We start from the raw sequence: 57,436 nt of genomic DNA, 5'->3' as shown, positions 1-57,436 counted from the left end.
CGCATGGTGGTGCCGGGCTTCTCGGAACCGGCCGCCCGGCGGAAACCGGACTGAACCCAGCGCACCGTCGCGAAGGAGCGCAGGTCCTTCAGCAGCATCCGGGTGGCGTGGGCAACGGTCAGCGGGTCGTCGGAGGCGATCTGCAGCAGCAGGTCCCCGTCGTTCCATTCCGGTTGGAGCCGGTCGATCGTGAACGCGGGCAGGGGCCGCAGCCAGCCGGGAGCCTCTCCCCCGGCGACGGCGACGAGGCCGGGCCCGAAGCCGAAGGTGACCGTCAGCCGTGCCGGCACGACGGCCAGTTCGGGTTCGGAGTCGGCCAGGGCCGCCTCGCCCTGGGTGAGCCGGGCGGCGTCGTCGGTCAGGATGCGCATCATCCGGCGGAGTGCGGCCCGATCGACCTCCGGGAGCAGGTTGAGGGCGACGAACGTGACCCGGGACTGCGGCTCGGTGTCGACCCCGGCCTGGTGCACGCCGAAGAAGGGCACGGCCGCGGTGCCGCTGAAGAGCGGCACCGTCTGCGGTGCGGAGGCGCCGATCCCGCCCTTGACGACGACGTCGACGCCGATGGCACCGGCGGCGCCGATCCCCGCGGCGGCACCACCCAGAAGGAGGTGCCGCCGGCTGAGCCGATGGCCGGTTTTGGCCGCCGACTCTTGCTGTTCGCTTACATCGTTCCGTGCGTTGGAACTCACTAGTTGTCGGTGTCCGTATCCATCTCGGGGTCGCCCTCGTACGTTTCGTTGGCGCCGGTGTAGTCCTTGACCGGTGCTGAAAACTCGAGGCTCGACCCGTCATCGAGGGTCAAGGTGAAGGTCGCCTCATCGCCGGCCGTGAGCGGGCCGGTGAGCCCCATCAGCATGATGTGGCTGCCGCCCGGGGCGAGCTCGATCGAGCCGTCGGCGGGCACCACGAAGCCGTCCGGATTCTCCTGCATGACCATGTCGCCGGCGTCGTTGGCGACGGTTTCGTGCAGTTCGATCATCGAGGCCGCGGTCGTCTCGGCCGAGACGACCGTGATGTCCTCGGTGCCGGAGTTCTCGAGCAGACCGAAGGCGCCGGTCATGCCGTCCTCGTTCGCCTTGACCCAGGCATCCGTCATGGTCAGGGTGTCGGCCGCGGTGGCGCTGCCGGTCGTCTCGGCGGGCGTCTCGGTCGCGCCGGCGCAGCCCGAGAGGGCGAGCATCAGTGCGGCGGCGGCAACGGAGAGGCGGGTGGGAGCGGTGTTGAGCTTCATGGGAGTTTCTCCTGTTGTGGTTCGTCGAGTGTTCGGGAAGCAGTGCGGTGCGGGTGCTGCAGGTGCCTCATGTGCTTCAGGTGCTTCACGGGTTGCGGCGGCGCCGGGCTCGCCAGACCATGAGCAGGGCCAAGACGGCGAGCCCGACCAGGGCGCCGATGAGACCCACCACGACCAGTGGGAGTCCCGTTGCGGCGTCGGCGTTGTCTTCCGAGTGTGCGGTGGCCGCGTCGGTATCACTCGACGGGTTCGGCGCCGGGGTCGCAGTCTCGGTTGCCGCCGGCTCGGGCTCCACGTCGCCCACGGTGAATGCGAAGGCGCCCGACACTGGATGCCCGTCGGCGGAGACGACCCGCCAGCGAACGTCGTAGGCGCCGTCGGGCAGGTCCGCCGCCACCGGCTGCGTGGCCTGCGACCCCTCGAGCCGCATGTCGCCTTCGGCCCAGTTCTTCTGATCATCGTCGACGACCATGACGATTGCGCCGAGCTCGAGGATCGCGTCCGTGAAGGTGATGGCGATCTCGGTAGGAGCAGGGTCGACCTGCTCACCGTCGGCCGGCTCGGTCAGCAGCACCGAGTCGTGCGCGTTCGCCGCCGGAGCTACCGGGCTGAGAACGGACAGGGCTATCACCAGCACGGTGAGCAAAACGGCAGCAGCCGGGCGACGGGGTGGGGCAGAAGTCATCGAAATCTCCAATTCGTGGAGGGTGGAGGTGAAGCGGGGGTTTCTCGGGAGAACCGCGCACAGCAGTGCCGGTCGTCTCGGGGTAGGCGCGCAGACGCCGAAGGCCTCACCGGGCGCGAGCGGAGCCATCCGGTCGGGGCGTCAGGGAGTCACAGGGGTCACGGCGCCGAGGTCACAGCCGCACAGGATCTGTGCCTCAGAGGGCCAGGGGGGTCAGGGGGGTCAGGGGCGGGCCGCGGCGAAGCACACTCGAGAGCAGCACTCCAAGATCGGCCGGAACGAAGACCCGGCCGAAGGCAGGGCGACCCGTCGCCGCCTGCGCGCCGATCGTGGCCGGGGCGAGGCGTTCGATCAGGACCGCGATGAGACGGTTCGTCGTCTCCTCGAGCAGAGCCCAGAAGGTCTTCTCCCCGCGGCGCAGCGCGGCAATGGTGACGACGGCGGCCAGGGCATGCGCGATCCACATCCAGCCGCCCGGCATGACGCCGGCCGAGTGCATCAGAGGGGAGGCCGACCCGTCGGCGAGGGTCACGGCTCCGTGATGGGACGCGCTCGTCATCGTCACGCCGGAGGCCCCGCCGAGACCGAACAGAACGTGCAGCAGCAGCTGGCTGACCCCGACGGAGACGGACAGTCGCGGTAGCGAGAGACTTTTGCCGGCCAGCAGCACGGACGCGATCCCCGCAAACGCGAGGGCCAGACCCACGCTCAACCAGCCGGGGGCATTGCCGCCCGCAGCCAGGTGGGAAAGGGCGGCGACGAAGACGGCGACGGATGCGGTCAGCCAGCCGCGACCGAAACGCGCCCACCTGCTCGTCATGGCTCTCCCTCGCCCCGGCTCGCCCAAGCCTGGGTCGAATCCCTGCTTGCAGCTTACCGCCCGGACCTGTGCCACGGGCCCGGGCGGGCGTGAGGCTCAGAGCGCGTTGACCGCGCCGAGCACCTTCGTCAGTGAGTCCTTGGCGTCGCCGAACAGCAGAGTCGTCTTCGGGTCGTAGAGCAGCTCGTTCTCGATGCCGGCGAAACCGGGACGCATCGACCTCTTGAGGAACACCACCTGCCGGGCCTCGCCGACGTCGAGGATGGGCATGCCGTAGATCGGTGAGCCGGGCGATGTCTTCGCGGCCGGGTTGACCACGTCGTTGGCGCCGACGACGAGGGCGACATCCGTGTTCTTGAATTCGGGGTTGACCTCGGCCATCTCCTTGAGCGCCTCGTAGGGCACGTTCGCCTCCGCGAGGAGTACGTTCATGTGCCCCGGCATGCGCCCGGCCACCGGGTGGATTGCGAAGACGACCTCGACGCCGCGCGCCTCGAGGGTGGTGGCGAGTTCGGCGATGGTGTGCTGGCCCTGCGCCACGGCGAGGCCGTAGCCGGGCACGATGACCACCCGCTGGGCGTAGTTGAGCAGCACGGCGACGTCTTCCGCGTTGGAGCTGCGCACGGGTCGGTCGCTCTGGGCGGTCGACCCGGCGGTGGAACCGCCCTTGAACGCTCCGAACAGGATCCCGTTCACGCCGCGACCCATGGCGGATGCCATCGCCCGGGTCAGGATCGTGCCGCTGGCACCCACGAGGGTGCCGGCCACCACGAGGAGCAGGTTGCCCAGCACGATGCCTGAGGCCGCGACGGCCAGGCCGGTGAAGGCGTTGAGCAGGGAGATCACGATCGGCACGTCGGCCCCGCCGACGGGGAGCACGAGCAGCGCCCCGACGAGTAGTCCCAGCACGAGCAGTGCGATGGCCCAGCCGGCCGCACCGGTGGCGACGACGAATCCGCCGGCGACGAGTGCGGCCAGGACCACGCCGCCCATCACGATTGCGAGGCCAGGGAAGATGAGCGGCCGGGAACTGATCAGACCCTGCAGCTTGCCGACGGTGACCGCGGAACCGGAGAACGAGACGGCCCCGATGAGCATCGTGAAGACCACGGCGACCTTGCTCCACGGGCTGTCGGTGCTGCCGAGTTCCAGCAGGGCGACCAGTGCCGCGGCGCCGCCGCCGACGCCGTTGAACAGCGCCACGAGCTGGGGCATCTGCGTCATCTCCACGCGCCGCGAGATGGGGGCGGCGATGGCCGAGCCCACCGCGATGGCGATGAGGATGGCCGGGATGTTCTCGATCCGGGCGGAGAGGAAGACGGTGATCACGGCCAGCAGTGCACCGGCGGCCCCGATCAGGTTGCCGCGTCGGGCGGTCTTCGGGGAGGAGAGCCCCCGCAGGGCGAGGATGAAGCAGACCGCGGCGATCAGGTAGAGCAGGCCGGTCCACTCGGGGCTGAGCAGGCTCATTTCGTCGCGTCCTTCGGGTCGGTCTTCGTCTCGGCGCCGGCCGGTTTGCGGGGGGCGAACATCTTGAGCATCCGGTCGGTCACGACGAAGCCGCCGACCAGGTTGGCGGTGGCCATCACCACCGCGAGCAGGGCGACCGCGAGCAGCCACGGCTCCAGGGTCTGTCCGGCAACGATGATGGCGCCGATCAGGATGATGCCGTGGATGGCGTTCGCGCCACTCATCAGCGGGGTGTGCAGCGTGCTCGAGACCTTCGAGACGACCTCGAAGCCGACGAAGACCGTCAGCACGACGACGGTCAGCAGGGTGATCGGATCCATCAGTGTTCTCCTGTCCCGGCGGCGGCCACAGCGGCGGCCGTCGGTTCGTGCCGGATCGTGCCGTCATGCGTCAGGCAGGCCCCGGCGACGACCTCGTCGGTGAAGTCGGGCGTCACCCGGCCATCGACGGTCATCAGGGCGAGCAAGTTGGCCACGTTCTTGGCGAAAAGCCGGGAGGCATCCGCCGGCATCGTGGAGGGAGCATCCTTCATACCGACCAGCGTCACGGAGCCGTCACCGGCCCGGGTGGGCACCAGGGTGTCCGCACCGGCGACAACACCCTCGACGTTCCCCCCGGTTTCGGCGGCCAGGTCGATCACGACCGAGCCCGGGCGCATCGCGGCCACCATGTCGTGCGTGACGAGCAGCGGGGCCGCCCGGCCGGGGATGGCCGCCGTGGTGATCATCACGTCGGCGGCGGCCACGTACGGCGCGAGAAGTTCGCGCTGGCGCACGGCACGGTCTTCGCTGAGTTCGCGGGCGTAGCCGCCCGTGCCCTCCACGGCATCCAGGTCGAGGTTCACGAAGGTACCGCCCATGGAGGTCACCTCATCGGCCGAGGCCGGTCGCACGTCGTAGCCCGACACCCGGGCGCCGAGGCGCTTGGCCGTGGCGATAGCCTGCAGTCCGGCCACGCCTGCGCCCAGCACGAGCACGCGGGCCGGCGGAATCGTTCCGGCAGCGGTCATGTAGAGCGGGAAGAAACGGGGGAAACGGATGGCCGCCTCGAGCACCACCCGGTAGCCGGAGACGAGCGACTGGGAAGTGAGCGCGTCCATCGACTGCGCGCGGGAGATGCGCGGCACCAGCTCGAGGGCGAAGGCCGTGGCGCCTGCCGCGGCCAGGGCGGCCACAGTGGCCAGCTCGGAGGCCGGCGAGGCCAGGCCGACCGTGATCGTGCCGGGGCGGAGAGTGGCCGCGAACTCCCGGTCGAGGGGGCGGACGTGACAGTAGACGTCGAGGTCGCCCGGAGTGAGGTGCGGCACGACGGTGCCACCGGCATCCGTGTAGGCGGCGTCACTGTGACCGGACGCGTCGCCCGCACCGGTTTCGATCAGAACCTCGAGTCCGAGGGCCATGAGCTGGGTCACTGTCTCGGGAGTCGCCGCAACCCGGCGCTCACCCTGCAGACGTTCTCGTCCGATGCCGACTCTCACGCGCATGTCTCCTTCGTGGCGACCGGCCACGAGCGAGAACGGACCGTTCCGAACGCTTGCGCGGCACTTTCATCCCCGCTCGTAGCGTAGTGCGGTTCGGGTGCCGCCCGGTGTATATGACCGGGCGGCGGCGGCGCGGCTAGGCTCCCGGCACCATGTCCGCAAAGCGGGAATAGTGGCCGTGGAACGCGACCGTGACGGTGCGGGTGGGGCCGTTCCGGTGCTTGGCGACGATCAGGTCGGCCTCGCCGGCACGCGGATTGTCTTTCTCGTACGCGCTCTCGCGGTGCAGGAGGATGACCATGTCGGCGTCCTGCTCGAGCGAACCAGACTCGCGCAGGTCGGAGATGGCCGGCATCTTGTCGGCGCGCTGCTCGGGACCACGGTTGAGCTGGGAGAGGGCGATGACGGGAACCTGGAGTTCCTTGGCCATCAGCTTGAGCGCGCGGGAGAACTCACTGACCTCCTGCTGGCGCGATTCGACCTTCTTGCCCGACGTCATCAGCTGCAGGTAGTCGATGATGACCATCTTGAGGCCAACCCGCTGCTTCAGCCGGCGGCATTTGGCCCGGATCTCCACCAGGGTCATGTTGGGGCTGTCGTCGATGTAGAGCGGGGCATCGTTGATGCGGCCGCGGGTGGCGGCGATGGTGGTCCAGTCGCGCGCGTCGACCGCGCCCTTGCGCATGCTCTGCAGGGGCACGGATGCCTCGGCCGCGAGCAGACGCATCGCAATTTCGCTGCGCCCCATTTCCAGGGAGAAGAAGATGCTGGGCATGTCGTGCTTGATGGAGGCTGCCCGGGCGAAGTCGAGGGCGAGCGTGGACTTACCCAGCGCGGGACGCGCCGCCACGATGATCAGCTGTCCGGGGTGGAAGCCGTTGGTGAGCTCGTCCATGTCGGCGAAGCCGGTGGGAACACCGGTCATCTGGCCGTCTTTGAGCTTGGCGGCCTCGATCTCCTCGATCGCGGCCGTGACCGCGTCGGTGAGTGGAACATAGTCCTCGGTTTCGCTGCCGCCGGTGACGGCGTAGACCTCGGCCTGGGCGGTGTTCACCAGGTCGAGCACCTCGCCCTCACCGGAGTAGCCCATCTGGGCGATGCGGGTGCCGACCTCGACGAGGCGACGGAGGAGGGCCCGCTCGGCAACGATCGAGGAGTAGAAGCCGGCGTTCGCGGCGGTCGGCACGAGGCTCGTGAGGGTGTGCAGGTAGTCGGCACCGCCGGCCCGGGACAGTTCGCCGAGCTTGGTGAGCTCGTCGGTGACGGCGATGACGTCCGTCGGCTCGCCCTGGGCATAGAGCGACAGGATTGCATCGAAGATGATCTCGTGCTTGGGAATGTAGAAGTCCGCGGCGCGCACGGTCTCGACGACATCGGCGACGGCATCCTTGCTCAGCATCATTCCGCCGAGGGCGCTCTGCTCGGCGAGAAGGTCGTGCGGGAGCGTTCGCTCGGTGTGCCGGGCTTCCAGTCCTCCGCGCGAGTCGACCCCGCGCTTGTCGGCCAGACCCAAGTGAGAGATCGACACTTGTGCCTCCTTTAGTCGTGGTGCAGTTCTATCAGGGCCCTCCGACATCGCTGCCGGACCCTGTGCACACCTCGATTGCGGCCGCCTGCCCACCATACGGACCCGGCTCGGCGGACAACAAACCACCCTGTGGATAAGCCTGTGGAGAATCTGGGCGAAACGCCGCGTGTCTTGTGCACAAGCTGTGGAATCAACTGTGGAAAACTTAAGTTTTCTTTCGGAGAATATACGTTTGATCAGCTATTAAATCTATTCACAGCTGTGTGAAGAAAACCTGTCTAAAGTACGTGTTGAATCTTGTCGAGGTGTGGGAAAACCTGTGTACAGTCCCTCATGTTCGAGGCCGAAAATCACCCCCGGTTGGGTGTGCGGCATTGCTTAAACAGGTGTAGCGGTGGGTTCCTTTCGGAACCCACCGCTACCCGAGCGTGAAGCTGAGATGCTTACTTGGCAGCTACCACCAGCAGTGTGATGGTGGCGCTCAGTTCGTCACGAAGACGAACCGTTGCCTGGTGCTCACCGGTCATCTTGATCGGGCTGAGCTCGATCTTGCGCTTGTCAAGGGCGCCGAGACCGGCTGCGGCAACTGCATCCGCAACATCCGTGGTCTTGACGGAGCCGAAGAGACGTCCGCCTTCGCCGGCCTTGACGACCAGCTTGACCTTGGCGTTCTCGAGTGCAGCCTTGAGGGCCTGCGCGTCTTCGAGGGTGGCGTGCTCGCGGGCTACGCGAGCGGCCTTGATCTGCTGAATCTGCTTCTCGCCACCGCGAGTCCAGGAAACAGCGAATCCCTGCGGGTAGAGGTAGTTACGGGCGTACCCGTTCTTGACCTCGACGATGTCACCGGGTGCACCGAGGCCGGAGACCTCGTGCGTCAGAATGATTTTTGACATGAGGTGTCCTACCTGCCTGAACCGGCGTAGGGCAGCAGCGCCATTTCGCGAGCGTTCTTAACGGCGCGGGCGATGAGACGCTGCTCCTGAACGGAAACACCGGTGATGCGACGGGCGCGGATCTTTCCACGCTCGGAGATGAACTTGCGGAGGGTGGGGACATCCTTGTAATCGATGACACCAACCCGGATCGACTTCGCGGGAGCGGCGTTCTTGCCACCCTTTGCACCGCGGAGCGGCTTGCGGCGGTCGCCGCTCGACTTTCCAGCCATGATTTCCTTACTTTCTAAAAGAAGTGTTTTTCAGCCGACAGCCTGAAAGGCTCGGCTTAGAAGGGTGTCTCGTCGCTGAAGTTTCCCGGAGTGTTCCAGACATCTCCGCCGGTGTTCGCGGCGGGGGCGCTGGCAGCCCAGGGCTCGTCGTTTCCGGCAACGGCAGGTGCGCCGCCGCCACGAGGAGAAGACGATGACTGCGCTCGAGTGAGCTGAGCGGTGGCGTATTTCAGCGAAGGACCGATTTCGTCGATCTCGAGCTCCATGCTCGTTCGCTTCTCGCCTTCCTTCGTCTCATACGAACGCTGCTTGAGACGCCCGGAAGCGATGACACGGGTACCCTTGGTCAGCGAACCAGCCACGTGCTCGGCGAATTCACGCCAAACGCTCGCGCGCAGGAAGAGCGACTCGCCATCTTTCCACTCACTGGTCGCGCGATCGAAATTGCGCGGAGTGGATGCGATGGTGAAGTTGGCAACCGCCAGCCCGTTCTGCGTGTAACGCAGCTCCGGATCGCTGGTGAGGTTGCCCACCACGGTAATTACGGTCTCGCCGGCCACGGGCTACTTGTCGCTTGCCTTGTCGGCGGACTCGACCGGGGCGGCGACAGCTTCTGCCGTGGCAGGAGCGTCGGCAGCCGGGGCTTCGACCTTGGCCGGAGCAGCCTTGACCGCGGCGGCAGCAGCTGCCGATGCGGGCTTCACGGACGCGGCGACCTTGGCGGTCGGGGCGGCAGCGGCGGCTTCAGCCTTCGCAGCGATTACCTTCGGGTTGGCTGCCTTGCGGGCGGCCTTCTCGGCGGCAAGCTTGCTTGCGACGGCAACCTGGGCGATGCCCTCTTCTGCGCGAAGAACCTTGGTGCGCATGACGGCTTCCGACAGCTTCAGCTGGCGGTCGAGCTCGGCCGTGGCAGAAGCGTTCGCGGTGAAGTCGACAATGGCGTAGATGCCTTCGGACTTCTTGTTGATCTCGTAGGCGAGACGGCGGCGACCCCAAACGTCAACCTTGTCAATGGTTCCACCATCGTTGCGAACAACGTTGAGGAACTTGTCAAGGCTGGGAGCTACGGTGCGCTCATCGATCTCGGGATCGAGGATAACCATCAACTCGTACTGATGCATGACTAACCCACCTCCTTCGGACTAAACGGCTGCAGAATCTCTGCAACAGGAGGGTTGTGCATGTGTCGAAAGCGGAGGCCGGGAATCCGGCGCACAGACAACCTGCCAAGACTACCGGAAGTGGCAGCCCTCCGCCACCACCCCCGCCCACGTACCCGTTTGGCACACTCTCTGCCGCGGCCGCCGCCGCCGCGAGAGTCGCCGAATGTGCCGATCATCGCCGCTCTACCGGCGATTCTGGGCACGACCGGCGACATTCGCTTCTCCGACAAGACGTTTCCCTGGTTCGGGACGCAACCCGGCGGCCAGAAGGAGCCTGTGCAGGCTCTCCCGGTGCAGCGCTACCGCCCAGATCCATCGCGCCATTCCGTGCCCGGTCCCGCGGAGCCGGTCCTCGCGGAGCTTTTCCGACCAAACGACTTCTTCAATGGTCCGCCCGCCCATGAAGGCATCCCTCGTGTATTTGACTTTGCCGTCGAATTCGCCGAGGAGGCGGAGCGTGCGGGTCTCCTGTTTCTGTACCCACCGGAAGTCCGTGATGTCTTCCTGCCTATCGTCGTGCACGAAGGAGACTTGCAGTTCAGGGGGCGGGAATCCGCACAGGTGAATCTGTCCCCGGCTGAGGGACTCGCCCACCGAACCCGAACGATTGTCGCAGAAGACAATGGCGATCCGAGCGGTTCGTGCCCCACGCGTGGGTCCGTCGGAGTCGAGTCGATCGAGCAGGCCGTCGCGGTCGATCCCGAACGCAGCCCGGCCATTCGGCAGGATGAACTGAGGTTTCGTTCCCAGATCGAGCGCGGCGACTGCTGACAGGAATCCCACCGTTCGCGCAATATCGATCAGGGTGCGCAGGAGACTCGTGACAAACATCCCATCGATCTCCACGACATCCTCGTCGGGCAGTCGGTCGTGGTGCCAGGTCACCCCGTTCTTCGAGTGCACGCCGGATTTACCGGCCGCCATGAGGTGGACCTCGTCAGGCCATCGTCCGATGATGGGCAGGCCCCACAGAACAGCAGCCGATTGGTGGGAATAAACGGGCTGAGACTTCCTGGTGGCCCCCACAGCGCGCATACGCAGGAAGTACCGATCCCGATCACTGATCGTGTCCCAGCCGGTCGCGTCGACGGTAACGCCACGCCGCAGGCGAACCGCTTGACCGGAGTCGACCAACCGCTGGACAGGGCGCCCATCGTTGCCGAGAAGCCGAGCGTCACGACCGAGGTGCAGTGGCCGCCAGTCATGCGAGGAGTCGGGATTCATGGCCCCATGCTGGTGGGGCGGCCCCCTTGCTCCGATCGCAATGGGGGCTCCTGTGGCCCAGATCGGCGGCGGACGACCTGTGGAGGGATAGTCCAACATCCGCTCGCGCAGTTCCACTGCTTCTCGAATGTCGCCGGTTCAACCGAGAGTCGCCACCCGCGTGGCTACTCTCGGCACAAACAGCGAGCGTCGTCGGAACAGCAGCGCCGAGGAGCCCGCAGAACACACCTACTGAGCGCGCTCGGCCCACCAGGCGGTCAAGCGGCGGGTGGCCTCGTCTTCGCCGAGCGGCCCGTCATCCAGCCTTTGCTCGAGCAGGTAGCGGTAGGCCTCGCCGACCTCGCGGCCCGGACCCACGCCGAGGACGGCCATGATCTGCTCACCGTCGAGATCGGGGCGCACCGCCGCCATCTCCTCCTGCTCGTTCAGCTCCTTGATGCGCTGTTCCAGGTCGTCGTAGGCGAAGCCGAGCCGGTCCGCCTTGCGGCGGTTGCGGGTGGTGACGTCCGCGCGGGTCAGGATGTGCAAGCGCTCCAGCTGGTCGCCGGCGTCCCGCACGTAGCGCCGCACCGCCGAGTCAGTCCAGGCACCCTCGGTGTAGCCGAAGAAGCGCAGGTGAAGCTCGATCAGGCGTGCCACGGCGGCGGTAGTCTCGTTGTCGAACCGCAGCGCCCGCAGCCGCTTCTTCGCCAGCTTCGCACCGACCAGGTCGTGGTGGTAGAAGCTGACCACGCCGCCCGGCTCGAGCTTGCGCGTCGCGGGCTTGCCGATGTCGTGCAGCAGCGCCGCCAGGCGCACGATCAGGTCGGGGCCGTCGAAGCCGCCGCGGGACCTCTCGTAGCCGATGGCCTGGTCCAGCACCGTCAGAGTGTGCTGATAGACATCCTTGTGGTGGTGGTGCTCGTCAACCTCGAGCCGTAGGGCGGGGATCTCCGGCAGCACCCGGGTGCAGAGACCGGAGTCCACCAGCAGCTCGATCCCGACATGCGGGTTGTCCGCGCGCAGCAGCTTCGTGAGCTCATCGCCGATGCGTTCGGCCGAGATGTTAAGGATGCGATCGGCCATCGCTTCCATCGCTTCCGCGGTGTCGACATGGAGGGAGAATCCGAGCTGGGCGGTGAACCGGGCCGCCCGCATCATGCGGAGAGGATCGTCGCCGAAGGAGATCTCCGGGGAGATCGGCGTGCGCAGAACGCCGGCCAGGAGGTCGTCGATGCCGTTCGCAGGGTCAACCAAAGTCAGCCCCGGCAGCCGCAGAGCCAACGCGTTCACCGTGAAATCACGGCGCAGCAGATCGTCCTCCAGGCGGTGGCCGAAGACGACTTCGGGTTTGCGCGTCTGACCGTCGTAGCTGTCAGAGCGGTAAGTCGTGATCTCCACCTTCTCGCCGGCGACCTGGGCCCCGATCGTGCCGAAAGCACGGCCGATGTCCCAGTGGGCATCCGAGATCGGCTTCACGATCTGCAGGATCTGGTCCGGCGTGGCATCGGTGGTGAAATCGAGGTCGTTGATCGGCCGGTCGAGGAAGGCGTCGCGGACCGGTCCGCCGACGAGGGCCAGTTCATACCCGGCCTTCAGGAACGCGGTCGCCAGGCGGGAAACGGTCGGGGTGGCAGCCAGGTCGCCCAGCCGCTTGAGGGCTGTCGCAACGCTCTGCATGCCTCCATGTTAGTTGCTGGACCTGCGTCGGCTGCCCCGGTGCGGCGTGATCCCGGCGTCGAAGCCGTAGAATCCCCTACATGGTGGCCGAGTCTGTTCTTAAGCATCGGCCCGCGCTCCCCGGAGCGATCCGCGGCGTCTGGTCACGCACGAGGAGGCCGCTCGGCGTCCTCCTGATCGGACTTCTGGCCGGGGCTGTGCCGGTCGCCGCCGCCGGTCTGCCCGCATCCGCATCCGTCACGGCGCCCGCTTTCACGGCCGCGCAGCCCCCCGCCGCCGTGTCCGCCAATGCGGTCACCCTGCACGTGGCCCCCACAACTCTGGAGCCCCTGAAGGCCGGCCAGGACCTGACCGTCACCGTCACCGTCCAGAACGCGACCCCGGACACCATCTCTCCCGGGACTATCGACCTTTTCCTCGCGGAGCGGGCCCTGATCAGCCGCAACGCCCTCAACAACTGGCTCGATCCCGAGAAGAACAGAAAATCCGGCGACCTCATGCTGAGCCAGCCCATGACCGCGTCCATCCAGCCGGACAGCACCGAGATCTTCACCATTGCGGTTCCGGCCGACGCCGTGGGCCTCACCAGCGGCAACGCCTGGGGAGCCCGCGGCATCGCGGCCACCCTGAGTACGGGCGACAGGGTTCGCGCCGAGGGCCGGGGCACCTTCGTCTGGTACTCCGATGAAGAGGTCACCCCCGTCAACGTGTCGCTGATCATGCCGATCACGGTCCCGGCTCAATCGGCCGGCCTGATCACGTCGAAGGCCCTCGAGACCTTCACGGCTCCGACCGGTGTTCTCAGCCGCCAGCTCGACGGCGTGGTCGGTCGAGCGGTCACCATCGCCATCGACCCGTTGATCATCGCCTCCATCCGAATCCTCGGCTCGGCGGCACCGCCCAGCGCGATCGCGTGGCTGAACCGGCTGGACCAGGCTCCGAACGATATATTCCCGCTCAGCTATGCAGATGCCGACCTCGCCCTGCAATCTCAGGCCGGAGCCGAGCTGCTGCTCACTCCGACCACGTTCGACCAGGCGATCGACCCGGCCCTGTTCACCCTGACGGACCAGGCGGGGTCACCGACCGCCGACCCCGGTACCCAGTCAGGGTCTGGAACGACCGTGCCCTCGGCGGACCCGGCCACACCACCGACCGACGGCACACCACCGTCCATGGAAGAGTTGCTCGCCTGGGAATATAGCGCCACAGACATCGGCTGGCCGACCGAGGGCGCCGTCGCGAATACCGACCTCGATCTCTTCACGGCCAGTGGCCTCACCACGACGATCCTCGGCGGTTCGAACGTATCCGGTGCTGCCGGTGACTTCACCCCCAACGCCCCCCTTGCTCTCGGTACCGGCAACGGGCTGGGCCTGGTCGTCGATGACCCTCTCGCTACCGCGCTGCGTACCGCCGCGTCCGCATCAACGGATGACGCGTGGCGAGAAGCCATGTCGCGGGTCAGCTCGCAGCTGGCGGTCGTCTCGGCCGAGCGTCCCGGAACCGCCCGCACCCTCCTGGCCACTTTCGCCCGCGGCTGGCCGCCCAGCGCGGACCGACTCACCGAGACCATCGACGCTCTGGCCGGGCTCCTGTGGTTCGCGCCGTCCACGCTGACGGAGCTGCGGGCATCCGTCCCCGCCGAAGACGTGGACTTCGACAGTCAGGCCGAACCGGCCGATCGCGTGGCCCTGGCCGGCCAACTCCTCAAGCGCGAGACCGCGGTCACCGCCTTCTCCTCAACGCTGTCCGACTCGGCCGTCGTCACAGGCACGCAGCGACTGGACCTGATGGCCCTCCTGTCCAACTCCTGGGCGAGCCAGAAGGCCGGCTGGATGGATGCCGTTGGCACCAGCCTGGCGGAATCCTCGACACTGCTGGGCTCCATCACGGTCGCAACCAAAGGTCCCATCAACGTGGTCGGCAGCCAGGTCGACATCCCGGTGACCCTGGACAACGCCCTGAACCAGGCGGTGACGGTGATGGTGCGGGTCGTCCCCTCCAACGGACGACTCCTGGTCGGCGACGCGGTGGAGTCCACCATCGAGGCCCAGTCCGCCCGCACCGTGACCATTCCGGTGACGGCCGCAGTGGGAAACGGAGCCGTTACCCTGCGCGTGACCCTGCTCACCCCGGCTGGAACGGTCATCTCGGAGCCGGCCCTCATTCCGATCAACGTGCGCGCGGACTGGGAGGGCCTCGGCTCCCTCCTCTTTGCCGCGTTCGTGGTTCTGTTCTTCGGCTTCGGCGTATGGCGCAACATCCTGCGCCGCCGGCGCGAACGCAGCGAACCGGTGATCGAGGACACGCCTGAAACAGACCCGGGAAGCGTCACGGAACCCGCCACCGGAGCCACCGAAGAACCCGAAGAACCCGAACCCATGCCCGCAGACGCGGCGCCCACCCCGCTGAGCCCCGCCAGTGCCTCAGACGCCCCGACGGAGCCCCGTGCCTAAGACCGACAGCATCGGCCGGGCGAGCGCGTTCCTGGCCTCCGGAACCATCGTTTCGCGCATCCTCGGCTTCGTGAAGCTGATCGTGCTCGCCGGAGTGATCGGCCAGGTCGGTCAGAGCACCAACGCTTTCGCCGTGGCGAATCAACTACCGAACACGATCTACGTCATCGTGGCCGGTGGTGTTCTGACGGCCGTCCTGGTGCCGCAGATCGTGCGCGCCAGCCTGCATGCCGACGGCGGCACGGCCTACATCAACAAGCTCCTCACGCTGTCCCTGGTCATCCTCGCCGCGACGACCATCGCAGCCACCGCACTCGCTCCCGTGCTGACCCTGCTCTACGGGTCCAACATGAAGCCGGAATCGCTGGCCCTCGCCACGGCGTTCGCGTTCTGGTGCCTGCCGCAGATTTTCTTCTACGGCCTCTACACAGTGCTGGGTGAGGTTCTCAACGCCCGCAAGTCCTTCGGACCGTTCACCTGGGTCCCCGTGCTCAACAACGTCGTTGCCATCGCGGGCCTGCTCATATTCTCCGCGCTCTACGGCGCCGACCCGAACGGCGCCCGGCTGGCCACCGAGTTCACGCCCGCGATGATAGCCGTGCTGGCCGGGAGCGCAACGCTGGGAGTCGTGCTGCAGGCGGTCGTGCTGTTCTATTTCTGGCACCGCATCGGCCTGCGCTTCCGCCCCGACTTCCGCTTCCGCGGCGTCGGTCTCGGTGTGGCGGGACGGATGGCGAGCTGGACCTTCGGGATGCTGCTGCTGACCACGCTGGCGGGCATAGTGGAGACGCGGGTGGTCACCCTCGCCGGCGACTCCGATGCCTCGGTTGCCGCGCTCAACACGGCCTGGCTCATCTTCATGCTTCCGCATTCGGTGATCACCGTGTCGGTCGCCACCGCCTACTTCACCCGGATGAGCGAGCACGCCTCAGTGGGGAAGCTGGCTCTGGTCAGAACGGATGCCTCCTCCGCCATCCGCGGCACCACCCTCATCATCGTGCTCGCGTCCGCCGTCATCGCCGTCTGCGCCTACCCGTTCGCCCGGGTCTTCGTCGCCCCGTACGACCAGGTGCAGAGCATCGGCAACGTCATCATCGCCTACGTGCTCGGCCTCGTTGCGTTCTGCGTCCTGTTCGTCGTGCAGCGCACCTTCTACGCACTCGGCGACACCCGCACGCCGTTTTTCTTCACCCTGTTCCAGGTGACGCTGGTCATCACCGGCGTGCTGGCCTGCGCACTCCTGCCGAGCGCCTGGATCGCCGCGGGCGTCGCACTCACGGTGACCGTGTCCGGCATCGCGCAGGCCCTGCTGGCCGCGTGGCTGCTGCGCGGGCGGCTGGGCGGCATCGACGGCCGGCGCATCCTGCGCAGCCTGGTCACGTACTCCGTCGCGGCCGTGCCGGCGATCACGGCCGGCGTTCTCCTCCTGCTCGCGCTCGGCGGCATCCAGGAGGCCGGATTCGCGCTGTCAGGGAAGCTCCCGGCCATCCTCTCCATGGTGATCATCGGCCTGGTCATGTCAGCTGTGTACGTCGGACTGCTGGTCCTCATGCGTACCAACGAGCTCCGCGGCTTCATCGACCCGCTGGTCGACCGCATCCGTCGCCGCTGATCAGTCCGTCGCTGATCAGTCCGTCGCTGATCGGTCCCCAGCCGGCACGGAATAGCATCCGATTAGGATGTGTTGTATTCGGCAGCGAGGCAATCGGGCTCGCTTCCCCCACAATCTGAAGGAGTTTACGCGTGCGTCAGATCATCATCATCGGCTCCGGACCGGCCGGTTTCACGGCCGCGATCTATGCCGCCCGGGCGAACCTGAAGCCGCTTCTGATCGCCAGTTCGGTCGAGGCCGGCGGCGAGCTGATGAACACGACCGAGGTGGAGAACTACCCGGGCTTCCCCGACGGTGTTCAGGGCCCCGAGCTGATGGCCAAGATGCAGGAGCAGGCCGAGCGGTTCGGCACCGAGGTCGTCTACGACGACGTCACCGAGCTCGAGTTGTCCGGCGACACCAAGACGATCACCCTGGGCAGCGGCGAGAAGCACGAAGCCCTCGCCGTGATCTTCGCCACCGGCTCCGCCTACCGCAAGCTCGGCCTGGACGACGAAGAGCGCCTGTCCGGCCGCGGCGTGTCCTGGTGCGCCACCTGCGACGGGTTCTTCTTCAAGGAGAAGACCATCGCCGTCATCGGCGGCGGCGACTCCGCCATGGAGGAGGCCACCTTCCTCACCCGCTTCGCCAGCAAGGTCTACGTCGTGCACCGGAAAGACACCCTGCGGGCCTCCAAAATCATGCAGGAGCGTGCGTTCGCCAACCCCAAGATCGAATTCGTCTGGAATTCCCAGGTGGTCGGCATCACGGGCACGGATGCCGTCGACGGCCTGGTCCTGCGCAACACCGTCTCAGGCGTCGAGACTTCGCTCCCCCTCGGCGGAATCTTCGTGGCCATCGGCAACGACCCGCGCACCCATCTCGTGCACGACAAACTCGACTTGACCCCCGAGGGCACCATCGCCGTCGCCGGCCGCAGCTCCAAAACCAGCCAGACCGGGGTTTTCGCCGCCGGTGACGTCATCGACCCTACCTACCGCCAGGCCGTGACCGCCGCAGCATCCGGAACCGTCGCTGCCCTCGACGCGGAACACTACCTGGCCTCGCTTCCCGAGGAACTGCTGGCCAGTGCCAGCGAACCCGCACTCGCGTAACCCGTAACCCGTAACCCGTAACCCGCACTCGCACTCGCGTAACCCGTAACCGAACCCACCACACCCCTCACTCAAGGAGTAACCACATGTCTGCACGCGCCGTCACTGACGTCACCTTCGACCAGGAAGTCATCAACAACGAGAAGACCGTGCTGGTGGACTTCTGGGCGGAATGGTGCGGCCCGTGTCGCGCCGTCAGCCCGATCCTCGACCAGATCGCCACCGAGAACGCCGACAAGCTCGACATCGTCAAGCTGAACGTCGACGACTTCCCGGCGCTGGCCGCCAAGTACCAGATCACCTCCATCCCGGCGATGAAGGTGTTCCAGAAGGGCGAGGTCGTCAAGACCGTCATCGGCGCCAAGCCCAAGGTTGCCCTCGAGAAGGATCTGGCCGCCTACCTGGCCTAAGCATCCCTGTCTCCGCGGAGGCCCTGACCCGCCCGGCTCACGCCGGGCGGGTTTTTCGGGATTCGGGACGGGTAGCACCGACCCCATACGATTGAACCCTGACCAGATCGGAAGTGACGTGACAGCGCAGCGCTCCCCCCAGACCGGCAACAACCTCGACCCGTGGTACCACCACTACGCCGAGCGGGCCGCAGGGTTGCGCGCCTCCGAGGTCAGGGCCCTCTTTGCCGTCGCCTCCCGCCCTGAAGTCGTCTCCTTGGCCGGCGGTATGCCCTTCGTGGCCGCCCTGCCGCCCGACCTGGTCATCAATGCCATGGACCGGGTGATGCGCCAGCAAGGCCCTGTGGCCCTCCAATACGGCTCCGGTCAGGGCGTTCCCGTTCTGCGGGAGCAGATCCTTGAGGTCATGGCGCTCGAAGGCATCCGTGCGCACGCCGATGATGTCGTCGTGACGACCGGGTCGCAGCATGCTCTCGAACTTGTCAGCAAGCTCTTCCTCGACCCCGGCGACGTGGTGCTCTCGGAGGGCCCCAGCTACGTCACCGCCATGGTCATCTTCAAGTCCTACCAGGCCGAGGTGGACCATGTGCCCATGGACGAGCACGGCCTGATCCCCGAGGCGCTCCGCCAGCACATCCAGCGTCTGCAGAACGCCGGCAAGACGATCAAGATCCTTTACACGATCCCGAACTTCCACAATCCGGCCGGGGTAACCCTCAGCTGGGCCCGTCGCCTCGAGATACTCGAGATCGCCCGGGCGAACGACATCCTGGTGCTGGAGGACAACCCCTACGGGTTGCTCTACTTCGACCAGCCGGCACCGGATGCGATGCGCTCGGTCGAGGACGACGGCGTCGTCTACCTGGGCACGTTTTCCAAGACCCTCGCTCCGGGCTTCCGGGTGGGTTGGGCCCTGGCACCGCACGCCATCCGGGAGAAGCTGGTGCTCGCCAATGAGGCCGCGGTGCTCTCCCCCAGCTCATTCAGTCAGCTGGTCATTTCCGAGTACCTGGCGACGGCCGATTGGAAGGGACAGATCAACACCTTCCGCGGGGTCTATCACGAGCGAAAGAACGCACTCCTGGGCGCCCTCGATGACTACCTGCCCGATCTCACCTGGACAAATCCCAACGGTGGCTTCTACGTCTGGGTCACTCTGCCGGAGGGTCTGGACTCGAAGGCCATGCTGCCGCGCGCGGTCAAGGAACTCGTGGCCTACACGCCGGGCACCGCCTTCTTCGCCGATGGGGACGGGCACCGCAATATGCGCCTCTCGTTCTGCTACCCCACTCCAGAGCACATCCGGGTCGGGGTCCGTCGTCTCGCGACCGTCCTCCGCGACGAGCTCGACCTGCTCGAGACCTTCGCCGGCACCGGTTCCCTGAACCCGCTGCGTGAAGACGGCCGCTTCAACTCCCCACCTCCCGACATTTCGTAGTTCGTCCCGCGCCATCCACACCAGCCAGAGCAAGGAAAATCCCTGATCATGAGCAATTTTTTGCCACTTGACATCGTTGTTCTTGCGGGTGGGATCTCGCACGAACGCGACATCTCACTGCGTTCCGGTCGCCGAGTGGCCGATGCCCTGACGAGCCTGGGCCACACCGTCACCGTGCTGGACCCGCAGTCCGGCCTGCTGTCCGATCTGACCGACCGAAAGCCCGACGTCATCTGGCCGGTCGTGCACGGGGCCACCGGTGAGGACGGCGCACTGCTGGACCTACTGGAGACCACCGGTATTCCTCACGTCGGCTCGCGCGGTGGCCCTGCCCGCCTCGCCTGGTCGAAGCCGATCGCCAAGGAGCTCGTGCGCCGGGCCGGGTACGCCACCCCCGACTCGATCGCCCTCTCCACCGAAACGTTCCGGGATCTCGGTGCCGCCAGTGTGCTCAAGCACCTTCTCAATGCCCTGCCCACGCCCCTCGTAGTGAAGCCGGCCGAGGGCGGCTCGGCGCAGGGCGTCAGCATCATCGACTCCCCCACCGGGCTGCCCCGCGCCATGGTCGACGCCTACACCTACGCCTCCGTCGCCCTGGTGGAGGAGAAGGTGGCAGGCACCGAACTTGCGGTCACCGTCATCGATATCGGAGACGGCCCCGTGGCCCTGCCCGCCGTGGAGATCGTGCCCATCGACGGTGTCTACAGCTTCGAGGCGCGGTACAACGCCGGTGACACGCTCTTCTACACGCCGGCCCGGATCCACGCCAAGATCGCAGACCTTGTCGCGGCGACCGCGGTCGCCATCCACGAGTTGCTCGGCCTGCGTCATCTCTCGCGGATAGATCTGATCGTGGACCCGGACGGTGTGCCGTGGTTTTTGGAAGCGAATGTGCTCCCCGGCCTGACCGAGACCTCACTGGTGCCCCAGTGCATCGAGGCTTCCGGCCAGTCACTCGGCGCCGTCTACGACGCCCTCGCCCGTGCGGCCATCGCCGACTCCTGATCCCTTTTCCGAGGCCATGTTTCACGTGAAACACGATCTAGCCTCGCACTGGTCGAGCGCGTCGAGCTCCCCCACCTAACACTTTGCGCTCGCCCCTACCGCCAGTCCGCCCGCCCGCCCGCTGGCCGAGCCACCGGTCGTCGATCCTGGCGAGACCCCACGCCCGCTCGAGCCGCCGGTGCACCGTCCCGCCAGTGCTCGGCCCCGCCGGTGCTCGGCCCCGCCGGTGCTCGGCCCCGCCGGTGCTCGGGCCACCGGTAGTCGAGCCTGTCGAGACTCCCACCCACACACACGCACCTCGGGCCACCGGTGGTCGAGCCTATCGAGACCCCCAAGCCCACAATTGCCGAGTACGTCCACTGCGTCGCATATCGCAGAACCTGTGGCGAAACCCACCACACTCCCATCCCACCTCCTTCCCACACGCCCCCAAGCCACAGACCTTCCCACAAATCCACACAACCTCAACGCCATGCCAGCATCAACGACATGCCCTATATGTACATCCTCGAATGCGCAGACAACTCCTACTACGTCGGCAGCACCTGGAACATCGAACGCCGCCTATCTCAACACAACGCCGGGGGCGCAGAGTACACGCGCACACGTCACCCAGTGCGCCTCCTCTACGTGGAGGAGTACCCGATGATCGAAGATGCGTTTGCGCGAGAGAATCAGGTTCAAGGATAGGGCCGCCGGAAGCGTCGGTCTCTCATGGAGGGGCGCACCGCGAAACTTCCTCAATTGAGCCGCACGGCGCGACCGAGGGATCCCAACACACAGAACATCACACAGGCCTGATCAATCGGTCTACTCATGAGATACGCACTTACCGCGCGCAAGCCGCCTGGACCATCGTGGGCACCCTCTCGAGCATTCGGACGACGACCCATGTCGCCTCCCCCACCGCCGACCGGCCGCGTTCAGGTGATGTATATCGACCCATCGTTTCACGTGAAACATTGTCAGCACTAGCCACGCGCATACCGCCTCACACCCACCACGCTCCGTTACGACGCATGAAATGCGGATGCCGATGCTGAATGGTCCCTCTCTCCCCCACCGATCTGGCCATTCCTATAGCCTGTTCCAATTCACCATTCTCGTAGCGATCGCAGCGGATCGATCTTTGCTGGCGAACCTGGGCCTCACTATCGGGCCGACATTCCGACAGTAAAGCGGAGATGTGTGTCCATTGACCGGGCGGGACGGAACTCTGCTCCAGAACGAATGTACCCGAGCGGCACGAATACATCCAGCGGGACCACACCACGCTCACCAGGCGATGGATTGCCGCTCATGAGCGACACGTCTCGCCTTTGTTTCACGTGAAACGACCACTCAGTGCAGTTCACCCAGAGTATCCCGCTACATTGCCCAGCACGAAGGACTGAACTGCACGGCAGTTTCGGTCTGTGAGCCTGGCCTGCCGACAAATCACCATCACGAGCACGAGCAGCCACCCGCGTCACAGCCGGGCGGCGGCGTAGCCAACAGGGCGCGCCCCTATAGACGGCTTTCGAGAATGGAGGCCAGTCAACCATTACGTCACAGTAGCTAGGTGAGGTTTTGGAGAGTGTCACGCTCAGCGCTAATGCGCCCGCACTGTGTCGAGTCGCGCATGCCTAGGGCAAAAGCTCGATGATGTTTCATGTGAAACGCATACTTGCAGCCCGTACGGTCCCGACAAGTTCGATCACAGGCAGGCGTGACGTACAGCTCGTCCAGACAAGTTCGATCACCGGGCGGCGTGACGTACAGCTCGTCCAGATAAAATTGACCACCGCAGGAGTAACGCTCAGCCGGCCTCGAGAAGCCCGACTAGCGCAGGAGGATTCAGAGCGGGTCACGACGGGCTCGTGAACTGAAATGGTGGCGGGCGACCGTGACATGTCGCCGATACATGTGCGTTTCCGCAGTTGAGAGCCGCATATTCGCACGAGCTGCGACCCATGCAGGTGGGTCGTCGAGCCCCGGGCGGACCTGGTTCGGATCGGCCTTCGACGCCCGCACTGAACTCTGAACACGGCCGGACCTGCGCCAGCGACATCACCCCGAAATCACTCGATGCTTGGACCCCCGGAATCTACTTCCGGCTCGGGGGCGCGGGAAAGCATCGCGTCCTCTGAATAAAGAGTATCGAGAGGAACGACCACCGCAGTTGATCTCACAGATCTCAGCCCGAACGGACTGCAGGCCCATGAGATCGAGTCCCAACAGACTCGAACAGCACGGGCGGGATGCAACTATATGAACCGGGGCCGGCAGGAGCGCGCTGGGCGAGCCTGTCGATACCCCGAAACCCCGAGACCTCAGCATCGTGCGCATCACGGAAACTGACCTGGTTGCAAGAGGTGTCCGGTGGGTGGCAAATGATCGCCACTTCGGACTAATCGTCTCGGCCCGAGGTCTGCACTCGGAATTCGATGTGTGGCGACGGTTGAGGGTGACCCCACCCAGATTGCGGAGAATTTCGCTTCAAAAAGGGCCGAATTTAGGAATTCCGGCCAGCCGCACTGAGGCTTAGGATGCGTCCTGACGACGTCTAATTAGCTGCTTTTCGTCGTATTCCGACAGGTGGAATCGATGATGACGTCAATCCCCTCCTGGCTTCAAAATGAAAGTGGCAATGCGGCGACGCGTAAGACTACTTGCGAGATAGTAAGTAGCGGGTCTCGACAGGCCCGACCACCGAGACAAGGGATGCGACTGGGCTCAGGACACTAGTGTCTCGACAAGGTCGCCCGGCCGAACCGTGAATTTCGACTGCCTCGACCACCGGGGTTTGACCATTCGGGGAGAAGATCCGGTCGAACATCGCGACCCCGCCCAACAATGTTTCACGTGAAACACGGGTCTGGAGGCGGTGCCAGGGTGTTCAGGCTCGACCACCGGGCTGCCGGGTGGCAGTGCTGTGCACGGTTGAGTTAGCTGGCTCCGAAGCCGGGCTCGCCGATCACACCGAGGATCCGATTCAAGTCACTAATCGTGGCAAAATCAACCTTGATCTGGCCTTTTCTTGCCCCGAGATGGATCTTCACGCGGGTATCGAGACGATCGCCGAGGCGCTCGGCAATCTCGTCGAGGTGTCCCTGTCGACGTCCACCGGTCGGCCTGACCGGCGCGACACGCGGCTGGGTCGAGGCCGCGGCCTCCGCCGCGCGAACGGAGAGATCCTCGTCAACGATCTTGTCGGCCAGCTTGAGCATGCCCGCCTGATCGCCAACGGAAAGAATCGCCCGGGCATGCCCGGCTGACAGTACGCCCGCGGCGACGCGCAGCTGCACGGCATCGGGGAGCTTCAACAGACGGATGGTGTTCGTGATCTGCGGCCGCGACCGTCCGATCTTCAGCGCCAGTTCCTCCTGGGTGATGCCGAAGTCAGCCAGCAGCTGCTGATAGGCCGACGCCTCTTCCAGCGGGTTGAGCTGGGCGCGGTGCAGGTTCTCCAGGAGCGCATCACGCAACATGTCGACATCCGCTGTTTCACGGATGATCGCCGGAATAGTGTCGAGGCCGGCGACCTTGGTAGCGCGGAGCCGACGCTCCCCCATCACCAGTTCGTACTTACCTGGCTGCTCCACGATTGATCGCACCACGATGGGCTGCAGGACACCGACTTCCTGGATGCTGTGCACCAGCTCGGCTAGGTCGGACTCGTCGAAGTTGTTCCGCGGTTGAACGTGGTTCGGCACGATGTCGCTGGGATTGAGGTGAGCCAGGCGCGCACCGGGAACCGGGAGCAGTCCACCGGTCTCGTTCGGGCGCACCGAATCGGCGTAGGGGAAGAACACGTCGACTGGACGTGCCTGTGTCGGGTCGTCCTGAATGGGGATGAGTGCACCGATCCCTCGGCCGAGGCCAGTCCGCTTAGCAGCCATTAGAGCTCAACTCCTGTCTTGGGGGCGCCTCGGCGGGCGATCTCTGCTGCCGCTTCGAGGTATGAGAGCGAACCGGCCGAGTTGAGATCGTAACTGATGACGCTCTGACCGTAGCTCGGAGCCTCGGAAACGCGCACAGAGCGGGGAATGAGGGTGTTCAGCACCTGTTTGGGAAAGTGCTCACGCACGTCCTGGGCCACGTGATTGGCCAGATTGGTGCGGCTGTCATACATCGTGAGCAGGATCGTGGAGACCGCGAGATCCGGATTCAGGTGCTTCTCGATCAACTCAATGTTCTTCAGTAGCTGGCTGAGCCCCTCAAGAGCGTAGTACTCGCATTGAATCGGAATCAGAACCTCGCGGGCGGCGACGAACGCATTGATCGTAAGGAGCCCCAGAGACGGCGGGCAGTCGATGAAGACATAATCATACGGGTCATCCATCGACTTGAGGTGCTGTTCCAGGGCGCGATTGAGACGCTGCTCACGGGCAACCAGGGAGACCAATTCGATTTCCGCACCCGCAAGGTGAATGGTGGCCGGCACACAGAACAACGAGCCGAACTCCGGGCTGGCCTGGACAACACCCGCCATCTCCAGGTCGTTGACTATCACGTCGTACACGCTGAGGGTCTCGGCGCGGTGCTCGACGCCCAGCGCCGTGGAGGCGTTCCCCTGAGGGTCCAGGTCGATCACCAGAACGCGCGCGCCCTGCCGTGCCAACGCTGCCGCCAGGTTGACCGCAGTCGTGGTCTTGCCGACGCCGCCCTTTTGGTTGGATATGGTGATGACGCGTGTCTTCTCCGGCTTCGGCAGCTTGTCGGAGGCGATACGCTGTCGACGCCGCGTCAGGTCGGAGATCTCACGGGCAAGCGGAGTCGTGTCATCAAACACCGCAGTCGATTTGCTTGATTGCTGGTCTTCGCCAGGTTGTTTCACGTGAAACCTTCGCGTTCGACGATGGATGAGCCATCCCGCAGGGACTCCGGTTGTGCCTCAGCACCGACCGAAAGCAGACACCGGAGACTAATCCACTGTAGCCCTTATGACCCGCGTCACATCGTTCAGCACACCCTCGCCGAGGGTGATCACCTGGACATTGTTGAGCCGAAACTTACGGATGGCCTTCGCTGCGGCCTCGACCTCCGCCGGGGCCCCGGCACCCTTCATCAAAACCAGCTCTCCACCCGGCTTCAGAAGCGGCGCCGTCAGCGGGATCAGCGTGCGGAATGCACTCACCGCACGGGCGGTGACCTGGTCGAGGCGGTTGGGCAGCCGCACATCTTCCGCGCGCGCCCTGAGCACCGTGGCGTTGGTGAGTCCGAGTGCAGCCACTTGACCGGTGAGCCAGGCGACCCTGCGTTCCATGGGCTCGATGAGCACGAAGGTGACGTCCGGCCGGGTGATCGCCAGCACCAGGCCGGGAAGTCCTGCACCCGAGCCGACGTCGCCGACGAGCCCCGGCCGAAGCAGCGGCGCCACGATCGCACAATTGAGGATATGTCGACTCCATAGGCGCGGAAGCTCAAGGGGCCCGATCAGTCCCAGCTCCTCACCCTGAGCGGCCAGGTTCCCCACGAACGCGCGCGCGACGTCGATCCTGTCCCCAAAAAGCTCCGCGGCAACGGCAGGCTCCGCCTCAAGCGTTTCAGTCACGGTAATCCGAGGTTCTAAGCGGCGGAGATGACCGTGTGACGGTCTCGGCCCTCGCCCTGGGATTCGGAAACGAAGCCCGCTTCGGACACCAGGTCGTGCACGAGTTTGCGCTCGTAGGAGGACATGGCCGGCAGAGCCGCCTCGGCGGCACCGCCCTGAATGCGTTCCACGGCACGCGCCACCAATGAGGCCAGCTCTGCCTGTCGGGCGTCGCGCGAGCCCCCGATGTCCAAGATCAACCGGGAGAAGGAACCGGTCTTGCTCTGCACGGCAAGACGCGTCAGCTCCTGAAGAGCGTTGACCGTGTCCGGCTTGGAGAGCAGGCGCAGGTTCGCGATATCGGAAGAGTTGACGGACAGGTAGGCCCGTCCGTTGCGCGCGTCAATGTCGATGTCCCCGTCAAGGTCGCAGATGTCGAGGAATTCCTCGATGTAATCCGCGGCGATGTCGCCCTCCTGCTCGAGCTGGTCGAGCGTGGGGGAATCGTCCGCCGGACCAGGTGCGGCGATCACGTCAGTGTTCTCAGTCACGTTGGGTCTCTTCTATTTTTTGGGGCCGGATTGCTTCTTGGCACGGTTCTTTGCGACCGGCTGTTGACGTTGAGGCTTCTTGGGCTCGTCAACCACAATCACGTCACCATCCGTGGCGATGAGCTTACCCTTGCGGGCCAGACGCTCTTCGCGGGCCTTGGCGGCCTCACTGCCGGGCGTAGGCATGTTCCTGATGACCAGGAACTGCTGGATCATCGTCCAGATATTCGAGGTGAGCCAGTAGAACATGACGCCGAGGGGGAAGGCCACCCCGGAGAAGGCGAAAACGAGAGGCAACAGGTAGAGCATGATGCGCTGCTGCTTGAACATGGGGCTGGCCTTGGTCTCCGGCGACATGTTCTTGGAGACGATCTGCAGCTGCGTGATGAATTGTGAGGCGGTCATCAGAATCACCATGACGGCCGCAATCCACATTACGACGGCATTGAAGTCCTGACCAGCAACCATTTTCGTCCACTGGGAGGCAAACGAATCGTGCAGCGGCGCGTCCCCGAAGAGGGTGGCGTTGCCGAAGCTCTTTGCAAGAGAGTCGTTGAGCGGGCCGACCCCCGCCTGGCTGCGCTGTGCGTCGTTGAGTACCGAGAACAGGGCGAAGAAGATCGGCATCTGCAGTAGCAGGGGCAGGCAGGAGCTCAGCGGATTCGTGCCCGTGCGCTTGTAGAGGTCCATGGTCTCGCGGGACATGGCCTCACGCGAGAACTGGTCCTTCTTGCCCTTGTACTTGTCCTGGATCTTCTTGAGCTGAGGGGCAACCTCCAGCATCTTGCGTTGGCTCTTGATCTGCCGCACGAAGATGGGGATCAGTGCGGCCCGCACGACGATCACGAGACCGACGATGGACAGCACCCATGTCAGGCCGGCGTCGTAGTCCATCCCCAAGACGGAGAAGAGTGAGTGGAATGCGACGAGCAGTGCCTCGACGACCCATTTCAACGGCCAGAGAATCGTACCTAGGAGGTCCATCTTTGCGTCAGCCCTTTCCGTGGCTCGCTGCGATAACAAAACCAAACGGCGTCAGGGCGTATCGACGCTTCCGTTTGAGGGGAACGTCATCAATCCCGCCTTCGGCCCACGGATGGCATCGGCCCAGCCGGAGCGCGGCCCGGACCGATCCAACGACAAGGCCGTATTCCTGCACGGCGCCGAGTGCATACGCCGAACAGGAAGGATAATACCGGCAGACATCACCGTAGAGCGGGGAAATCACGGCCCTGTAGGCACGCAGTACGAGTACCCCCGCATTGCGCGGGAGGAGTAGCAGCACCGTCAAGAATGTGATCATCATTCATCGATCCAATCGGACCGTTGCCTGGGCCTTTCCAGCACCGGAGGAACGTGAGGTGCGCTGAAATCTCTCCAGCGCCTCGGACAACTCTGCGTGCAGAGTCGACCACGGTGCATCCGTCGCCGACGGCAGGGCGCGGATGACAACATCCGTACCCGGCCGCGTGACAGGGAGCAATGCGAAACTCACCGCCTTCAAACGACGTCGGACCCGATTGCGCCTCACAGCATCGCCCACATTTTTCGCCACGATGAACCCGAACCGCGCCGAATCCCCATCGGGGTTCCGCCGCAGGTAGGTCACCAAGTGCGGGCCGACGACTCGCGCACCCCGGCGCACGACAAACTTGTAGTCGTCACCGGTGGTGATGCGATTGGTCCCCGCGAGCACGAGAGTGCTTAGGCGGAGAGTTCGATGCGACCCTTGCGACGGCGAGCACCGAGAATCGCGCGGCCGGCACGGGTCTTCATGCGAAGGCGGAAGCCGTGCACTTTGGCGCGACGGCGATTGTTCGGCTGAAACGTTCTCTTGCTCATTGTTTTGTCTCCACGTGTTAAATCTCCGTAGGCCAAACTGAGCGGCCGGGAAAGAGTGAGGTAGCCCTCGGGCTGGGGTCAACTGATTAAAACTACGGCTTTGGCAGGTGTGGGTCAAACTCGACCTCCCAAAATCGTTGGTTGTACACACAATTTGACCCAGCTCGGGCATCGACACGCGCACGAAATGCAAACGAATTTGTCCGTACTGGCGGTGATTGACTACCGTGAGGACAAGTTATCCACAGGTTTTCAACAAACCCTGTGAATTGGGGCTTATTTGCCCACAGGCGGTGGATAACCTTGTGGATGCTTTGGCTGGATCACGCGTTCAGAGACGAGCCCAGTCCTCGATCTCCGTCGTTGTAGAAGGCAACAATGAGAGAAAAGCGGAGAAAACCATGGCCACCGAAGAACAGCCCATTACGGAGACCTGGCGGTCGGTACTGACCAGCCTGGAATCCGACGACAGCATCACACCAATGCTGTACGGCTTTCTCAACCTGGTCGAGCCCAAGGGAATCGCTGCCGGAACGTTCTACCTCGAGGTGCCCAACGAGTTCACGGCGAGCATGCTCAACCAGCGCATGCGAGTGCCGCTGCTCACCGCAATGGGCCACCTGGACGAGGCCTCCGCGGTATCCACCTTCTATGTGGTCGTCAATCCCGAGCTGGAGAAGGAATCCATCCGGCCGGTGCACGAGTCGAGTTCTCCCCCCGATGTGGAAACCCCGGCCGCCCCGCAGTCGGTTTTCGAGAGCAGTTCGCCCGAACGGCCCCATGACACCCGATTGAACTCGAAGTACAGCTTTGACAACTTCGTGATCGGCCAGTCCAATCGTTTCGCGCACGCCGCCGCGGTCGCTGTGGCCGAGGCGCCGGCAAAGGCCTACAATCCTCTCTTCGTGTACGGATCATCCGGCCTCGGCAAAACCCACCTCCTGCATGCCATCGGTCATTACGCGATGAGCCTGTACCCCGGCATCCGGGTTCGCTATGTCAGTTCCGAGGAATTCACCAACGACTTCATCAACTCGATCGCGAACAACCGCGGTTCCGCGTTCCAGTCCCGCTACCGCAACATCGACATCCTGATGATCGACGACATCCAGTTCCTGCAGGGCAAGGCGGAGACGCAGGAAGCCTTCTTCCACACCTTCAACACCCTGCATGATCACAACAAACAGGTGGTCATCACCAGTGACCTGCCGCCCAAGCACCTCACCGGTTTTGAGGACCGCATGCGGTCACGGTTCGAGTGGGGCCTCATCACGGATGTCCAGGCACCCGACCTGGAGACGCGCATCGCCATCCTGCGCAAGAAAGCGCAGAGCGAAAAGCTCCAGGTTCCGCACGACATCCTGGAATTCATGGCTTCGAAGGTCTCCTCGAACATCCGCGAACTCGAAGGAACCCTGATCCGGGTGACCGCCTTCGCCAGCCTCAACCGAACGCCCGTTGACATGGACCTGGTGCAAACGGTGTTGAAGGACCTGATCACCCTCGACGAGGACAATGTGATCGCGCCGGTGGACATCATCACCAACACCGCCGACTACTTCAAGCTCTCCGTGGACGACCTCTACGGGTCGTCCCGATCGCAGGCCATCGCCACGGCACGCCAGATCGCCATGTACCTGTGCCGCGAGCTGACCAATCTCTCCCTGCCCAAGATCGGCCAATTGTTCGGCAACCGGGATCACACCACGGTGATGTACGCGAACAAGAAGATCAGCGAGCTGATGAAGGAACGCCGGTCGATCTACAACCAGGTAACCGAGCTCACGAACCGCATCAAGCAGAATCACCGCTACAAATAGCGGTTTTTCTTCAGTTTTCACACCTGTGGATAACCCTGTGGAAATTGTTTACACAACTGGGCACAACCTGTAGAAACTCGGCTCGAGGTTGTGCAAACTCTCTCGGACCCGACGCGGGCACGTCACCGAAGGGCGATTAACGCTCACAGGCTGCCAACAAGTTACAAGTTTGTAGTTCCCAATTGTTGAGCGGGATCCGCAAAGTTATCCACAGTTTCCACACCGGTTAAGAAGATTAACAATTAACTTCTATCTCTCTCCATCCGACAACCTTTAGTGCCGGGCGGTTGCAAAAAGTTGCTCCGTGAAACACGACTACCATTGAGGCCGTATCCAGGTCTCTAACCGAACAGGAGTGACTTCGTGAGATTTCAGGCCAACCGGGACGTCTTCAGTGAAGCCGTCTCTTTCGCTGTCAAGCTCCTCCCCCAGCGCACAACGCTGCCCATTTTGAGTGGTGTGCTGATCGAGGCGACGGCCACCGGGCTGATCCTCTCGTCGTTCGACTACGAGGTCTCGGCACAAACCGAGATAGCCGCCGACGTCGAAGAAATCGGCAAAGTGCTCGTCTCCGGACGACTCCTGGCCGACATCGCCAGCCGAATGCCAAACGCACCGGTGCGCTTCTCGACCAATGAATCCCGGATCACGGTCAGCTGCGGCAGCGCAAGCTTCACCCTGCTGTCCATGCCGGTTGAGGAATACCCGAGCATTCCGCAGGTCAGCGCACAGTCCGGTCTCGTCCCGGCCGAGGAATTCTCTGCTGCCGTCGCCCAGGTAGCCGTAGCCGCCTCCCGTGACGACGTCACGCCCGTGATCACCGGTGTTCAGCTCCAGATCACCGAGAACAGCCTCAGCCTCGTGGCCACGGACCGCTACCGCGTCGCCGTTCGCGACATCGATTGGGACAAGGGCAGCACGACGTCCACCGCCACCATCACCGCCCTGGTACCTGCCCGCACCCTGCAGGAAGTCGGCAAGACGTTCGGCCACAGTGGCACGATTTCCATCGCGATCACCAACACCGACGACCGTGAGCTCATCGCGTTCACCGCCGATAAGAAAACCGTTACTTCTTTGTTGATCAAGGGCAACTACCCCCCCGTTCGACGCCTGTTCCCTGAGAACGTGGATAACTACGCCGTCATGAACACCGCGGACCTGATCGAGGCGACCCGCCGAGTACAGCTGGTCCTCGAGCGCGAGGCGGCCCTGCGGTTCACCTTCACCGCCGACGGACTTACTCTCGAAGCCGTCGGCTCGGAGCAGGCGCAGGCCTCCGAGACCATCGACGCGATCCTGTCCGGCACGGACACTGTCGTTTCGTTGAAACCCCAGTTTTTGCTCGACGGGCTCGGTGCGGTGCATTCGGAATTCGTACGGATCTCGTTCACGAAGACCGAGAATCCCAATAAGCCGGGTCCGGTCCTGATCACCAGCCAGACGTCACGGGATCAGCCGGGTGCCGACAGCTACAAGTACCTGCTCCAGCCCAACCTGCTGTTGCGCTAGAGAAGTCTCGGAAGGACAGCAATGCACATCGGCATCATCGGCCTCGGCAAAATGGGCGCGAACATGCGCGACCGCCTTCGCGGCAACGGCGTCGAGGTCACCGGGTACGACCGGAATCCCGAAGTTTCCGATGTTGCCGGCACCGCCGAACTGCTCGCCGCCCTGCCGACCCCGCGGCTCGTCTGGGTGATGGTGCCGGCCGGTGCCGTTACGGCTGCTGTGATCGCCGAACTGGCCACCGTGCTATCCGCCGGTGACCTGGTGATCGACGGCGGAAACTCCCGATTCACCGACGATTTCGCCCACTCCGCGCTCCTGGCGGCGACGGGTGTGCACTACATCGACGCCGGGGTATCCGGCGGTGTGTGGGGGCTGACCAATGGATTCGGGCTGATGGTCGGAGGTTCCGCCGAGCAAGTCGAACGCGCCATGCCCGTCTTCGACGCCCTGCGCCCCGAGGGCCCGCGCGAAGAGAGCTTCGTGCATGCCGGAGCGGTCGGCGCTGGGCACTACGCGAAAATGGTTCACAACGGCATCGAATATGCGCTCATGCAGTCATACGCCGAGGGCTATGAACTGCTCGAGAAACGCAGCGATCTGATCACTGACGTTCCCGGGGTGTTCACGGCCTGGCAGCGCGGCACCGTGGTGCGGTCCTGGCTGCTCGAACTGCTCGTGAACGCTCTGGAAGACGACCCCAAACTACAGAACATTGAGGGTTTCGTCGAGGACTCCGGTGAGGGTCGTTGGACCATTGAAGAGGCCATCAACAACGCCGTTCCCGTCCCGACCATCAGCGCAGCCATCTTCGCGCGGTTCGTCTCGCGGCAGGATGACTCCCCCGCGATGAAGGCCGTCGCAGCCCTGCGCAATCAGTTCGGCGGCCACGCCGTCAAAACGGTCGACTGACCCGGGTGCGGGTCCAACACCTCTCGCTGACCGACTTCCGCAACTATGCGCAGGTCGAGGTGTCGTTCGCGCCGGGACCGAATCTGATCGTGGGCCGCAACGGCCAGGGCAAGACCAATCTCGTCGAGGCGTTGGGATTTCTCAGCACCCTCGGCTCGCACCGGGTCTCCACCACGTCGGCCATGATCCGGGCTGGGCAGGACGCCGGCATCATCCGAGCCACACTCGAGTACAATGGGCGCGAAATCCTGACCGAGGTGCAGATCAACCGTTCGGGCCTGAACCGGGCCCAGGTCAATCGATCGGTGATCAAGACCCGGGAACTCACCCGCTTCTTCTCCAGCGTGCTGTTCGCCCCGGAAGACCTCGCCCTGATTCGAGGCGACCCGTCCGGGCGTCGTCGCTTCCTCGATCAGCTGCTCGTGCTGCGGACCCCTCGGCTTGCCGGAGTCCTGGCCGACTATGACCGGGTGCTACGCCAGCGGAACACCCTCCTGAAGTCGGCGCGGGCGTCCGGTCTGCGCACCACCCAGCTCGGAACCTTGGAAATCTGGGACGACCGGCTCGTGGCTCTCGGCTCCGAACTCATCGATGAGCGGGCCGACCTCGTGCGCCTGCTCGGTGAACCACTGGGCACCGCGTACCGGGCGGTCGCGGGAGAAGACCATGGGCCGATGCTGGTGCCGTCGCTCAGCATCCTGGGTGCCGACGAGGACGCGGCCCTTGAGGCCGTGACGTCGACACGCACGGTTTCTCCAGGGCCGGTTTCGACGGGCTCGGTTTTGACAGGCTCAACCACCGCGGACTCGTTCCGAGCTGCGCTGGCCGGTCTGCGCCGCAAGGAACTCGACCGAGGAATGACCCTCGTCGGGCCGCACCGGGACGACCTGGTGTTTGTGCTCAATTCCCTGCCGGCCAAGGGCTACGCCAGCCACGGCGAATCCTGGTCGTTCGCCCTTGCCCTGAAACTGGCCTCGGCTGAGCTATTGCGCCGGGATTCGACGACGGGCGACCCGGTCCTGATCCTCGACGACGTCTTTGCCGAACTGGATCTGAGTCGCCGGCGCCGCCTGGCGGCTGCCATCACCGGCTTCGAACAGGTCCTGATCACCGCGGCCGTGCTCGAAGACGTGCCGGAGGAGCTCACCGCGCGCACCATCCGCATCCACGCCGGGGCGGTCGTCGATGGCTGAGCCGAGTGAGGCCTCCCGGGTCTACCTGCGTTTCAAGGACGTATTCGGTGATCCGAACGCCAAGCGCAGTCGTTCCCGCCGTCGTACCGGCGTTGACATCGGCTCGAGCGTTCCGTTCGGTGCGGGGCGGGATCCGCGAGGGCTGAGCGACACGATCGACTCGCTCACATTACAGTTGGGCTGGAACTCGCCGCTGGCTCAATCCGAACTGCTGGCCTCCTGGACCCTGCTGGCCGGCGAGGAGACGTCGAAACACTCCACCCCGGCCGGAATCGACGACGGTGTTCTGACGGTGCAGTGCGAGTCGACGGCCTGGGCGACGCAGCTGCGCATGATGCGGGTGGAGATCATGACCCACATCGCGGTGAAGTTTCCGGACGCCGGGATCGAGTCGATCCGTTTTCAGGGACCTAACGCCCCCTCCTGGAAAAAGGGCCCCAGATCAATCCCAGGGCGCGGTCCACGCGATACCTACGGGTAACTGGCCAAAACAGGTCAACCCGGTGCATTAAACGCCGCAGATGCCCGATTTGGCCCGCACGGCTTGGCTCGTTTGGTAGGCTAAAGGGTCGCCCGCGCGACGGTCAGGAGCCCCATTACAGATGTCAGTTGACCCACAGATCGAGCCGGAGCACGGATACGGCGCAGACGATATCCAGGTTCTCGAGGGACTTGAAGCCGTTCGTAAACGACCCGGAATGTACATCGGGTCAACCGGACCGCGCGGCCTCCACCACCTCGTCTACGAAATCGTGGACAACTCCGTCGACGAGGCCCTCGCCGGTCATTGCGACACCATCGACATCAGGATACTGGCGGATGGCGCCGTTCGCGTCGCCGACAACGGCCGCGGAATCCCGGTCGATATTCACAAGGCGGAGGGCCGCTCGACCGTTGAGGTCGTGCTCACCGTGTTGCACGCCGGCGGCAAGTTCGGCGGTGGCGGTTACTCGGTGTCCGGCGGGCTGCACGGCGTGGGCAGCTCGGTCGTCAACGCCTTGTCGAGCCGCCTCGAGGTCGAGGTGCGTCGTCAGGGCCACGTCTGGCGTCAGAGCTTCCACGACGGCGTGCCCAACGCTCCCCTGACCATGGACGAGGTTTCGGATGAAACCGGCACCACCATCACGTTCTGGCCGAGCTCCGAGACCTTCGAGACCACGGTCTTCGACTTTGAGACCCTGCGGGCCCGTTTCCAGCAGATGGGCTTCCTGAACAAGGGACTCAGCCTTACGCTCACCGACGAGCGTCCGGAGAATCTCGACGACGAGGGGAAGCCGGTCACCAAGAACTTCCTGTACGAGAACGGCCTCGTCGACTATGTCGAATACCTCAACAAGGCGAAGAAGGCCGACCTGGTCAACGACGACATCATTTCCTTCGAGTGGGAGGACCACGAACGCAAGATGGCGCTCGAGGTGGCCATGCAGTGGACCACCGCGTACACCGAGAGCGTGCACACCTACGCGAACACGATCAACACCCACGAGGGTGGGACCCATGAAGAGGGTTTCCGCGCCGCGCTCACCACGCTCGTCAACAAGTACGCCCGGGAGAAGGGCATCCTGAAAGATAAAGACGACAACCTCACCGGTGACGACGTGCGCGAGGGTCTGACCGCCGTGGTCTCGATCAAACTCGCCGAACCTCAGTTCGAGGGCCAGACGAAGACCAAGCTGGGCAACACGGAGGCGAAATCTTTCGTGCAGAAGGTCGCCAACGATCAGCTCTCTGATTGGTTCAACCGCAACCCCAATCCGGCGCGGGAGATCATCCGCAAGGCGCTGCAGGCATCCAACGCCCGGATGGCCGCCCGCAAGGCTCGCGAGACGGCTCGGCGAAAGGGACTTCTCGAGGGTGGCGGCATGCCCGGCAAGCTCAAGGACTGCCAGAGCAAGGACCCGTCCCTTTCTGAAATCTTCATTGTGGAGGGCGACTCGGCCGGCGGTTCCGCGGTGCAGGGCCGCAACCCCGAGTTCCAGGCCATCTTGCCGCTACGCGGCAAGATCCTGAACGTGGAGAAAGCCCGGCTCGACCGGGCGCTCGGCAACGCCGAGGTGCAGGCCATGATCACGGCGTTCGGCGCCGGCATGGGTGAGGAGTTCAACCCCGACAAGGTGCGGTACCACAAGATCGTTTTGATGGCCGACGCCGATGTCGACGGGCAGCACATCACGACCCTGCTGCTCACATTGCTGTTCCGGTATATGCGTCCTTTGATCGATTTGGGGTACGTGTACCTGGCTCAGCCGCCGCTGTACCGCCTCAAGTGGGCGAACTCCGCACACGAGTATGTCTATTCCGACCGGGAGCGGGACGCGCTGCTGGAAGACGGTGCCGCGGCCGGCAAGCGCATCCCCAAGGACAACGGGATCCAGCGCTACAAGGGTCTGGGCGAGATGGACTACAAGGAACTGTGGGAAACCACGATGGCTCCCGAATCCCGCACCCTGCTGCAGGTCACCCTCGACGACGCTGCCGCCGCCGATGAAATCTTCTCCACCCTGATGGGCGAGGACGTCGAGTCCCGCCGCAACTTCATCCAGAAGAACGCGAAGGACGTGCGTTTCCTTGACATCTGACGACACCAACACCGGCGACACCAACACCGGCGGCTCCAACCCGGGCGGCTCCAGGGGCGGCGCAGACGGGACCGAGATGGACGCCGCATCCCAGGCCGCGGACACCGCGGCCAAGGCCGCTCATCTCGTGCAGCACGGCAAGATCGACCAGGTCGACCTGCAGCTGGAAATGCAGCGCTCCTACCTCGACTACGCCATGAGCGTCATCGTCGGTCGCGCTCTGCCCGATGTGCGTGACGGCATGAAGCCCGTGCACCGCCGCGTCATCTACGCCATGTTCGACGGCGGCTACCGACCCGACAAGGCCTTCTCCAAGTGCGCCCGAGTGGTCGGCGACGTGATGGGACAATTCCACCCGCACGGCGATTCCTCGATCTACGACGCGCTCGTGCGCCTGGTTCAGCCCTGGAGCCTGCGGTACCCGCTGGCCCTCGGCCAGGGCAACTTCGGCTCCCCCGGCAACGACGGCGCCGCGGCCCCGCGGTACACCGAGACGAAGATGGCCCCGCTCGCGCTCGAGATGGTGCGCGACATCGACGAGGACACCGTCGACTTCCAGGACAACTACGACGGCCGCACGCTCGAGCCCACCGTGCTGCCCTCCCGTTTTCCGAACCTGCTGGTCAACGGCTCGGTCGGAATCGCCGTGGGTATGGCCACCAACATCCCGCCGCACAACCTGCGGGAGGTGGCCGCCGGAGCTCTCTGGTACCTGCAGAACCCCGACGCCACACGTGACGAGCTGCTCGAAGCCCTGATCCAGCGCATCAAGGGCCCCGACTTCCCCACCGGCGCTCAGATTCTCGGCATCAAGGGCATTCAGGATGCCTATCGCACCGGCCGCGGCTCGATCACCATGCGTGCCGTGGTGAGTATCGAGGAACTCCAGGGCCGCACCTGCCTGGTGATCACCGAGCTCCCCTACCAGGTCAACCCCGACAATCTCGCGATCAAGATCGCCGATCTGGTCAAGGACGCCAAGGTCGGCGGCATCGCCGACATCCGTGACGAGACCAGCGGCCGCACGGGCCAGCGCCTCGTCATCGTTCTCAAGCGCGACGCGGTGGCGAAGGTTGTTCTGAACAACCTCTACAAGCACACCCAGCTGCAGGAGAACTTCGGCGCGAACATGCTGGCCATCGTCGACGGGGTGCCGCGCACCCTGTCCCTCGACGGCTTCATCTCCGCGTGGGTGGCCCACCAGGTCGAGGTCGTCGTCCGGCGCACCCAGTTCCGCCTGAAGAAGGCCGAAGCGGATGCGCACATCTTGCGCGGCTACCTCAAGGCGCTCGACGCCCTCGACGAGGTGATCGCCCTCATCCGTCGCTCCCCCACCGTCGACGACGCCCGCACCGGTCTGATGGATCTGCTCGAGGTGGACAAGCTCCAGGCCGACGCGATCCTGACCATGCAGCTGCGCCGCCTGGCCGCCCTGGAACGTCAGAAGATCATCGACCAGGCTGCCGAGCTGGAACTGCTGATCGTCGAGTTCCAGTCGATCCTGGCCAGCCCGGAGCGTCAGCGCACCATCATCAGCGATGAGCTCACCGAGATCACCGATAAGTTCGGCGACGACCGACGTACCGAGATCATGTTCGGCTTCGATGGCGACATGTCGATCGAAGACCTCATCCCCGAAGAGGAGATGGTGGTCACGGTCACCCGCGGCGGTTACATCAAGCGCACGCGCAGCGACAACTACCGTAACCAGCACCGCGGCGGCAAGGGCGTCAAGGGCGCCCAGTTGCGGGCGGACGACGTGGTCGAGCACTTCTTCGTCACGACCACGCATCACTGGCTGCTGTTCTTCACGAACACCGGACGGGTCTACCGGGCCAAGGCCTATGAGGCGCAGGAATCCGGCCGCGACGCGAAGGGCCAGCACGTCGCTAACCTGCTCGCGCTGCAGCCGGGCGAGGAAATCGCCCAGATCCTGGACATCCGTGACTACGGCGTGGCCCAGTACCTGACGCTCGCGACCCGCGACGGTCTGATAAAGAAGACCGCGCTCAGCGAATACGATACGAACCGCACGGGCGGCATCATCGCGATCAAGCTGCGCGAGGGCGACGAACTCGTTTCCGCCCTGCTGGTCGAAAACGACTCCGACCTGCTGCTGGTCTCCAAAAAGGGGATGTCGATCCGGTTCACGGCGTCGGATGAGGCGTTGCGCCCGATGGGACGCAGCACCTCCGGGGTCATCGGCATGCATTTCCGCGGCGAGGACAGCCTGCTGGACGCATCCGTGGTCTCTGACGATGGTTATGTGTTCGTCGTGACCGAGGGCGGCTACGCCAAGCGCACCGCCGCCGACCAGTATCGCCTGCAGAACCGCGGCGGCCTGGGCATCAAGGTGGCCAAGCTCAACGACGACCGAGGCGACCTAGTGGGTTCGCTGATCGTCGATGAGGAAGACGAAGTGCTCGTGGTCCTTGCCAGCGGCAAGGTGGTACGCTCTGACGTCTCCGAAGTCCCGGCCAAGGGACGAGACACAATGGGCGTTGTCTTCGCTAAGTTTGCGGATGAAGACAGAATCATCGCCATTGCGAAAAACACCGAGCGCAATCTGGTGGCCGAGATTCTCGCGGCCGAACCCGAAAGCGCCTTGGGAGAGGAAGAACCTGTAAATGAGTAGTGTCGCTGAAAAGCTCGCCAAGAAATCCAGCCGCAAGCCGGCCGCGACCAAGCAGGTGCGGCTCAAGCTCGTCTACGTGGATTTCTGGTCGGCCGTCAAACTGTCCTTCCTGATCGCGCTGTGTCTGGCCATCGTCACGATCGTCGCCACGTTCCTGATCTTCACGATCCTGAACGGAACGGGCATCTTCGGCAAGGTCGACGACCTGTACACCGATATCGCCGGTGCCTCCTCCGACCTGGCCAGCATCCTGTCGATCGGCAACGTGATGGGCTTCGCCTTCGTGGTGGCCATCTTGAACACGGTCGTCATCACCGCACTGGGGGCCGTTTACGCGGTCCTCTACAACCTGAGCGTGAAGATCACCGGGGGTCTGCTCGTCGGCTTCACCAACAACTAGTCGTCGGATTCTCTCGACCGGGTCGCTTCACGGCTCGATTGGGAGAATCCCGCCGCATCGGGTAGTCTCTAACCTGCCCATTAGGGGGATATAGCTCAGTTGGTTAGAGCGCTTCGCTGATAACGAAGAGGTCCCAGGTTCAAATCCCGGTATCCCCACGCAAGAACAATTTCAACACTGCAGTACACGCTCCGCTGATCATGCGGGGCCATAGCTCAATTGGTAGAGCGCCTGCTTTGCAAGCAGGAGGTCCGGGGTTCGATTCCCCGTGGCTCCACAAGTGAAGAACGCCCGGCCCCGCTTTTTGGGGCCGGGCGTTCTTCATTTATTAGAACGCCGCGAATCGAACGCGCAGTGAGCGACGAAGGAGCGAGCGGAGGGGCTCTCCGTGGCTCGGAGGCGCGGAGCGCCTCCACAAGCCGTTCCTGGCAACCCAGCCACAAGTTCTAGCCCCCGGCCCCCAGGGCCCCCTGAGCGGGCACAGGGGCTCTCATCGGCCACAGCCCCCTCCAGCGTCCCCAAACCTCGGCCCAGCACGAAAAAGAGGAGGGCTCGCATCCACTGGATGCGAGCCCTCCCCTTTTCTGGCTGAGGTCTAGTCTTCGACCGACGACGCCACGGCGGGCTCGTCTTCAGCTACCCATAACTCGTCGTCGGCGCGGAAAGTCTGCCAGACCGCGTATGCCACGCCCGCGACGGCTGCCAGGGCGACACCGAGCGCGATGTACGTCCCGGCGCCGGGGCCCTTCTTCTCCATCACGACGGGCTTCTGGAACCGGATCCGGTTCAGTGCCGCGCGCACGCGGGCATCGCGGGCGATGTCGCCGACGCTCATCACGGAGCCGATGGCCGTGCCTATGCCGCTGCCGATCCCGGGCAGCACCCGGTCGACGACCTGGTGGCGCACACCTTCGGCGAGTTCCTGAGTGGCCTGCACCCCGGGGCGCACGAGGTGCTCGTAGCTTTCACGCACGCGCGGTGCTACTTCTTCGCGGGTGAGGATGCCGGCCTGACGGCTGGCCTCCCGTGCAATGGCGTTCGCACGCTCAAGCACTTCCTGCTGGTTGTTCCATAATTCGTCTGCGCTCTTACGCAGCCGTGTAAGTTCCTTGCGGCGCTTGCGTGACAGGCTCATCTGGACCCTCCATCGATGTCATGTGGCGAACACTGTCCATCTTGCCACGCAATCGTCTGGGAGGGCTCTGGGTAGAGCCGGTGTCGATCGGAATCGACCAATCCGGCTGTGCAAGAATTGTGACCATGTCTAAGCACACCGCTGTCGCAACGCTCAATACCACCCTGGGACCGATCAAGGTCAACCTCTTCGGCAATCACGCGCCGAAGACCGTCAAGAACTTCGTCGGTCTCGCAACCGGCGAGATCGAGTGGAAGCACCCGGCCACCGGTCAGACCTCCACCGCTCCCCTCTATGACGGCACGGTCTTCCACCGCATCATCAAGGACTTCATGATCCAGGCCGGCGACCCGCTCGGCCAGGGCACCGGGGGACCGGGCTACCAGTTCGACGATGAAATCAACCCCGACCTCGACTTCACGCAGCCGTACGTGCTGGCCATGGCGAATGCCGGCATCCAGGGCGGACACGGAACCAACGGTTCGCAGTTCTTCATCACCGTCGTGCCGACCACGTGGTTGCAGGGCAAGCACACCATCTTCGGCGCCGTCGAAGACGAGGACTCCCGTGCGATCGTCGCGAAGCTCGCGACCGTGCCCACGGACGGCCGCGACCGTCCGCTGACCGAAGTTGTCATCGAGAGCGTCACCGTCGAGCAGGTCTAGGCTCCGTTTCTGATGACAGACCTGCCCGGAACTGCCGCTAACTTCTGCTACCGGCATCCGGGCAGGCAGAGCTTCATCCTCTGCCAGCGCTGCGGCCGCACGATCTGCCCGGACTGCCAGACGCAGGGTGCCGTCGGCGTGATCTGCCCCGAGTGCATGAACGAGCAGCGGAAGAATGCCCCGCGCACCAAGCCGGCCGTCCTGACCCGGCTGAAGAACAGCTCCCATCCGGTGACCACGGCGATCGTCGCCGTCACGTTGGCGGTCTACCTGCTGCAGTTCGTTCTGGGGGACGGTTTCACCAGCGTGCTTTGGTACGCGGGCGTCTACTCCTATCCCGGGAGCTTCGAGCCCTGGCGCATGCTGACGAGCGTGCTCGTGCACGGCTCCATCTTCCACGTGCTGCTGAACATGTACACGCTCTGGATCTTCGGGCAGATCCTGGAGGGGATACTCGGCCGTGGCCGTTTCCTCGCCCTCTATCTGCTGAGCGGTCTCGCCGGCTCCCTGGGCGTCCTGTTCCTGTCCGACCCTCGGATCCCCGTGGTCGGTGCCTCCGGCGCAATCTTCGGTCTGATGGGCGCGTTCCTGGTCATCCAGAGGCGCCTGGGCGGCAATGCGACCCAGCTTCTGATCCTGGTGGGCATCAACCTGGTGATCGGCTTCCTGCCGGGGCTGAACGTGGCCTGGCAGGCGCACGTGGGCGGTCTGGTCGCCGGGGCGGTGATCGGCCTGATCTTCGTGCAGACCCGCCGTATCAAGCAACAGCGACTGCAAACCACCCTGATCACTGCCTTCGGGGCGTTGCTGGTGGTCCTCAGCGGGGCGATGTTCCTGACCTAGGGAAGCGCCTCGGCCTCCTGCTCGCGCAGATAGCCGGCAAAGCCCGCCGGAGTACGCCCGGCAAGACGACCGGAGGTGAGCACGGGGATCAGCTCGGTGCGGATCTCGCTCACCCTGAGATCGCGTAGGGCCGAAACCAGGCGCACATCCTCGTGCTCGTCGACGCGGGCGAATCCTCCGGCCTGCAGATACCGGTTCGCGCGCACTCCGAGGTTCGCACCGTGAATATGGGTGTGCCCCTCGACCAGTCGGTGCTGGGCGTCCCACCGTTGCCTGACTCCGTCGGACAACCCGTCGTCGGGGACCACGGTTCCCAGCACGAGATCGACGGAGTTGCGGGCGAAAGCGAGTTGCGCGGATAGCCAGTTGGGGGGCACGGCGGAATCGGCATCCGTGGAAGCGATCCAGGTCGCCGAGGTGAACTGGTCCGACGATGGCAGCAGGTGCCGCACCCCGGCGCGGCGGGCAACACCGACGGCCCCGCCGTTCGTGCTGATGCTCGCGAACATCGGCCAGCCCGAGGCGACGTCGGCCGTGCCGTCACTGCACCGGTCGAGTACGATCACGACGTCGATGACGGGCGGCACCTGGACGGCCACGCCGCCGACTTCCCCGACGGCCACGGCCAGCGCCGACAGACATCTCGGGAGAAGCTCCTCCTCATTGCGGGCCGGGACCACGACGATGACCCGGTCGACCCCGCCTGGCCCGGTCACGGCACGAGGCCTTCACGCTGAGCGACCGACTGAGCCGGCGCGGCCTCGAACACCTCGAGCAGGAAATCCCTTTCCCGATGCTCCACCGTGCACTCGAACCCGGCCAGCCCGCCGATCTCCGCGTGCACCTGGTCGCCGGTCAATGGATACTCCGATACGGGATGCCGCCAATGGCAGGCCACAATCACACCGCCCGCGGCCAGGCTGTCGCGGCATCGCGCGAGCACCGTGCGCAATTCCGCCGCAGAGAAGTAGTAGCCGACCTCGGAGATCACGATCAGGTCGAAGGAGCCGTCCGGCCATTCGGCGGGCAGGGTGAGTCGGGCGAAGGTGACGCCGGGGTGATCGGCCAGCCGGGCGCGGGCCACCAGGAGCGGTTGCTCGGCGATGTCAACGGCGACGACAGTGTCGCACCGGTCGGCCAGACCAGCCGTCAGCACCCCGATCGAGCAGCCCAGTTCCAGCGCCGCCCCGAAGCGTTGGCGAGGCAGCGCCGCCAGGGTCTGGGATCGCTTGCGCTCCTCGTACCACCGGGTCTCGAATCCCCAGGGATCACGGTTGCCGGCGTAGAACTCCTCGAAGAAGTCCCCGGCCAGGCTCGATGTCGTCTCCGTCTCGATCTCGATGAAGGTCTCGTGCCCGCGTTCGAAGTGCGCACCGAAGCTCGCCTGGATGATCGCTTCGTCGCCGGGCAGGCCGGAGAGCGGCTGCACCTGGCTGCGGTGCAGGGCCATCGCCTGGGCTTTGCGCAGCCAGTCTTCGGGTGTCAGGTCCAGGGTGCGCAGCGCGCCGTCCGACCAGATCGGGTCCGCGGGCGTGGACCAGTGCCAGGCCCAGATCGGGTATTCGAAGCGGCTGACACCTCCGATGAGGGAAGCCTGGCGGGCTGCCGCGGCCGCGGCCGCATGGTCCGGATGGCCGTCGCGGCTCCAGGGGGCAACCAACCAGGTTCCCGGCCCGCCGGGCCCGATCTCGGCGGAAATCGCCCGGGACGCCTCCGCCAGGCGTTCGGTGAGGGCCCCGTCGGGGAGATCGACCAGGCGCACCAGTGCCTCGGGCGCCAGTGCGGCGACGGCAGCGGACACCTCGATCCGGCGCAGTGCCGCGAGCCGCTCGGGGTCGTGGGTACTGGACGCGGGATGGGAGGCTTCGCCGTTGGTGAGCACCACCACCGTCACCGGAACGCCGGCCCGCCCCGCCCGGGCGATCAGCCCGCCGGCTCCGAGCGTCTCGTCGTCGGGGTGAGCGGCGACCACGATGAGCCGGCGCATGTCGCCGATGCGCAGTGGCTGCGCGGGCAGCTCCGGCGAGCGATGCGCCACCGCCCACACGTTCTCGGCCGTGCCGTCATCCGTGTGGGCGAAACTCACCACGGGGACACACCCGTCTCGCGCAGTCGGCGGCCGAGTGCCGCGTCGTCCCGTTCGGCGTGGTGTTGACGAACGTAGAGCTGCAGATCGGAGACACGCGCGGCGTGCCGGGCGTCGAAGGCGAGCGGGGCGGGGCCGAGCGCGTGGCCCGTGCGCCTGATCACCTCGTCGACCGTGCGCGCGACCTGGCCGCGCACCCGCGCCGCGAGGAGTGCGCCTTCCTCGCCGACGGCGTCACCGGCGTCGATCGCCGCGGCGGCGGCAGCCAGGGAGGTCCCGGCCGAGGTCAGCGCGAGGTCAAGGGCACCCAGGTGAGCGAGCGCGATCTGATCGGGCTCGCGGTCGAGCACGGACGCCCAGACCCCCCTGGCCAGGCCGATGGCGCCACCCCACCAGCAGGCCGCGACACCGATCCCGCCCCAGGCGAAGCCCGGTCGGTGGAGGTACCAGCCGTCGTCGCCGACCGGCCGGGCCACCGCGTCCAGAAAATCGACCGGTCCGCTCGGTACGGCCGGGAGACCTCGGCCCACCCACTCGTCCGTACGCGCGGTGATCCCGGGGTCGGTCAGGTCGACCACGAACAGCCGTCGAGTGGTGGCCGAGGTGTGCGCCGTGACCAGGGCGTGGCTGAGTGAGCCGGCGAGCGAGCACCAGGGTTTCGTGCCGTCGAGCCGCCATTCTCCGCCGCCGGCCGGTTTCGCGTTGAGACGGACCTTCGCGGCTTCGGCGGCGAAGACACCCCAGCTCGATTCGGCGCCGTCGACCGGGACGAGCCCGGCCGGATCCAGTCCGGCCTGGTCGAGGATGGCGAGGGCGTCCAGGTGCGCCTCGGCCACCCGTGCCGCCGTGAGGTCCGCGGCGGCCAGGGACGCCAGGGTTTCGAACAGCCGGAGCGTCTGCCCTGATCCCGGCCGGGGAACGGAGCCGCCGAGCGCGCGGGAAAGTTCCAGAGCTCGCCCGGCGTCTCCGTTCACGGCGTAGGCGGCCGTTGCGACGTCATCCAGACCGACCTCCGCCGGGCGGTTGCCGGGCACAGTCAGCCAGACCGGCTCCGAACCCTCGGTTCGCGTCACATCAACCTCCTGGTTTGGTGGCGACAAGGCCAGGGCTCGCTCAGCGGATGGTGGAAGAGGGGTCGAAGCTTCCGGCTCAAGCCTTGCCGACGGGCTTGGTCGGGGCCTTGGCCGTGGGCTTGCGCGGGGTACGGTTCTCGGCGCTGACCATCCACGCGTACTGCTCCAGCTTCTCGATGAAGCCGTGCAGGAGGTCGGCGCTCGTCGGGTCCTCCTCGTCGACCGCGTCGTGCACGGCACGGATGTTGTCCACGGTCGCGTTGAGGCGGACGGTGACCAGGTCGACGGTCTCCGTGGTGTCGACCTCTCCGTCCGGGAACTTGGGGAGGTGGGTGGTTGCGGTCACGGTCTCGCTTCGGCCGTCCGGAAGGGAATCAAGGGCGCGCATCCGCTCCGCCAACACGTCGGAGAACAGCCGGGCGTCATCGATGATCTCGTCGAGCTGCAGGTGCAGGTCGCGGAAGTTCTTGCCCACGACGCTCCAGTGCGCCTGCTTGCCCTGCACGTGCAGCTCGATCAGATCGACGAGGACGGACTGGAGGTTGGAGCCCAGTTCTGCTGATGCCTTCATGCGTTACGCCTCTTCTCACACGGCGGAAACACATCTCGGCCGCGTCTCGGCCGGTGCCCCCGCTTGGTTTCAGACAGCACCCTATCAGGTGCGTCTAGCGGGTTGCCGAGCCTGGATTCAACGAGTTGCCACGGTTGCCGGCCGAGAAGTTATCCACAGGTTTGTCCACATGGGGATAATTACACCGTTGTCATTATCCCGGCGTGGGGGAGTGGGACGGGCCTGGACCGGGGCCGGATCAGCGCCAGCGGGTGGTCATCAGGAAGCCCACGAAGGCGATCCCGAAGCCGACCAGGATGTTCCACGAACCGAAGCCGGCGACGGGCAGCGTTCCCTGGCTCACGTAGAAGACGATGATCCAGGCCAGCCCGATCAGCATGAAACCGAACATCACCGGTTTGAACCACACGGCGTTCGGCCCGGCCTCGCCGGAGCGGGCGACCTCGGTGCGGGCGGGCTTGCTGCGGGGATTCGAGCGTGACATGCCTGCGATTCTAGCGTCATTGGCTGGATCTATCGGCAGGCGCCCGGCAGAGGCGACGCACCTCCCCGATTAGAATCGACACCATGTCCGAGCGAGCAGATCAGCCTCCCGCAGGGGCGACCCGCCGCGCTCTCCGCCGCCGGCGGCGTCCGCGGGTCAGTGTCGTGGGGGTCTTCGGTGAGTTGCTCATCACCGCCGGAGTCCTCGTGCTCGCCTTTCTGGTCTGGCAACTCTGGTGGAATGACATGGTCATGGCCGGTCAGCAGTCCGAGGCGGCGGCAGAGATCAGCCAGACCTGGATCGACGAGGACCGCTCCAGCCGCGATCAGGCCCCGGCGGCCCCGGCGGCCACCGAGCCGTCGAAATCGGCCCCGGTCGACTTCGGCGAGCCGGTCGTCGGTGAGGCACCCTCCAACGCCAAATCCTTCGCCGTGCTCTACGTGCCGCGATTCGGGACGGACTATCACCGGTCCATCGCCGAGGGTATCGGCAACGACGTGCTCAGCAGCTCCCGGCTCGGAGTCGGCCACTACCCCGGCACCCAGATGCCCGGTGAGGTCGGCAACTTCGCCGTGGCTGCGCACCGCAGTGCCAACGGCGGCGGCATGCACCTGATCAATGAACTGCGGCTGGGCGACGCGATCTACGTTCAGACCGCCGACGGCTACTACACCTACCGGTTCCGCGACCTCGAGTACGTCGCACCGACCGAGGTCGCCGTACTCGCGCCGGTGCCGCACGATCCGGACGCCGCGCCTGTGGACAGGTTCATCACCCTCACCAGCTGCAACCCCCTGCTGTCCACGGCCGAGCGCATCATCGCGTACGGTGTGCTCGAGGCGTGGCAGCCGACATCCGCCGGCCCACCGGCCGAAGTCGCGGCCGTCATCAACGCTCAGGCTCAGGGCTAGGAGGCTCGGATGTACGCTGCTCTCTGGCGGATTCTACCCGGACCGATCTGGCTCCGGGTCGTGCTGGTGTTCCTGTTGATCGCCGTCGTGCTGTTCACGCTTGCCACCTGGGTGTTCCCATGGGTGGATGCCATTGTCAACAATCAGGAAGTCACGGTGGGAAGCCCATGACCCGTATCCTCGTCATCGATAACTACGACAGTTTCGTCTACACGCTCAACGGCTACCTGATGGAACTCGGCGCCGAAACGGTCGTGCTGCGTAACGACGCCTTCGAGCCGGAGGAAGCCGCGGACCGCATCGCGGAATTCGACGGCGTGCTCATCTCGCCCGGCCCCGGCAAACCGTCCGATGCAGGCGTCTCCATTCCGATCGTGCGGGCCGCCCTCGAATCCGGGCTGCCTCTGTTCGGCGTCTGCCTGGGGCACCAGGCGATCGCGGAAGCCTTCGGCGGCACGGTCACCAACGCCGAGGAACTCATGCACGGCAAGACCAGCGTGATCACTCACGATGGCAGCGACTTCTACGCCGGCGTGCCGCAGCCGTTCACGGCCACGCGGTACCACTCGCTTGCGGTCGTGGACGGTACCGTGCCGAGCGACCTGATCGTCACCTCGCGCACACGGGGCGGAGTGATCATGGGGCTTCGGCACGTGAGCGCACCCATTCTGGGTGTGCAATTCCACCCCGAGTCGGTGCTGACCGAGGGCGGCTACCTGATGGTGGCGAACTGGTTGGTGCTGGCCGGGCTGCCTGGCGCACCGGAGACGGCCAAGAGCCTCACTCCCATGCTCAAGCTGAGCTGAGCTGTGGGCTTGGCCCTGAGCCGTAGGGCGGGGTCTCAGTCGGCAGCCGGGCCGGTGCAGTAGACCAGCGTGACCTCGGACTTCTGGGGCACGTCGCCCGGAGCCAGGGACTGCTGGGTCACCGGCTGGCCGTCCTGCTGGGGACAGGTGTCATCGGGCGTGGGCACGGGGAACAGCTGCACGTCGGCAGCGGCGAGCATGTCGATTGCCGCGTTCAGGAGCTGACCCTCAAGGTCGGGGAGGGGGACGAGTCCGCTGGAGACGATGAAGTTCACTGTGACGCCGGTCTTCTCCGTCGTCGCGGCGGCCGGGTCGGTACGGAGCACCAGACCGGCGGCGATGGTGGGGGAGTTCTCCCGCGTGACGGACCCCGGGGTGAGGCCGAGGTCCGAGACCGCGGTCTGGGCGTCGGCGAGAGGCAGGTTCGTGACATCCGGAACGTCGACCGGCTGCGCGCCGGTGGAGACGTAGACCTCGATCAGGTCGGTCGGCTGGGCGATTGTGCCCGCCGGCGGATCTGTGCGGATCACCTGGTCCTTGGGTACAGTGGCGCTGGCCTCCTCGGCGCGGATCGCGGCGAGGTCCTGGTCCAGGAGTGAATTCTGTGCGTTCTCATAGCTGAATCCGGTGACCGACGGCACCCGGCGGGAATTGTCGGGCAGATCACTGCTCGGGGTGAGGCTGAAGGCCCAGATCATGACGGAGAGCACGATGACGACGACGCTGAGGATGCCGGCCCAGATCCAGATCACGGGTGGGCGACGCTGCGTGCGAACCATTGTCTCGTCCTCGGTGAGCTGCTTGAGTGCAAGCTCGGACCCGGATACCGCCGGCTGGGGAGCCGCGAACAGCCCGGCGCTGGAATCATCGACCGCCTGATAGTTCGGAATCTGCCCTGACCCGGCCAAGTCGACGTCGCCACGGAACTCGACGGCGCTCTGGTATCGATCGAAGCGGTCTTTCGCCAGGGAGTGCAGCACGACGGCATCGAGGGCGGGGGACACCTTGGAGTTGATCGAGCTCGGTTTGACCGGGGACTCGCTGACGTGCTGATAGGCGACGGCAACGGCCGAGTCGCCGCGGAACGGCGGGCGCCCGGCGAGCATCTCGAACAGGACAACGCCCGTGGAGTACAGGTCGGTGCGGGCATCCACTGATTCGCCCTTGGCCTGCTCGGGGGAGAAGTAGGAGGCCGTGCCGAGGATGGCCGTGGTCTGCGCCACGGTCGTCGAGGAGTCGGAGATGGCCCGGGCGATGCCGAAGTCCATCACCTTGACCTGGCCGGTCTTGGTGATCATAATGTTGCCCGGCTTGATGTCGCGGTGCACGACGCCCGCCCGGTGTGAGTATTCGAGGGCGGTCAGAACGCCGTCGATGATGCGCACGGCCTCGTCGGCCTGCACCGGGCCCTCGCTGATGATGTCTTTGAGCAGACGCCCGTCGACGTATTCCATCACGATGAACGGAATCTGGGACTCGTGGCCGCCCTCGGAGACGGACTCCTCGCCCGCGTCGAAGACGCGCACGATGGTGGGGTGAGCCATGCGGGCGGCCGCCTGCGCCTCCTGGCGGAAGCGGGTGCGGAAGGCCGGGTCGGCTGCGAGCGATGACTTGAGCAGCTTGATCGCGACCGTGCGGCCGAGCCGTGAATCCGTGCCGATGTGCACATCGGACATGCCGCCACGCCCGAGGAGAGCGCCCACCCGGTAACGACCAGCGAGCAGACGGCCTTCATCAGTCAAAGCAGTACTCCCAGCTCGCGCACACAGTTCTTCGTATTTTAGCGGAAACCGTCCGGGCCTCCGTTACGCCGCCGGCGTCACGGTGACGATGTTGCTGGACTCCGAGTAGGCGGACTCCACCTGGCCGCAGAAGTAGCGGAACTTGACCGTGAAGGTTCCGGCAGCGGGACCCGCGGTGATCTTGGCCGAGGTGGCGTCCGGGCCGACCGGGCCGGGGGATTCGGCGGCGCCGTCGGCCACGACCTCGTAGCCGGAGAGGGTCTGGCCGCTGGGGCAGGTCTGCGCTGCCCAGGTGGCCGTCACCTCGGCGCCGGAGGCGACTGACGCCGGCGCGACGGTGGGAGCGGCTGTCGGGTCGTCGGGGGTGGCGGCGGCGCCGTACACCGTGACCGTGATCGTGGAGCCCTTCGTCACCGGGCCGGTGGGGTTCACGTCGTAGACGGTGTCGGCGATCTGGTCCGGGGTGGTGGCCGCGTTCCCGGTCTGGACATCTGCCACGAATTCCATGGTGGCCAGTTTGTCGCGGGCCTCCGCGCTGGTCAGTCCCTGGAAATCAGCCAGGCTGACCTCGACGGTGTTGCTGGTGGGGGTCGGCGTCGGCGTGGGGGTCACGGCCGGGGTGGGCGTCGTGGTCTGGCTCGGTGCCGCCGGCGCCGATGTGGTCGGGGTCGTAGTCGGGGCCGGCGTCGTGTTGTCCTGTGTGAACAGGGCGATCAGGGTGCCGGTGAGCACGAGCGCGAGCAGGGCGATCAGGCCGATCAGTGGCCAGGTCCACGGGCTGCGCTTCTTCTCCTCGGTGTCCGTCTCCGTCGTGGCGGTCCGTGTCACTGGTGCTCCGGTGGGGAGCACGGTCGTGGCCTGCATTCCGCCGGCGCCGGGCATCAGCATGGTCGCGGAAGTGGGCGTGACGCCGTTCATGATGGCAGGCACGGATGCCGCAGCCGCCGCGATGTCGCCGCGGCGGAGGGCTGCGGCGGCACGGGACAGGTGCGCGGCGGAGGCCGGGCGGTCCGCGGGGTTCTTGGCGAGGCAGGAGATCACCAGGTTGCGCACCGGCTCCGACACCGTTTCGGGCAGGTCGGGGGCGGTCTCGTTGATCTGCGCCATGGCGATCGCGACCTGGGACTCGCCCGTGAACGGGCGGCGGCCGGCGAGGCTTTCGTAGGCGACGATGCCGAGGGAGTAGATGTCGGTGGTCGGCGACGCGGAGCGGCCGCTGGCCTGCTCGGGGGAGAGGTACTGCACGGTGCCCATGACCTGGCCGGTCGCGGTGAGCGGAACCTGGTCGGCGATGCGGGCGATGCCGAAGTCGGTGATCTTGACCCGGCCTTCGGGCGTGATCAACAGGTTTCCCGGCTTGATGTCGCGGTGCACGAGTCCCGCGGCGTGCGCCGCGTGCAGCGCGGCGGCCGTCTGGGAGACGATGTCCAGCACCGTGTCGGCGGGGAGGACATGCTCGCGCTCGAGGATGGTGGAGAGCGCCTCACCGGGTACGAGTTCCATCACGAGGAAGGCACTGCCGTCTTCTTCGCCGTAGTCGAACACGTTGGCGATGCCTTCGTGGTTGACGAGCGCGGCGTGACGGGCCTCGGCGCGGAAACGCTCGAGGAACCCAGGGTCACCGAGGTACTCGTCCTTCAGGATCTTGATGGCGACCGTGCGGCCGATTACGAGGTCGACGGACTTCCAAACCTCGCCCATACCGCCAATGGCGATCCGGGACTGCAGCTCGTATCGTCCCCCGAAGGTGAGCCCTGATGTGGGTCTCATTTGTTCAGCACCGCCTCTAGTACATCCTTTGCAATAGGTGCGGCAAGCAGATTGCCGTACCCCGTCTGGCCAAGTCCCCCGCCATCTTCAACGAGAACGGTGATCGCATATTTCGGATCCTCCGCAGGAGCGAATCCGGTGAACCACAAAGTGTAAGGCTCGTCCTCGGCGTTCTCCGCCGTGCCTGTTTTACCTGCCACCTTGACCCCATCTATTGTTGCATTGCTGGCGGCGCCGTCCTGGACTCCATTGACCATCATTTGGGTCAGTGTCGCCGCCGTTTCCGCACTCATCACGCGTTCCATCGCCTCCGGCTCGAAGACCTGAATCGGACTCAGATCCGGCGCGGTCACCTTGTCGACGAGGTTGGGCGTCATCAGCTGGCCGCCGTTGGCGATGGCGGAGGAAACCATCGCCATTTGGAGGGCCGTCGCGCGGACATCCGTCTGGCCGAAGGCCGACAATGCCGTCTGGGCGTCGTCGAGAACCGTGGGGTACACGCTCTGGGACACGTCCAGGGGGACGGAGTAGTCGGTGTTGAAGCCGAACTTCTCGGCCGTGTCGCGGATGGCCTCGTTCCCCAGCTGCAGACCCAGTTCGGCCATCGGGATATTGCAGGAGAGACGCAGTGCGGTGGCGAGGGTCACCGTGTCGCCGCCGCCGCAGGTGCCGCCGCCGGAGTTGATCACGATCGCCGACGATCCGGGCAGTTGGTAGGTGGCCGGGTTGGGGAAGGTGCTATCCGGGGTGAATTTGCCTGATTCCAGGGCGGCCGTCATCACGACCAGCTTGAACACCGAGCCGGGAGGGTTGAGGGTCTTGGTGGCCCGGCTGATCAGCGGGTCGTTCTCGTCGTTCAACAGCGCCTGGTAGTTGTCGGTGACCTGCTGGTTGTCGTGCACGGTGAGCAGGTTCGGGTCGTAGCTGGGCTTGGAGACCATGGCGAGGATGCGACCGGTCGCCGGCTCGGAGACGACGACGGAGCCGGTGAGGTCGCCGAGGGCATCCCAGGCGGCCTGCTGCGCGACCGGGTCGATGGTGACCTCCACGGAGGCTCCCGTGGGGTTCTGGCCGGTGATCAGGGCGTTCATCTTGTCGAAGAACTGGGCGTCGGAGGTTCCGCTCAAAACGCCATTGAGGGCGTGCTCCAGCCCGGTGGGCGCACCGTTGAGCGGAATGAATCCGGTGACCGGGGCGTAGAGCGGTCCGTTGCTGTAGGTGCGCTGGAACTTGTATTCATCGCCGGCGGGCATCGACTGGGCGATCGGCTGGCCCGCGACGAGGATCGGTCCGCGTTCAACGGAGTAGCTGTCGTAGAGCGTGCGGGTGTTACGGGCATCCGCGGACAGGCTGTCCGCCTGGAAGACCTGCACGATCGTGGTCGAGGCGAGCAGTGCCACGAACATGAGCAGCACCACGATGCTCACCCGTTTGAGTTCACGATTCATCAGACCACCAGCCTGGGTTGGTTGCGCACCGTGTCGGATAGGCGCAGGAGCAGGGCCACGATGATCCAGTTCGCGACGAGGGAGGACCCGCCGGCGGCGAGGAAGGGTGTGGTCAGACCGGTGAGGGGAATCACCCGGGTGACGCCGCCGATCACGATGAAGCACTGCAGGGCGATGACGAAGGAGAGGCCCACGCCGAGCAGCTTGCCGAAGTCGTCATTGCCGGCGAAGCCGATGCGGAAGCCGCGCGCGACGAGGAGCAGGTAGAGCGCGAGGATCGCGAAGACTCCGGCCAGGCCGAGTTCCTCGCCGAGGCTGGCGATGATGTAGTCGCTCTGCGGAACCGGGGTGATCTCGGGACGCCCTTGGCCCAGGCCCGTGCCGAGGAGGCCGCCCTTGGCGAGGCCGAAGAGACCCTGCACCAGCTGGTAGCTGCCGCCGTCGGCCCCGTAGACATCCGGGTTGAGCGCGTCGAGCCAGTTCCGGAACCGGCCGTTGACGTAGTCCAGGGTCTGGCTGGCGATGAGGGCGCCGCCGAGGAAGAGGGACATGCCCAGCAGCACCCAGCTGAGGCGGCCGGTGGCCAGGTAGAGCATGACCAGGAACAGGCCGAAGTAGAGCAGGGCGGTGCCGAGGTCGCGTTGGAAGATGATCACCGACATGGACAGCGCCCAGACCACGAGGATCGGGCCGAGGTCGCGCAGGCGGGGGAATCGCATGCCGAGGAATTTCTTGCCCACCATGGAGAGGCTGTCGCGGTTGCGCACGAGGTAGCCGGCGAAGAAGACGGCCAGGGCGATCTTCGCGATCTCGCCCGGCTGGAAGGTGGCGAAGGAGCCGACGCCGATCCACACGCGCGCCCCGCTGACCTCGCGGCCGAGGCCGGGCACGAGCGGGAGCAGGAGTAGGGCCACACCGACGAAACCCGCGATGTAGGTGTAGCGGAACAGCACCCGATGGTTGCGGATGATCAAGATGACCGCGATCGCGCAGCCGATGGCCAGGGCGCTCCACACGGTCTGACGCACGGAGGCGCTGGCCCAGCCGGACTCTCCGTTGGCCAGGTCGATGCGGTAGATCATGGCGATGCCGAGGCCGTTGAGCAGGGTGGCGATCGGCAAGATGAACGGGTCGGCCTCCCGGGCCACGACGCGCAGCACCACGTGCATGGCCAGCACCAGGGCCGACAGGCCCGCGCCGAGGAACACCAGAGTCGTGTCGATGCGTCCGAGCGCGCCGAGCTGAACGAGCACCACGCTGGCGGCGTTGATGCCGCAGGCGATGAGCAGCAGGAACAACTCGAGGTTGCGCAGCTTCTGCGGCAGGTGCAGGCGGCGCACGCGACCTGTGCGAGGCGGCGCATCCGTCGTCGTGGACCGGTTACTGGATGCTGGCATCTTGGAGCCGTTCGACGATGAGCAACGCGTCCGCGAGGGAGGTTGCGCTGATGGTTTGTTCGACCTGCTGCCGGTCGTAGACCCGCAGCTCGGACAGCTCCAGGTCGGTGTCCTCGAAGACGGAGGACAGGGAGACGGGTCCGAGGTCCTGTTGGACACCCTGGTAGATGGCGACCGTGCTGCCCTCGACCCCCACGAAGTAGCGGGACTGGGTCCACCGATAGCCCAGGAAGCCGGCGCCGACAATGGTCAGGACCAGCAGAATGATGCCGACCAGCCAGGTGAGCTTGCGGCGGCGGGCACGGCGGTTGTCTTCCTCGATCAGCTCCGAGAGGTAGTCCTGGGAGTCAGGTTCGAAGTGCGTCTCCCGCACGGGGTGCAGGCGCAGGCTGGACATGCGCAGTGCCCGGCCGCGGGTGGGCTCTTCGCCGAAGGCCAGGGGAGCGGATGCCGACCCGACCACGGTCGGCAGGTCGGTGCGTTCGGCGGGCGAGCCGATGTCGACGACGACGATGGTGACGTTGTCGGGGGCCCCGCCGTCGAGACTTTCCTTGACCAGGCGATCGGCGACGCCCAGGGCGTTGAGAGGGCTGAGGAGGGCCGCGGCGATTCCCGAATTCGAAACCACGCCGCTGAGCCCGTCGGAACAGATCAGCCAGCGGTCACCGGGGAAGGTCGCGAGGATGGAGGTGTCGATCTCCGGCGACGATTCGACGTCGCCCAGCACGCGCATGAGCACGGAGCGGCGCGGATGCACCATGGCTTCCGCCTCCGTGATGCGGCCGCTGTCGACGAGCCGTTGGACGAAGGTGTGGTCGATGGTGATCTGCGAGAGTTCACCCTCGCGGAGCAGGTAGATGCGGGAGTCGCCGATGTGGGCAATCGCCACCTCGTCTTCCAGCACGATCAGCGCACTGACGGTGGTGCCCATGCCGGTGAGTTCGGCGTGCTCGAACACGGTCTCGGCGAGCTGTGAATTCGCCGCGATCAGCGCCGCCTGCAGAGCGAACTCGGCGTCTTGCGGGGACTGGAAGTCTCGGTCAGCCTCGATGATGCGCTTGGTGGCGATCGCCGAGGCGACGTCGCCTCCGGCGTGGCCGCCCATGCCGTCGGCTACCAGGAAAAGATGGTGTCCGGAGTAGCCGGAGTCCTGGTTGTTGGACCGAATCTTTCCAACGTGGGACGTGGCCGCGCTGTGACTGACTGTCGCCATGAGCTACCGCCGGAGCTCGAAGCTGGTTGCGCCGATCTTGACGGTGGTGTTCAGGGGGACCGGGGTCGGCACGACCAGGCGGTTGCCGTCCAGGAAGGTGCCGTTGGTCGAATCGAGATCCTGGATCATCCACTTGTCATGCCAGAGCATCAGACGCGCGTGGTGGGTGGACGTGTAATCGTCACGGATGACGAGGCTCGAGTCGCCGGACCGGCCGATCGTGATCGAGTCGCCCGTGAGCGGGAACTCGGTGCCGGCCTTCGGGCCGGAGGTGATCACGAGGCGGGTCGCGTTCTGGCTGGTGGCCTTGTCGTCCACGGCGGTGGACACCGGGCTCGGCCGGGCCGTGAACTGCTCCGTCGGTGCGGAGGCCGAGGCGGCAGGCGGCTGGGTGGCGGATGGAACAGGTGCGCCGCTCGGGAACGCGGCGGGCGCGCCGGCCGGAGCCGCAACATCAGCCTGCATCTTGCGCGCGCGCTGGCCGAACAGGTCGCTGCGCAGGGCGTAGACGATGCCGAAGATGAAGAGCCACAGCAACAGCAGGAAGCCGAGGCGCAGCACCAGCAGGGTGAGTTCGCTGACGCTCATGCGGTGGGCCCCCAGAAGCCGTCCATGTCGTGGCGTTCACGACCGCCGTCGCGACGACGCTCGGTGACGGGCTCGGACGACGAGGAGGCCTGCGCGATGACCCGGAAGACGATGCGAGTGCGGCCGATGGTGACGACGGAATCGGGTTCGAGGATGGCTTGGGTGACCGGCGAGCCGTTCAGCTGGGAACCGTTGGTCGAGCCGAGGTCGCGCACCTGGGCGCGGGAGCCGTCCCAGAGGATTTCGACGTGGCGGCGGGAGGTGCCGGAGTCGTCGATGGTGATGTCGGCGTCACTGCCGCGGCCGATGACAGTGTGCGACTGCGTGAGGGGGTAACGCTTGCCGTTGACCTCGATCACGGGGATCCAGGCGACACTGCCCTTGATGGTGCTGGAGTCGATCTGGACCATTCCCTCACTGAGGCCTCGATCCGCGGAGAGGGTGATCGAGACGCCGCCGGCGAACTGGTAGCGCTGCTCGCGACCGTGCTGCTGCACGAGTTCGGTGAGTTCATCAAGGAGGGTTGGACCAAGGGCTGACATGCGCTGGAAGTCGGCGTGGCTCATCCGCACCGTGAACCGATTGGGCGCGAGAATTCGATCGCGGGACACGACCGCTGCTTTTGTGTCGAGTTCGCGACGCAGCGCCGAGGTGATTTCCACCGGCTGCAATCCCGACTTGAAGGTTTTGGCGAAGGCACCGTTGACGGCGCGTTCGAGACCCTTTTCAAAACTATCCAGAATGCCCACAGGTCTCCCGATCCGATCCTTTCGGCTATGAGCATGTTACTTGTCTCAAGTGTTAACTCACCCGCCGGGCAATACCCGGCGAGGGTTGTCATCCTACGGGAGCGAGTCTGTGTCGCCACGTCGGGCGCATATCCAGCGTGGGTTCAGGGTGTTCGCCACGCCGTGCAGACCCGTGTTTGCGGGGCCTGCCTGCCTCGAATGGCGGAGGGCCCTCGGAAAGTGCTAATCTTCCTAAGTTCGCGCGAGTGGCGGAATTGGCAGACGCGCTGGCTTCAGGTGCCAGTGTTCGAAAGGACGTGGGGGTTCAAGTCCCCCCTCGCGCACAGTGAACAACATGGGTTGATTGCCAACAACCCAGTCGGACAGGAAGGCCCCCGAGCGATCGGGGGCCTTTTGTCGTTCCGGTGGTTTTCGCCCCGGTGGTCGAGCCCGTCTAGCCCTGAGCCCCGGTGGTTGAGCCTGTCGAAACCAGGGACCAGAGGCCTGGAACCACGGGCCGCACTCCCTGCCTACAGCTTCGCTCGCTTGCTGGGCAGTGCGATCAGCGTCTGTT

General features: G+C 65.4%; 54 protein-coding genes, 3 tRNA genes and 1 pseudogene (1 of these 58 cut by a window edge). 23 read left to right on the top strand and 35 right to left on the bottom strand.

The genetic code is table 11. The features are described 5' to 3' along the window. The 14 genes and pseudogenes from E3T28_RS03440 to E3T28_RS03375 all read right to left on the bottom strand — a co-directional run. Nucleotides 1-692, bottom strand: the 5' portion of a protein-coding gene (locus E3T28_RS03440) for a Dyp-type peroxidase (protein ID WP_134427974.1). It extends 571 nt beyond the left edge of the window; 692 of the gene's 1,263 nt are visible here — the first part of the coding sequence; its start codon is at nt 690-692; its stop codon lies off the left edge, out of view. Next, nucleotides 692-1,234 carry a copper chaperone PCu(A)C gene (locus E3T28_RS03435; protein WP_134427972.1) on the bottom strand — a complete coding sequence of 181 codons (543 nt, stop codon included), beginning with the start codon at nt 1,232-1,234 and terminating at the stop codon, nt 692-694. The genes E3T28_RS03440 and E3T28_RS03435 overlap by 1 nt, the downstream gene beginning before the upstream one ends. An 85-nt stretch (nt 1,235-1,319) precedes the next feature. After that, complete coding sequence (locus E3T28_RS03430) at nt 1,320-1,919, bottom strand: copper resistance CopC family protein (RefSeq protein WP_166786911.1); 600 nt, start codon at nt 1,917-1,919, stop codon at nt 1,320-1,322. Nucleotides 1,920-2,115: 196 nt separating this feature from the next. Next, nucleotides 2,116-2,739 (bottom strand): hypothetical protein, encoded by a 624-nt coding sequence (locus E3T28_RS03425; RefSeq protein ID WP_134427968.1) that lies wholly within the window; start codon nt 2,737-2,739, stop codon nt 2,116-2,118. Nucleotides 2,740-2,835: 96 nt separating this feature from the next. Beyond that, complete coding sequence (locus tag E3T28_RS03420) at nt 2,836-4,209, bottom strand: NAD(P)(+) transhydrogenase (Re/Si-specific) subunit beta (protein ID WP_134427966.1); 1,374 nt, start codon at nt 4,207-4,209, stop codon at nt 2,836-2,838. Beyond that, entirely contained in the window at nt 4,206-4,529 is a 324-nt protein-coding gene (locus E3T28_RS03415; protein WP_134427964.1) for an NAD(P) transhydrogenase subunit alpha part 2, read from the bottom strand. Before E3T28_RS03415 ends, E3T28_RS03420 begins: the two co-directional genes overlap by 4 nt. Beyond that, nucleotides 4,529-5,686, bottom strand: coding sequence for a Re/Si-specific NAD(P)(+) transhydrogenase subunit alpha (locus tag E3T28_RS03410; RefSeq protein WP_134428047.1), 1,158 nt, complete (start codon nt 5,684-5,686; stop codon nt 4,529-4,531). The genes E3T28_RS03415 and E3T28_RS03410 overlap by 1 nt, the downstream gene beginning before the upstream one ends. Before the next feature lie 139 nt (nt 5,687-5,825). Then, nucleotides 5,826-7,217, bottom strand: coding sequence for a replicative DNA helicase (gene dnaB / locus E3T28_RS03405; protein ID WP_134427962.1), 1,392 nt, complete (start codon nt 7,215-7,217; stop codon nt 5,826-5,828). A 443-nt stretch (nt 7,218-7,660) separates the two neighbouring features. Beyond that, the gene (gene rplI, locus E3T28_RS03400; RefSeq protein WP_134427960.1) at nt 7,661-8,110 is read right to left on the bottom strand and encodes a 50S ribosomal protein L9; all 450 of its coding nucleotides are present in this window, start codon (nt 8,108-8,110) and stop codon (nt 7,661-7,663) included. 8 nt (nt 8,111-8,118) lie between these two features. Further along, complete coding sequence (gene rpsR, locus E3T28_RS03395; RefSeq protein ID WP_035835236.1) at nt 8,119-8,382, bottom strand: 30S ribosomal protein S18; 264 nt, start codon at nt 8,380-8,382, stop codon at nt 8,119-8,121. Nucleotides 8,383-8,438: 56 nt separating this feature from the next. Next, nucleotides 8,439-8,942 (bottom strand): single-stranded DNA-binding protein, encoded by a 504-nt coding sequence (locus tag E3T28_RS03390; protein WP_134427958.1) that lies wholly within the window; start codon nt 8,940-8,942, stop codon nt 8,439-8,441. Between the two features lie 192 nt (nt 8,943-9,134). Continuing rightward, nucleotides 9,135-9,503: pseudogene (gene rpsF / locus E3T28_RS17625) on the bottom strand (30S ribosomal protein S6); the annotation flags it as partial. A gap of 225 nt (nt 9,504-9,728) precedes the next feature. Further along, on the bottom strand, nt 9,729-10,769 hold the full coding sequence (locus E3T28_RS03380) for a hypothetical protein (protein WP_134427954.1): 1,041 nt from the start codon (nt 10,767-10,769) through the stop codon (nt 9,729-9,731). 228 nt (nt 10,770-10,997) lie between these two features. Continuing rightward, on the bottom strand, nt 10,998-12,428 hold the full coding sequence (locus E3T28_RS03375; protein ID WP_134427952.1) for a CCA tRNA nucleotidyltransferase: 1,431 nt from the start codon (nt 12,426-12,428) through the stop codon (nt 10,998-11,000). Between the two features lie 80 nt (nt 12,429-12,508). Between E3T28_RS03375 and E3T28_RS03370 the strand changes: the two genes are divergently transcribed. From E3T28_RS03370 to E3T28_RS03340, 7 genes are all read left to right on the top strand, one after another. Then, nucleotides 12,509-14,887: a DUF6049 family protein gene (locus tag E3T28_RS03370; RefSeq protein WP_134427950.1), complete on the top strand. Its 2,379-nt coding sequence runs from the start codon at nt 12,509-12,511 to the stop codon at nt 14,885-14,887. Then, nucleotides 14,880-16,499 (top strand): murein biosynthesis integral membrane protein MurJ, encoded by a 1,620-nt coding sequence (gene murJ / locus E3T28_RS03365; RefSeq protein ID WP_134427948.1) that lies wholly within the window; start codon nt 14,880-14,882, stop codon nt 16,497-16,499. Before E3T28_RS03370 ends, murJ begins: the two co-directional genes overlap by 8 nt. A 131-nt stretch (nt 16,500-16,630) precedes the next feature. Then, nucleotides 16,631-17,593, top strand: a complete 963-nt coding sequence (gene trxB, locus E3T28_RS03360) for a thioredoxin-disulfide reductase (RefSeq protein WP_134427947.1) — start codon at nt 16,631-16,633, stop codon at nt 17,591-17,593. Between the two features lie 86 nt (nt 17,594-17,679). Then, nucleotides 17,680-18,003 carry a thioredoxin gene (gene trxA / locus E3T28_RS03355; protein WP_134427945.1) on the top strand — a complete coding sequence of 108 codons (324 nt, stop codon included), beginning with the start codon at nt 17,680-17,682 and terminating at the stop codon, nt 18,001-18,003. Between the two features lie 118 nt (nt 18,004-18,121). Beyond that, nucleotides 18,122-19,441 (top strand): aminotransferase-like domain-containing protein, encoded by a 1,320-nt coding sequence (locus tag E3T28_RS03350; RefSeq protein ID WP_134427943.1) that lies wholly within the window; start codon nt 18,122-18,124, stop codon nt 19,439-19,441. Between the two features lie 48 nt (nt 19,442-19,489). Continuing rightward, entirely contained in the window at nt 19,490-20,446 is a 957-nt protein-coding gene (locus E3T28_RS03345; protein ID WP_134427941.1) for a D-alanine--D-alanine ligase family protein, read from the top strand. A 489-nt stretch (nt 20,447-20,935) separates the two neighbouring features. Beyond that, a complete protein-coding gene (locus E3T28_RS03340) occupies nt 20,936-21,136 on the top strand; it encodes a GIY-YIG nuclease family protein (protein WP_134427939.1) in 201 nt (66 codons plus the stop codon). A gap of 2,237 nt (nt 21,137-23,373) precedes the next feature. Here the strand turns inward: E3T28_RS03340 and E3T28_RS03335 are convergent. The 8 genes from E3T28_RS03335 to rpmH form a co-directional block, all read right to left on the bottom strand. After that, nucleotides 23,374-24,327: a ParB/RepB/Spo0J family partition protein gene (locus E3T28_RS03335; protein WP_134427937.1), complete on the bottom strand. Its 954-nt coding sequence runs from the start codon at nt 24,325-24,327 to the stop codon at nt 23,374-23,376. Beyond that, on the bottom strand, nt 24,327-25,265 hold the full coding sequence (locus E3T28_RS03330) for a ParA family protein (protein ID WP_277613355.1): 939 nt from the start codon (nt 25,263-25,265) through the stop codon (nt 24,327-24,329). The genes E3T28_RS03335 and E3T28_RS03330 overlap by 1 nt, the downstream gene beginning before the upstream one ends. Nucleotides 25,266-25,352: 87 nt before the next feature. Next, nucleotides 25,353-25,988, bottom strand: a complete 636-nt coding sequence (rsmG, locus tag E3T28_RS03325) for a 16S rRNA (guanine(527)-N(7))-methyltransferase RsmG (RefSeq protein ID WP_420898256.1) — start codon at nt 25,986-25,988, stop codon at nt 25,353-25,355. Between the two features lie 8 nt (nt 25,989-25,996). Then, entirely contained in the window at nt 25,997-26,512 is a 516-nt protein-coding gene (locus E3T28_RS03320) for a Jag family protein (RefSeq protein WP_134427933.1), read from the bottom strand. A gap of 12 nt (nt 26,513-26,524) precedes the next feature. After that, the gene (gene yidC, locus E3T28_RS03315) at nt 26,525-27,496 is read right to left on the bottom strand and encodes a membrane protein insertase YidC (RefSeq protein WP_134427931.1); all 972 of its coding nucleotides are present in this window, start codon (nt 27,494-27,496) and stop codon (nt 26,525-26,527) included. A gap of 7 nt (nt 27,497-27,503) precedes the next feature. Then, nucleotides 27,504-27,815: a membrane protein insertion efficiency factor YidD gene (gene yidD / locus E3T28_RS03310; protein WP_134428043.1), complete on the bottom strand. Its 312-nt coding sequence runs from the start codon at nt 27,813-27,815 to the stop codon at nt 27,504-27,506. A 3-nt stretch (nt 27,816-27,818) separates the two neighbouring features. Continuing rightward, nucleotides 27,819-28,208: a ribonuclease P protein component gene (rnpA, locus tag E3T28_RS03305; RefSeq protein ID WP_134427929.1), complete on the bottom strand. Its 390-nt coding sequence runs from the start codon at nt 28,206-28,208 to the stop codon at nt 27,819-27,821. 8 nt (nt 28,209-28,216) lie between these two features. Then, complete coding sequence (rpmH, locus tag E3T28_RS03300; RefSeq protein WP_104100646.1) at nt 28,217-28,354, bottom strand: 50S ribosomal protein L34; 138 nt, start codon at nt 28,352-28,354, stop codon at nt 28,217-28,219. A gap of 401 nt (nt 28,355-28,755) precedes the next feature. On the opposite strand from rpmH, the gene dnaA reads away from it, so the two are divergent. The 10 genes from dnaA (at nt 28,756) to E3T28_RS03250 (ending at nt 39,679) form a co-directional block, all read left to right on the top strand. Further along, complete coding sequence (dnaA, locus tag E3T28_RS03295) at nt 28,756-30,174, top strand: chromosomal replication initiator protein DnaA (protein ID WP_104100645.1); 1,419 nt, start codon at nt 28,756-28,758, stop codon at nt 30,172-30,174. Nucleotides 30,175-30,537: 363 nt separating this feature from the next. Next, nucleotides 30,538-31,686, top strand: coding sequence for a DNA polymerase III subunit beta (gene dnaN / locus E3T28_RS03290; protein WP_134427927.1), 1,149 nt, complete (start codon nt 30,538-30,540; stop codon nt 31,684-31,686). Between the two features lie 21 nt (nt 31,687-31,707). Continuing rightward, nucleotides 31,708-32,595, top strand: a complete 888-nt coding sequence (gnd, locus tag E3T28_RS03285) for a phosphogluconate dehydrogenase (NAD(+)-dependent, decarboxylating) (RefSeq protein ID WP_134427925.1) — start codon at nt 31,708-31,710, stop codon at nt 32,593-32,595. A 5-nt stretch (nt 32,596-32,600) separates the two neighbouring features. Next, the gene (gene recF / locus E3T28_RS03280; protein WP_134427923.1) at nt 32,601-33,788 is read left to right on the top strand and encodes a DNA replication/repair protein RecF; all 1,188 of its coding nucleotides are present in this window, start codon (nt 32,601-32,603) and stop codon (nt 33,786-33,788) included. After that, nucleotides 33,781-34,269: a DciA family protein gene (locus E3T28_RS03275; protein ID WP_134427921.1), complete on the top strand. Its 489-nt coding sequence runs from the start codon at nt 33,781-33,783 to the stop codon at nt 34,267-34,269. Before recF ends, E3T28_RS03275 begins: the two co-directional genes overlap by 8 nt. Before the next feature lie 121 nt (nt 34,270-34,390). Then, nucleotides 34,391-36,367: a DNA topoisomerase (ATP-hydrolyzing) subunit B gene (gene gyrB / locus E3T28_RS03270; RefSeq protein ID WP_134427919.1), complete on the top strand. Its 1,977-nt coding sequence runs from the start codon at nt 34,391-34,393 to the stop codon at nt 36,365-36,367. A gap of 76 nt (nt 36,368-36,443) precedes the next feature. After that, complete coding sequence (gene gyrA, locus E3T28_RS03265; RefSeq protein ID WP_134428041.1) at nt 36,444-39,002, top strand: DNA gyrase subunit A; 2,559 nt, start codon at nt 36,444-36,446, stop codon at nt 39,000-39,002. Continuing rightward, nucleotides 38,995-39,402 (top strand): DUF3566 domain-containing protein, encoded by a 408-nt coding sequence (locus E3T28_RS03260; RefSeq protein WP_134427917.1) that lies wholly within the window; start codon nt 38,995-38,997, stop codon nt 39,400-39,402. Before gyrA ends, E3T28_RS03260 begins: the two co-directional genes overlap by 8 nt. 84 nt (nt 39,403-39,486) lie before the next feature. After that, a tRNA-Ile gene (locus E3T28_RS03255) sits at nt 39,487-39,560 on the top strand. Nucleotides 39,561-39,606: 46 nt separating this feature from the next. Next, nucleotides 39,607-39,679: transfer RNA gene (locus E3T28_RS03250), tRNA-Ala, on the top strand. 318 nt (nt 39,680-39,997) lie between these two features. Here E3T28_RS03250 and E3T28_RS03245 read toward each other — a convergent pair. Continuing rightward, on the bottom strand, nt 39,998-40,537 hold the full coding sequence (locus tag E3T28_RS03245; RefSeq protein ID WP_134427915.1) for a hypothetical protein: 540 nt from the start codon (nt 40,535-40,537) through the stop codon (nt 39,998-40,000). Between the two features lie 125 nt (nt 40,538-40,662). Here E3T28_RS03245 and E3T28_RS03240 point away from each other — a divergent pair, with 125 nt between their 5' ends. Together E3T28_RS03240 and E3T28_RS03235 are read left to right on the top strand one after the other, a co-directional pair. Then, nucleotides 40,663-41,202, top strand: a complete 540-nt coding sequence (locus tag E3T28_RS03240; protein ID WP_134427913.1) for a peptidylprolyl isomerase — start codon at nt 40,663-40,665, stop codon at nt 41,200-41,202. Nucleotides 41,203-41,214: 12 nt separating this feature from the next. Continuing rightward, entirely contained in the window at nt 41,215-42,045 is an 831-nt protein-coding gene (locus E3T28_RS03235) for a rhomboid family intramembrane serine protease (RefSeq protein ID WP_134427911.1), read from the top strand. On the opposite strand, the gene E3T28_RS03230 is transcribed toward E3T28_RS03235, so the two are convergent. The 5 genes from E3T28_RS03230 to E3T28_RS03210 all read right to left on the bottom strand — a co-directional run bounded on the left by E3T28_RS03230 (nt 42,042) and on the right by E3T28_RS03210 (nt 46,259). Continuing rightward, nucleotides 42,042-42,761, bottom strand: a complete 720-nt coding sequence (locus tag E3T28_RS03230) for a glycosyltransferase family 2 protein (protein ID WP_134427909.1) — start codon at nt 42,759-42,761, stop codon at nt 42,042-42,044. The genes E3T28_RS03235 and E3T28_RS03230 overlap by 4 nt on opposite strands. Further along, the gene (locus tag E3T28_RS03225; RefSeq protein WP_134427908.1) at nt 42,758-44,134 is read right to left on the bottom strand and encodes a PIG-L family deacetylase; all 1,377 of its coding nucleotides are present in this window, start codon (nt 44,132-44,134) and stop codon (nt 42,758-42,760) included. Before E3T28_RS03225 ends, E3T28_RS03230 begins: the two co-directional genes overlap by 4 nt. After that, nucleotides 44,128-45,204 carry an acyl-CoA dehydrogenase middle domain-containing protein gene (locus E3T28_RS03220; RefSeq protein WP_174843992.1) on the bottom strand — a complete coding sequence of 359 codons (1,077 nt, stop codon included), beginning with the start codon at nt 45,202-45,204 and terminating at the stop codon, nt 44,128-44,130. Before E3T28_RS03220 ends, E3T28_RS03225 begins: the two co-directional genes overlap by 7 nt. Before the next feature lie 76 nt (nt 45,205-45,280). After that, a complete protein-coding gene (locus E3T28_RS03215; protein ID WP_134427906.1) occupies nt 45,281-45,775 on the bottom strand; it encodes a Dps family protein in 495 nt (164 codons plus the stop codon). Between the two features lie 238 nt (nt 45,776-46,013). Then, nucleotides 46,014-46,259, bottom strand: coding sequence for a cell division protein CrgA (locus tag E3T28_RS03210; protein WP_104100630.1), 246 nt, complete (start codon nt 46,257-46,259; stop codon nt 46,014-46,016). An 83-nt stretch (nt 46,260-46,342) separates the two neighbouring features. Here E3T28_RS03210 and E3T28_RS03205 point away from each other — a divergent pair, with 83 nt between their 5' ends. The 3 genes from E3T28_RS03205 to E3T28_RS03200 are packed head-to-tail and all read left to right on the top strand — an operon-like array spanning nt 46,343 to nt 47,976. Beyond that, nucleotides 46,343-47,170 carry a class E sortase gene (locus E3T28_RS03205; protein WP_134427904.1) on the top strand — a complete coding sequence of 276 codons (828 nt, stop codon included), beginning with the start codon at nt 46,343-46,345 and terminating at the stop codon, nt 47,168-47,170. Between the two features lie 9 nt (nt 47,171-47,179). Continuing rightward, nucleotides 47,180-47,341: a hypothetical protein gene (locus E3T28_RS16735; protein WP_166786910.1), complete on the top strand. Its 162-nt coding sequence runs from the start codon at nt 47,180-47,182 to the stop codon at nt 47,339-47,341. Further along, nucleotides 47,338-47,976 carry an anthranilate synthase component II gene (locus tag E3T28_RS03200; protein WP_134427902.1) on the top strand — a complete coding sequence of 213 codons (639 nt, stop codon included), beginning with the start codon at nt 47,338-47,340 and terminating at the stop codon, nt 47,974-47,976. The genes E3T28_RS16735 and E3T28_RS03200 overlap by 4 nt, the downstream gene beginning before the upstream one ends. 35 nt (nt 47,977-48,011) lie before the next feature. Here E3T28_RS03200 and pknB read toward each other — a convergent pair whose 3' ends face one another. The 7 genes from pknB to E3T28_RS03165 all read right to left on the bottom strand — a co-directional run bounded on the left by pknB (nt 48,012) and on the right by E3T28_RS03165 (nt 56,883). Further along, complete coding sequence (pknB, locus tag E3T28_RS03195; RefSeq protein WP_134427900.1) at nt 48,012-49,718, bottom strand: Stk1 family PASTA domain-containing Ser/Thr kinase; 1,707 nt, start codon at nt 49,716-49,718, stop codon at nt 48,012-48,014. 63 nt (nt 49,719-49,781) lie between these two features. Then, nucleotides 49,782-51,488, bottom strand: a complete 1,707-nt coding sequence (locus tag E3T28_RS03190) for a serine/threonine-protein kinase (protein ID WP_134427898.1) — start codon at nt 51,486-51,488, stop codon at nt 49,782-49,784. Beyond that, nucleotides 51,485-52,936: a peptidoglycan D,D-transpeptidase FtsI family protein gene (locus E3T28_RS03185; RefSeq protein ID WP_134427896.1), complete on the bottom strand. Its 1,452-nt coding sequence runs from the start codon at nt 52,934-52,936 to the stop codon at nt 51,485-51,487. Before E3T28_RS03185 ends, E3T28_RS03190 begins: the two co-directional genes overlap by 4 nt. Beyond that, entirely contained in the window at nt 52,936-54,333 is a 1,398-nt protein-coding gene (locus E3T28_RS03180; RefSeq protein ID WP_134427894.1) for an FtsW/RodA/SpoVE family cell cycle protein, read from the bottom strand. Before E3T28_RS03180 ends, E3T28_RS03185 begins: the two co-directional genes overlap by 1 nt. Continuing rightward, entirely contained in the window at nt 54,317-55,546 is a 1,230-nt protein-coding gene (locus tag E3T28_RS03175) for a PP2C family serine/threonine-protein phosphatase (RefSeq protein WP_134427892.1), read from the bottom strand. The genes E3T28_RS03180 and E3T28_RS03175 overlap by 17 nt, the downstream gene beginning before the upstream one ends. Nucleotides 55,547-55,549: 3 nt before the next feature. Next, on the bottom strand, nt 55,550-56,134 hold the full coding sequence (locus E3T28_RS03170) for an FHA domain-containing protein FhaB/FipA (RefSeq protein WP_134427890.1): 585 nt from the start codon (nt 56,132-56,134) through the stop codon (nt 55,550-55,552). Beyond that, entirely contained in the window at nt 56,131-56,883 is a 753-nt protein-coding gene (locus E3T28_RS03165) for an FhaA domain-containing protein (RefSeq protein WP_134427888.1), read from the bottom strand. Before E3T28_RS03165 ends, E3T28_RS03170 begins: the two co-directional genes overlap by 4 nt. 239 nt (nt 56,884-57,122) lie before the next feature. Here E3T28_RS03165 and E3T28_RS03160 point away from each other — a divergent pair. Then, a tRNA-Leu gene (locus E3T28_RS03160) sits at nt 57,123-57,206 on the top strand. The last annotated feature ends 230 nt before the right edge of the window (nt 57,207-57,436 follow it).

Origin of the sequence: Cryobacterium sinapicolor (assembly GCF_004403465.1) — a bacterium.
Taxonomy (GTDB): domain Bacteria; phylum Actinomycetota; class Actinomycetes; order Actinomycetales; family Microbacteriaceae; genus Cryobacterium; species Cryobacterium sinapicolor.
Note: the sequence above shows the minus strand (reverse complement) of the source record. Positions and strands in the feature narration are given on the sequence as shown.

Coding starts and splice junctions, on each gene's coding strand:
- E3T28_RS03435 (WP_134427972.1), bottom strand. CDS start 1,234: ATGAAGCTCAACACCGCTCCCACCCGCCTCTCCGTTGCCGCCGCCGCA.
- E3T28_RS03430 (WP_166786911.1), bottom strand. CDS start 1,919: ATGACTTCTGCCCCACCCCGTCGCCCGGCTGCTGCCGTTTTGCTCACC.
- E3T28_RS03425 (WP_134427968.1), bottom strand. CDS start 2,739: ATGACGAGCAGGTGGGCGCGTTTCGGTCGCGGCTGGCTGACCGCATCC.
- E3T28_RS03420 (WP_134427966.1), bottom strand. CDS start 4,209: ATGAGCCTGCTCAGCCCCGAGTGGACCGGCCTGCTCTACCTGATCGCC.
- E3T28_RS03415 (WP_134427964.1), bottom strand. CDS start 4,529: ATGGATCCGATCACCCTGCTGACCGTCGTCGTGCTGACGGTCTTCGTC.
- rplI (WP_134427960.1), bottom strand. CDS start 8,110: ATGTCAAAAATCATTCTGACGCACGAGGTCTCCGGCCTCGGTGCACCC.
- rpsR (WP_035835236.1), bottom strand. CDS start 8,382: ATGGCTGGAAAGTCGAGCGGCGACCGCCGCAAGCCGCTCCGCGGTGCA.
- E3T28_RS03380 (WP_134427954.1), bottom strand. CDS start 10,769: ATGAATCCCGACTCCTCGCATGACTGGCGGCCACTGCACCTCGGTCGT.
- E3T28_RS03375 (WP_134427952.1), bottom strand. CDS start 12,428: ATGCAGAGCGTTGCGACAGCCCTCAAGCGGCTGGGCGACCTGGCTGCC.
- E3T28_RS03370 (WP_134427950.1), top strand. CDS start 12,509: ATGGTGGCCGAGTCTGTTCTTAAGCATCGGCCCGCGCTCCCCGGAGCG.
- trxA (WP_134427945.1), top strand. CDS start 17,680: ATGTCTGCACGCGCCGTCACTGACGTCACCTTCGACCAGGAAGTCATC.
- E3T28_RS03345 (WP_134427941.1), top strand. CDS start 19,490: ATGAGCAATTTTTTGCCACTTGACATCGTTGTTCTTGCGGGTGGGATC.
- E3T28_RS03340 (WP_134427939.1), top strand. CDS start 20,936: ATGCCCTATATGTACATCCTCGAATGCGCAGACAACTCCTACTACGTC.
- E3T28_RS03335 (WP_134427937.1), bottom strand. CDS start 24,327: ATGGCTGCTAAGCGGACTGGCCTCGGCCGAGGGATCGGTGCACTCATC.
- yidC (WP_134427931.1), bottom strand. CDS start 27,496: ATGGACCTCCTAGGTACGATTCTCTGGCCGTTGAAATGGGTCGTCGAG.
- yidD (WP_134428043.1), bottom strand. CDS start 27,815: ATGATCACATTCTTGACGGTGCTGCTACTCCTCCCGCGCAATGCGGGG.
- rpmH (WP_104100646.1), bottom strand. CDS start 28,354: ATGAGCAAGAGAACGTTTCAGCCGAACAATCGCCGTCGCGCCAAAGTG.
- dnaA (WP_104100645.1), top strand. CDS start 28,756: ATGGCCACCGAAGAACAGCCCATTACGGAGACCTGGCGGTCGGTACTG.
- gnd (WP_134427925.1), top strand. CDS start 31,708: ATGCACATCGGCATCATCGGCCTCGGCAAAATGGGCGCGAACATGCGC.
- E3T28_RS03275 (WP_134427921.1), top strand. CDS start 33,781: ATGGCTGAGCCGAGTGAGGCCTCCCGGGTCTACCTGCGTTTCAAGGAC.
- gyrB (WP_134427919.1), top strand. CDS start 34,391: ATGTCAGTTGACCCACAGATCGAGCCGGAGCACGGATACGGCGCAGAC.
- gyrA (WP_134428041.1), top strand. CDS start 36,444: ATGGACGCCGCATCCCAGGCCGCGGACACCGCGGCCAAGGCCGCTCAT.
- E3T28_RS03260 (WP_134427917.1), top strand. CDS start 38,995: ATGAGTAGTGTCGCTGAAAAGCTCGCCAAGAAATCCAGCCGCAAGCCG.
- E3T28_RS03245 (WP_134427915.1), bottom strand. CDS start 40,537: ATGAGCCTGTCACGCAAGCGCCGCAAGGAACTTACACGGCTGCGTAAG.
- E3T28_RS03240 (WP_134427913.1), top strand. CDS start 40,663: ATGTCTAAGCACACCGCTGTCGCAACGCTCAATACCACCCTGGGACCG.
- E3T28_RS03235 (WP_134427911.1), top strand. CDS start 41,215: ATGACAGACCTGCCCGGAACTGCCGCTAACTTCTGCTACCGGCATCCG.
- E3T28_RS03215 (WP_134427906.1), bottom strand. CDS start 45,775: ATGAAGGCATCAGCAGAACTGGGCTCCAACCTCCAGTCCGTCCTCGTC.
- E3T28_RS03210 (WP_104100630.1), bottom strand. CDS start 46,259: ATGTCACGCTCGAATCCCCGCAGCAAGCCCGCCCGCACCGAGGTCGCC.
- E3T28_RS03205 (WP_134427904.1), top strand. CDS start 46,343: ATGTCCGAGCGAGCAGATCAGCCTCCCGCAGGGGCGACCCGCCGCGCT.
- E3T28_RS16735 (WP_166786910.1), top strand. CDS start 47,180: ATGTACGCTGCTCTCTGGCGGATTCTACCCGGACCGATCTGGCTCCGG.
- E3T28_RS03200 (WP_134427902.1), top strand. CDS start 47,338: ATGACCCGTATCCTCGTCATCGATAACTACGACAGTTTCGTCTACACG.
- E3T28_RS03190 (WP_134427898.1), bottom strand. CDS start 51,488: ATGAGACCCACATCAGGGCTCACCTTCGGGGGACGATACGAGCTGCAG.
- E3T28_RS03185 (WP_134427896.1), bottom strand. CDS start 52,936: ATGAATCGTGAACTCAAACGGGTGAGCATCGTGGTGCTGCTCATGTTC.
- E3T28_RS03180 (WP_134427894.1), bottom strand. CDS start 54,333: ATGCCAGCATCCAGTAACCGGTCCACGACGACGGATGCGCCGCCTCGC.
- E3T28_RS03175 (WP_134427892.1), bottom strand. CDS start 55,546: ATGGCGACAGTCAGTCACAGCGCGGCCACGTCCCACGTTGGAAAGATT.
- E3T28_RS03170 (WP_134427890.1), bottom strand. CDS start 56,134: ATGAGCGTCAGCGAACTCACCCTGCTGGTGCTGCGCCTCGGCTTCCTG.